Consider the following 56,302-nt stretch of genomic DNA (forward strand, 5'->3'; position numbering starts at 1 on the left):
TGCCCGCCATCCGCCTGGCCTCGTCGGCGCATCGGCCAAGGCCTGGCCGGGGAGGGGCGCCGTGGCTTCGGGCCCGGCCGCCGGCGGTCGCGCTCAGCGCACCAGCGCCCGCATGGCTCCGTCGAGACCCTCGATCGTGAGCGGGAACATGCGGCCGCCGAACAGCCGGCCGATGGCGCCGATGGATTGCGTGTAGCCCCATTGCGATCTCGGCACGGGGTTCAGCCAGACCGATTTCGGAAACTGGGCCGTCAGCCGCTCGATCCAGACCTGGCCCGCCTCCTCGTTCCAATGCTCCACGGAGCCGCCCGGCATCACGATCTCGTAGGGGCTCATCGACGCGTCGCCCACGAACACGGCGCGGTAATCGGCCGGATAGGTCCGCAACAGCTCCCATGTCGGGATCGTCTCGGTGTGCCGGCGGCGGTTCTCCTTCCAGACCCGTTCATACGGGCAGTTGTGGAAGTAGAAATGCTCGAAATGCTTGAATTCCGACCGGGCGGCCGAGAACAGTTCCTCGGCCTTCTCGATGTGCCAGTCCATGGACCCGCCGACGTCCAAGAAGAGCAGCACCTTGACGGCGTTGCGGCGCTCCGGCCGCAGCTTCACGTCGAGCCAGCCCTTGCTGGCGGTCTCCCGGATGGTGCCGTCGAGGTCGAGCTCTTCGGCGGCGCCGGTGCGGGCGAACCGCCGCAGCCGCCGCAACGCGACCCGCATGTTGCGGACGCCGAGTTCGACCGTGTCGTCGAGGTCCTTGAACTCGCGCTTGTCCCACACCTTCACGGCCCGGAAGTTGCGGTTTCCGTCCTGGCCGATCCGGATCCCCTCCGGGTTGTAGCCATAGGCGCCATAGGGTGAGGTGCCGCCGGTGCCGATCCATTTCGAGCCGCCCTGGTGGCGGCCCTTCTGCTCCTTCAGGCGCTCCTTCAGGGTTTCGAGGAGCTTGTCCCAGCCCATCGCCTCGATCTGCTTCTTCTCCTCCTCGGTCAGGAATTTCTCGGCGAGCTTGCGCAGCCATTCCTCCGGGATGTCTGCGCTCTCCAGCGCCTGGGAGAGGGATTCGGCGCCCTTGAACACCTGGCCGAACACGCGGTCGAAGCGGTCGAGATGGCGCTCGTCCTTGACCAGGCAGGCCCGCGCCAGGAAGTAGAAATCCTCGATCCTCTTCTCTGCGAGGTCGCGGTCCAGGCCCTGCATCAGGGTCAGGTATTCCCGGAGCGTGACCGGCACCTTGGCCGCGCGAAGCTCGGTGAAGAAGCGCAGAAACATGGGGGCGTTCTCGGACCGCGGCCGCGGCCGGTCAAGGACCGGGCCGGTCCGCCGGGCCCGTCGCGACAGGCCGCCGCGGAACATCGATCAATTTTTCTGCAACCAAGTCATCATCTCGCAACCAACAGACTTCCATCCCGCTTAACCTGAAAATCCGTTCAGATCTATACATTAACTCCTCGTCTCGAGGGCTTGCGTAAGTGTTGATCTCGTCGTGTGGAACATGAGGGCCGTGAAGGCTCCAGGGAGCATCGATCATGATCAAGCTGTCGCTCGAGCATTTCGTGAAGACCGTGCTGCAATCCAACGAGATCACGCGGGATGATATGCGCCGGCTGCAGCGCGACATCATGCCGGACGGAGTGGAGAGCCGCGATGAGGCGGACGTCCTGATCGCGCTCGACAGGGCCGTGACGCACAAGCATTGCACCTGGAGCGCCTTCGCGTGCCAGTCGGTCGTGGATTTCGTGGTCTGGACCTCCCGTCCGACCGGGTATGTCGACCACGAGACCGCGACTTGGCTCGTGGGCTCGCTCTCGGCCGGGTGCGGCCCGAGCCCCGTCGCCGAGGCGATTGCCTTCGAGGTGGTGCGGGAAGCCGAGCGGGTCGACGCCGCGCTCGTGGCCTTTGTGATGAAGTCGGCCCACGGCCGCATGGTGGAGCCGGCCTCGGACCTGGCCTTCGCGGCCTGAAAGCGAGCTCGGATCGGCTTCCCCGACCGCCCGCCATGGGCTAACGGACGGATCCGCCGTAACAAGATCCCGTCACGGTGCCCGGCCGCGAGAACTGATGTTTGACACGATCCTGATCGCTAACCGTGGCGAGATCGCCTGCCGAGTCATCAAGACCGCAAGGCGCATGGGCATCCGCACCGTCGCGGTCTTCTCCGACGCGGACCGCAACGCGGTTCACGTCGCGATGGCGGACGAGGCGGTGCATATCGGCGCCGCCCCCGCCTCCGAATCGTATCTCGTGATCGACAAGATCGTGGAGGCATGCCGCCGCAGCGGGGCGCAGGCGGTCCACCCTGGCTACGGCTTCCTGTCGGAGCGCGAAGCCTTTCCGCTGGCCCTCCAGGCGGCCGGCATCACCTTTATCGGCCCGAACCCGCACGCCATCGCGGCCATGGGCGACAAGATCGAGTCGAAGAAGGCCGCGGCCGCCGCGCGCGTCTCGACCGTGCCGGGCTACCTCGGCGTGATCGAAAGCCCGGACCACGCGGTCCGCATCGCCGAGGAGATCGGCTTTCCGGTCATGATCAAGGCCTCGGCCGGCGGCGGCGGCAAGGGCATGCGCATCGCCCACTCGTCGGACGAGGTGGCCGAGGGGTATGCCCGGGCGAAGTCCGAAGCGGCCTCGTCCTTTGGTGACGACCGCGTCTTCGTCGAGAAATTCATCACCGATCCGCGCCACATCGAAATCCAGGTGCTGGGCGACAAGCACGGCAACGTCATCCATCTCGGCGAGCGCGAATGCTCGATCCAGCGCCGGAACCAGAAGGTGATCGAGGAGGCGCCGTCGCCGCTGCTCGACGCCGAGACCCGCGCCAGGATGGGCGCCCAGGCGGTCGCCCTCGCCAAGGCCGTCGGCTACGATTCTGCCGGCACGGTCGAGTTCGTGGCCGGGCAAGACAAGTCCTTCTACTTCCTCGAAATGAACACCCGGCTCCAGGTCGAGCATCCGGTCACCGAGATGATCACCGGGCTCGACCTCGTGGAGCTGATGATCCGGGTCGCGGCGGGCGAGAAGCTGCCGCTCACTCAGGACCAGGTGAAGCTCGACGGCTGGGCCGTGGAGAGCCGGGTCTATGCCGAGGACCCGACCCGCAACTTCCTGCCCTCCATCGGCCGGCTGACCACGTATCGGCCCCCGGGCGAGAGCGCGGTGCCGGGCGGCGCCACGGTCCGCAACGACACCGGCGTCGAAGAGGGCGGCGAGATCCCGATCTTCTACGATCCGATGATCGCCAAGCTCGTCACCCATGCGCCGACCCGGCTCGAGGCGATCGAGGCCCAGGCTGGCGCTCTGGACGCCTTCGCGATCGAGGGCATCCGGCACAATATCCCGTTCCTGTCGGCCTTGATCGCACATCCCCGCTGGCGCGAGGGCCGGCTCTCGACCGGCTTCATCGCCGAGGAGTTCCCGTCGGGCTTCGCCGAGTTGCCGCCGACCGGAGGGACCGCGCGCGCCATTGCGGCGGTGGCGGCGGCGATCGACCACCTTCAGAACGAGCGCAAGCGCGGCATCTCCGGCCAGATGCGGCCGGGCGTGGTCAGGTTCGAGCGCGAGCGCGTGGTGGCGCTCGGCGCCGAGCGGCACGCGGTGACGATCGGGGACGGCGCATCCGGCCCCGTGATCGGCTTCGCCGACGGCGAGCGGCTGCCGGTCGCCTCGGCCTGGCGGCCCGGCGAGCCGGTCTGGACCGGAACCGTGGACGGGCGGGTCCTGTCCGTGCAGGTGCGGCCGATCCGCAACGGCGTGCGGCTGGCTCATGCCGGCACTGCGGTCGAGGCGCGGGTCTACACGCGGCGCGAGGCCGAGCTCGCCTCGCTGATGCTGGAGAAGGCCGAGACGGGGGCCGGCAAGGCGCTGCTCTGCCCCATGCCGGGCCTCGTCAAGCAGATCCAGGTTGTCGCCGGCCAGGCCGTCAAGGCGGGCGAGCCGCTCGCCGTGGTGGAAGCGATGAAGATGGAGAACGTGCTTCGGGCCGAGCGCGACGCGACCATTGCCAAGGTGGTCGCGAAGGAAGGCGAGAGCCTGGCCGTGGACGCGGTGATCCTCGAATTCGCCTGACCGAAAGGCGCGGCGCGGGCGAGACCGGCCCGGCCTCTCGCCGGGGCTGATTGGCCGGGCCCGCCCGGCATGCGAGCATCGCCGAATGCCCCTCTGTTTCGCCTACGGCTCGAACCTGGACCGGGCCGCCATGGCCGCCCGCTGCCCAGGGGCCCGTCCGGTCGGGCTCGCCCGGCTGGAGCGGCACCGGCTGGCAATCATGCGCGAGGGCTATCTCACGGCGGTCCACGATCCGCGCCGCGCGGTGCACGGCCTGCTCTGGGACGTGCCGTTCGCCGACCTTCCGGCGCTGGACCGCTATGAGGAGGTGGCGGGCGGGCTCTATGTGAAGCGCCTTCTCTCACTGGCCGGGGAGGGCGGGGCGAAGCGGGCGCTGGTCTATCTCGGCAGCAATGCCGGACCGGGCCGGCCGCGACCCGGCTATCTCGACGCCGTGCTGTCGGCAGCACGGGAGGCCGGGCTGCCGGCCGGGGCTTTGGCCGACATCGCCGCCCTGGGCACGGGCGGTGCCGCGCCTCAGGCGGAAGCGCCCCGGCCGCCTCCGGTTCGGCCGACCCGACGCAGTCCGCTCGATCCGGCACGGTCGCCGAGCCCGCCGAACTGGCGGTGGACCCCATGACGGACGTCGTCCGCCTCGTCATCCGGGGCCGCGTGCAGGGCGTCGGATTTCGGGCCTGGACCCGTGGCGAGGCCGAGCGGCGGGGCCTGTCGGGCTGGGTCCGCAACCGGCGCGACGGCACGGTCGAGGCCGTGCTGGCTGGACCGGCCGAGGCCGTCACCGCGATGACGGAGGCGTGCCGGCGCGGCCCGGGCGGCGCCACGGTCGACGCCGTCGAGTCGCATGCGGCCGAAGCGGGCGAGGCCCCCGAGGGGGCGTTTCAGCAGAGGGCGACGGAGTAGGGCCTCAGCCCTTGCGGGGCGCGGGGGCTTCCACGGCCCCGCCGGCCTTCTTCCACGCACCGAACCCGCCCTCGATATGGGCCACGGGTTTCAGCCCCATCTCCTGGGCCGTTGCGGCCGCAAGCGCCGACCGCATGCCGCCGGCGCAGAAGAACACGAACCGCTTGTCCGCCGCAAAAACCGGTTTGTGGTAGGGGCTGTCCGGGTCGATCCAGAATTCCAGCATGCCGCGGGTGCAGTTGAAGGCCCCGGGAACCCGCCCGTCGCGTTCGAGCTCGCGCGGGTCGCGGATGTCGACCAGGACCACGTCGTCCCGTCCGTGCAGGCCGATGGCCTCGGCGGCCGGGATGGTTTCCACCCTGGCATTCGCCTCGTCCACCATCGCCTTGTAGCCGCGCGTAATGGTCTGGGGCATGATGGGTCTCCTTGTTCGGGATGTGGCGGGGCTGCCCGCGGAGGTCAATCGCAGCGTGCTGGGGACGCTCGGATTCTCGGTGGCCGATGTCGCCGCATTCGCCTTCTTCACGGCAGCCTGGCTGCTCTACCATTACGCCGTGGAGCGGAGCGCCGCCGGGCCCGGTAGCCTCAACCGGGTGATGAATCTCCAGCGCTATGCCTGGATGCGGGCGCTGCTGACGCGCGACAATCGCATCGTCGACAGCAACATCAACGCGTCGCTCCAGAACGGCACCGCGTTTTTCGCCTCCACGGCGCTCCTCGCCATCGGCGGCTCGGTGACCCTGCTGCGCTCCGCCGACGAGGTCGTCACCCTGTTCGCGCAACTGCCGTTCGGGCTTGCGACGACGCGGCTCGCCTGGGACGCCAAGGTGCTCGGGCTCACGGTGATCTTCGTCTACGCGTTCTTCAAGTTCGCCTGGTCGTACCGGTTGTTCAATTACGCGGCGATCCTGATCGGTGCGGTTCCGGAGCGCGGGGTCGGGCCGCCCGAGGAAGCCGAGGCCGCGGCCTGGCGGGCCGCATCGATGAACACGGTGGCGGGCCGGCACTTCAACCGCGGCCAGCGCGCCTTCTTCTTCGCGCTCGCCTATCTCGGCTGGTTCATTTCGGCCTACGTGCTGATCGCCACGACCGCCTTTGTGCTCTACGTGATGTGGCATCGCCAATTCGCCTCCGACGCGCTTGCCTCCCTGTCCCGCGGCCCCTGGCCGGAGTCCCGATGAGCCGCCCTTCGCCCGAAGACATCAGCCGCACCATCCTGGCGCTCGCCGCTGAGCGCGGGGCCGGCAAGACCATCTGCCCCTCAGAGGTGGCGCGCGCGCTCGGCGGCGCCCATCCGGACGGGTGGTCGCCTCTGATGGGGCCGGTGCGGCGCGTGGCCGTCCAGCTCATGAAGGAGGGCCAGATCGTGATCCGCCGCAAGGGCCGGCCGGTCGATCCGGAAGATTTCCGGGGCGTGTACCGGATCTCGCTGCCGGACTAGCTCAGGGCCCGGGCAGCAGGCTGTCGGTGCGGCCGGACAGCCGGTACGCGAGGAGACCGGCCCATTCGCGCACGGCCAGATCGACGCGGGCGAGGCCGGAGCCGACCGAGGTCGTGCCGGCCAGGAGGTCGCCCGGCGCGCCCGTCCGGAAATCGACCGGGTAGGGCACCACGTCGAACCCGGCATGCCGGAAGGCCCCGACCGAGCGCGGCATGTGCCAGGCCGAGGTGACGAGCAGCCAGCGCTCGCCGGGCTTCGGCGCCAGGAGCCGGCGAACCTCGTCGGCATTCTCCGCCGTGGTGCGCGAACGGTCCTCGAACAGGATGCGGCCGGGGTCGATGCCGAGGGTCGCGCCGTGCAGGCGCACGGCCTCGGCCTCCGGCCGCCCTCCCTTCACGAGGGCGCCGCTGCCGCCCGAAAAGACGATCCGGGCCTCCGGGTGGCGTCGGGCGAGGTCGGCCATGGCGATCACCCGCTCGGAGGCGTCGCCCGTCACGAGCTGGCCACGGGCGAGCGACGTGTCGGCCTGCACCGCGCCGCCCAGCACGATCACGCCAGCCACCGGTCGGCCGTCCTCCGGGCTGACCGGGAAGCGGTTCTCCAGGGGCACGAGCAGCCAGAACCCGGCCGGCGACAGCCCGAGCAGAAGCGCCGCGGTGAGGCTGGCAAGGCACAGGTAGCGGCCCCAGCGCCGCCGCCCCGCGAGGGCCCCGACGACCGCGCCGACGATCAGGAGGTTGGACGGAGTGAGGAGGAACCAGCCGATCTTGGACAGCGCGAACACCGGCCGGATTCCGGCCGGTCAGCCGCGGCCGTGCTCCTGCTCGTAGCGGGCCCGCGCCTCTGCGTTGGGCGGGTAGAGGCCGGGCAGCGGCACGCCCTTTTCGACCTCCTTCATGATCCAGAGCTCGAGCAGTTCCTGGTCGGGGCCCGCCTTGGCCACCTCCTCGACATAGGCGGCCGGAATCACGACGCCGCCGTCGCCGTCGAGCACGATCACGTCGCCGGGAAACACGGCAACCCCGCCGCAGCCCACCGGCTCGCCCCAGCCGACGAAGGTGAGAGCCGCGACCGAAGCCGGCGCGGCCACGCCCGCGCACCAGACCGGCAGGCCCGTCGCGTCGACGCCGACCCCGTCCCGCACCACCCCGTCGGTGACAAGGGCCGCGACCCCGCGCTTCTTCATGCGGGCGCACAGGATATCACCGAAAATCCCGGCGTCGGTCGATCCCATCGCGTCCACCACCGCGACGGCGCCCTCGGGCATGGCCTCGATGGCGGCGCGCGTGGATGTCGGTGAGGACCAGGATTCGGGTGTAGCGAGATCCTCCCGGGCCGGCACGAAGCGGAGCGGGAAGGCGGGCCCGACCACGCGGCGGCTGGCGTGGAAGAGGGGGCGCGGGCCGCGCATCCAGGTGCGCCGGATGCCCTTCTTCAGCAGGATGGTCGTGATGGTGCCGGTCGAGGTCGCCCGGAGGGCGTCGGCGATGGCCTTGTCGAGGGTCATGGAGCTGTCCTCAAGCCGCCCGGTCCCAGTCGGGCGCGAAATCGGGATCGACGACCCGGCTGTTCGGGCGGCGAAGGCCGGACAGAGCCGCCATCTCGTCCGGCGCCAGCTCGAAGGCGAAGATGTCGAGGTTGTCCGCGATGTGCTTCGGCGTTCCCGATTTCGGGATCGCCACGACGCCCGGCTGCTGCACGTGCCAGCGCAGCACGATCTGCGAGGGGGTTTTTCCGTGCCGCTCGGCGACCCGCCGCACGGCTTCGTCCTCCAGCACGGCGCCGCGGCCGAGCGGGCAATAGGCGGTGAGCGCGAGCCCGTGCCGGCTGCAGGCCGCCATCACGGGGTCCTGGGCCAGATAGGGGTGGTATTCGACCTGGTTGGTGACCAGAGGCTCGGTCGCGCGGCGGACCGTCTCGTCCAGCATGGCGGCCGTGTAATTCGACACCCCGATATGCCGGGCGAGGCCGCTTCGCTTGGCGCCGCAGAGTGCGGCCGTGGAGCGCTCCAGCGGCACCGCCGCGTTCGGCCAGTGGATCAGAAGGAGGTCGACCTCCTGCAGGCCGAGCCGTTTCAGGCTGGCCTCGGCCGAGCGTTCGAGGTCGCCGGGCGCGATGTCGTCGAGCCAGACCTTGGTGGTGACGAAGATCGCGTCCCGGTCGACCCCGCTGGCCTTCAGCCCGGCCCCGACGGCCTCCTCGTTGCCGTACATCTTGGCCGTGTCGATGTGGCGGTAGCCGGCCGCGAGCGCGGCCTGAACGGCGTGCTCGCAACGCTCGCCCTCGAGCCGGAAAGTGCCAAGGCCGACGGCCGGGATGCTGGCGCCGTTGGCGTCGACCAGATGGGCTTGGGGCAAGAGGACCTCCCGCGAACCGCGCGTCGCACCGATGTCGAGCCGGGCAGGGCCCGTCAACCCGCGGCGGCGTCCCGCGGGCGGGGGCCCAAGACGCCCGGAGCGAGGCGGTTCCGCCCCCCGTCGCTCAGGAGAGCGGGATCGCCATGACGGCCTGAGCGCCCGGGCGCTGCCGCAGGCGCGCGAACCAGGCCTCCAGGTGGGCCAGGCGGGGGCGCTCGATGGGCAGCGCCAGCCAGCGCTTGACGTGGCACCCGACCGGAATGTCGGCCATGGAGAAGCTGTCGCCCGCGACGTAGGGCCGGTCGGCCAGGCGTGCATCCAGGATGTGAGCCGCGGCGGCGCTGGCCTCGGTCGAGCGGGCCACCACGCCGGCGTCGCGTTGCTCAGGCTGGGTGCGGACCAGTTGCCAGAACACGTCCCGCATGGCCGGGGTTGCGGCGGTGCATTGCCAGTCCATCCAGCGGTCGGCATCCGCGCGGACCCGCGGGTCGGCAGGCAGCAGCCCCGATGCGGGATGCTGCCCGGCGAGGTAGCGGACGATTGCGTTGGACTCCCACAGCGTGAAACCGTCCGCCTCCTCCAGCACGGGGATCAGGCCGTTCGGGTTCATGCGCCGGTATTCGGGCGTGTCGACGGTCCCAAAGGCGCCGCCGGCATCGACCCGGGCGTAGGGGACGCCGATCTCGTCCAGCGCCCAGACAACCTTTTGCACGTTCACGGAGCTGACGCGGCCCCACAGCTTGTAGGCGCTCATGCGCAGGCTCCTTCGCGGCCGTCGAGGAGGGCCTCGAGCGCGAGATCATACGACAGGGGGCCGAACCCGGCGATCACGCCCCGCGCAACGGGGGCGATGGTCGAGCGGTGCCGGAAGCTTTCCCGGGCATGCACGTTTGACAGGTGAACTTCGATCACGGTGGCGCCCGCGCCGGAGATGGCGTCCCGCAGAGCGATCGAGGTGTGCGTGTAGGCACCCGCGTTGAGGATCACGCCGGTGCCGTTGCGCCCGGCCTCGTGGATCCAGCCGACGAGGTCGCCCTCGTGGTTCGATTGGCGAAACTGGAGTTCGGCCCGGGACCCGGCCCGGGCCCGGAGCCGCTCTTCGATCCCGGCCAGCGTGACCGCGCCGTAGACGCCCGGCTCACGCGTCCCGAGAAGGTTCAGGTTGGGGCCGTTGATGACGAGGATTTGGACCAAGCTCGCGCCTCCCAGGCTCCGGCGCCGTTGCGCCGGATCTCCTCAGGGGAGGGCGGCGAGACCGGTGCCCGGGGTGTAGCTGAACGAGTAGGACACCCTCAAGCCGACCGTGAGCTGATCCGCGCTGCCGATCCGCTCGGTGATGGGGCTGCGGGCCGCGTCGCCGACGAGGCGGTCATAGCCAACGAAGCCCGTGGTGGCCCAGGTCTCGCTCCAGCGGTAGGTGACCGCGGCAAGCGCACCGACCGATGTCACGCCGCCATTCGGCCGGAACGGAACGACGCGCGGGTTGAACAAGGCGTCCGTCGGGGTCACGCCGAAATGGCGGAAATGCTGGCGGCTGTCGCTCAGCGCCATGCGGGGGCCGACCGAGGCCGTCCAGGGACCCATCTGGTTGATGAAATCGAGCGCGAGGTTGCCGGTCCAGCCGCTGTCATCCTGGAAGCCGTGCCGGATCTCGGCGCGCGCCCGGATGAAGGTGAGGGGCCAGTATTCCAGGAACAGGCCGGACTCGAGATCGTATTGCCGGTTCCGGATGCCGCGCAGAGCGCGGTCGTCGCGCTGGTTCCGGCCCGACTGGAAGCGGAACACAGGACCGAACCGGAAGGACGGCTCCTCCAGGAAGGAGATCGACGCGCCGTCATCGGGCGCCAAAAAGCGCCGCGGCTCGTCGGAGCGGCGGTAGTTCAGGGAGGGGAAGAAGACCCCAGTCGCCTTGTCTGATCCAAGATAGGAGGGCGCGGCCGTGCCGGTCACCGACAGCGTGACGACGTAAGTATCGCTCGTCCCGCGCGGCGGCGGCCGATAGCGCGTGAAGGAGGCCATCTCCTGCGCGCCCGCAGCAATCGGGCACGACAGAACAAGCGCCCCGATCAGCGCTGCTTTGCGAAACAACATCAACGAAATCCCCAAACCGCTGCTGCGATGCAGCGATTCACTCAATCCGGACCATACTGCTTCGCTGCTGACCGGCAACGCTTGTGCGCCCCGTCCACAGCCGTTCACCTGGACGTTGTGCTCTTCAGACATCAGTGCGGTGCGACCGCGTCAGCAATACGATTCCAGCGTGCCGCGCCGGCGGACGTCCAGAGTCGCGCAGTGGAAGGCGCCCCCGAAGGGGCCATAGGCGAGGAACGGGCACGGGATCGGGTCGAAGCCCCAATCCTTGAGCGCCTTGATCAGGGTCGGCTGCGACTGGTCGACCACGACCTTCTTGTCTGTCAGGGACAGGACATTGATGGAGGTCCAGGGCGAGCACATCGAGATCTTGGCCATCACCCCCTCCACGGGATCCGGGCGCGGCGCGACCAGGATGTCCCAGTGCTTCAGGGCCGGCGGAAGGTTGGCCACGTCGCAATAATCCGGGTTCACGAGAACCTTGCCGGGCGCGAGCGGCATGAAGGTCGAGTCGATATGCATCGGCTGCTTGCACAGGCTCGGGATCTCGTGGATCCGGAAGCCGTCACCCAGATGCCGGCGCAGCCATTCGACGCCGAACCGGTTGGTGACATTGGACACGGTGACGAACAGGTCGCGACCGCAGCGCACGAAGTCGGCCGCGTCGAACACCGGCTCCCACTCGTTGATGGTGTAGCGCATCTCCTCGCCCTTGGCCGGGATGCGGTAATCGTGCCGGTAGAGATCGTCGAGGAGCTGCGGCCGGGGCGCCGAGGTCCAGCGCGCGCCGGCCCGGAAATATTCCTTGAACAGGGAGCGGTAGGCGTCGCCCTCGAAATAGCGCGTGCGCCAGCACATCGGGCTCTCGATGATCTCGTCGCCAACGACGAGATATCCGTCCCGCGGACAGGCCGTGCAGAAGCCGCGCGAGGACCAGGCCGGGGTCGAGAACTTGGTCTTGAAATCGACGATGTCGGGACGCCGCACCTTCACGCCTTCGCCTTCCAGGATGGCGATGAAGGCGTCCAGGTCCTTTTGCGCGAGCTTGCGCATCCAGCTCGGGTAGCGGTAGCCGCCTACGAAGCGGTACAGCTTCGCCGCGAGCGGCGGCAGGTTGAACGTGACCGTGACGTGGTCGGACGGGATCGTGGCGCCTTCGAGCCGCCCGACGATCACCTCCTCCAAAGGATCCCACTCGTTCCAGGACATCACGGCCGGAGGCGTGCCGGGCAGGCCCGAGGCCTCGCGCGCCGGGCGGGGAGCCCCGTTCAGCGCGGCGGGACGGTCAGGCGCGTCGGTGGTCAGCATGGCGGTCTCTGTCTTGGTTCCTGTGCGGTCCGACGCCCGAGCTCCGGGTCGCGAGCCCCGGGGACGGCCTAGACAGGGATGGCCCAGCGCGGCCTGAGGGCGGAGCGCCGCACTCCAAAGAGCCGCGCGAGGCGGCCCGGCAGGGTCGCGACCTATACCAGAGGCCGTAACCAAGCCAACCGGTTCGGCCGGGGTGTGGCGACGATTCGCGCCTTCATGGTTTGCATTTGCGCTAAAGGACCCTCCCGTCAGGCAGACGCGGCCGCCGGCCGCTCGGGACAGAATGAAGCATTTCGCCCTTTTCGCATTCCTGGCCGGCGTCACGCTGTTCAGCCTCATCCTGGCCTGGTCCGGGCTCGACGACGTCGTCGCAGCCGCCGCCTCGGCCGGCTGGGCGACCCTCGTCGTGATTGCGGCCAGGGCTGGGGCGTTGGTCGCCGAAGGTGTCGCCTGGCGCATTCTGTTTCCACCCGGACAGACCCTCGGCACCGGCGTCTGCATCCTCCTCCGCTTCATCCGCGAGGCCGTGAACCAGCTTCTGCCCGTCGCGGCGGTGGGCGGGGACGTGGTCGGCGCGCGTCTCGCGACCTTCTGGCGCGCGGACGGGGCGCTCGCCGGCGCGACCATTTTCGCCGACGTCGCCGTGCAGGCCGCTACCCAGTTCCTGTTCGCGGCCGCCGGCCTTCTGCTTCTCTTCGTCCTGAAAGGGGACAGCGAGCTGGTCCGCTATGCGGCGTTTGGCCTCGCGCTCGCCGCAGCCGGGATCTCGGTGTTCCTGGCCCTGCAGCGCCGGCAGGGCTCGCGCTGGATCAATGCCGTGCTGCGCCGTCTCGGCGGTGGCCGGGACTGGTCCGCCACGGCCCTGGTCGAGCGCCTCTGGACCCGCCTCGGTGCGGTGTATGACCGGCCGCGCCGTGTGGCCGGCTGCGCTGCGATCCATTTGGCCGTCTGGGTGTTCGGCTCCGTGGAGGTTTATGTGGCGCTCTGGGCGATGGGCTACCCGGTGACGTTTGTTGAGGCGATCGTGATCGAGAGCCTGGGCCAGGCCGTGCGCGGCGCCGCCTTTGCCGTCCCGGGTGGGCTCGGCGTCCAGGAGGGCGGCTACGTGGCGCTGTGTGCGCTGTTCGGCATCCCGCCCGGCCCCGCCCTGGCGCTCTCGCTCGTGAAGCGCGTCGCGGACCTGACGCTCGGCCTGCCGTTCCTGGTCGCCTGGCAGGCATTGGAGGGTCGGCGGGCCCTGACGCGGCCGGCGCTGGCGGAGCGCGGGCCTTGAGCGCAGCCGAATGGATCTGGGCCCTGTTGATGGGAGCGGCTGGGCTCGGCACCGCCTACCTGCTCCTGTCGGTCGCCCTGGTGCGCCGCTTCGCGGCCGCCCGCGCCGCTGCCCCGTCGACGCCGCCGCCGGACGGAGTGCCGCCGGCCATCACCGTGCTGAAGCCGCTGCACGGGGTCGAGCCGGGCCTGCGGGAGAACCTGCTCACCTTGCTGCAGCAGGATTATCGCGGCCCGGTGCGCATCGTCTTCGGCGTCCAGAGCGGCGCGGACCCGGCCATCCGGGTGGTCGAGGCGCTCCGGCGCGCCCACCCCGCGCGGGACATCGCGCTGGTGGTCGATGCCCGACAGCACGGCTCGAACCGCAAGGTCTCCAACCTCATCAACATGGCGGCGCACATCGTCGGCGAGGTGGTGGTGCTGGCCGACAGCGACATCCGGGTTGGTCCGGACTACCTGTCGGGTCTGGTGGCCGAACTTGGCCGGCCGGGCGTCGGGGCGGTTACCTGCCTTTATCACGGCCTCGCCTCCCGCAGCCTCTGGTCGCGGCTCTCCGCCCTCGGCATCGACACGCATTTCCTGCCCGGCATCGTGACCGGGGTGGCGGTCGGGCTGGCGACGCCCTGCATGGGGTCCACCATCGCCCTCCCACGCGAGACGCTGGAGCGGATCGGGGGCCTGCAGGTCGTGGCGAACGCGCTGGCGGACGATTACGAACTCGGCGCCGCGGTGCGCCGGCTCGGGCTGTCCGTTGCGGTGCCGCCCTTCACGCTCGGCCATGTCTGCCCTGAGGACAACGCTGCGGAACTGATCCGCCGCGAGCTGCGCTGGCAGCGCACCATTCGGCAGATCGATCCGCTGGGCCATGCCGGATCCCTCGTGACCCACCCGCTTGCCTTCGCGCTGCCGGCCCTGGCCCTCGGGCCCGGACCCGCCGCCCTCGCCCTGGTGGTGGCCGCGGCGCTGAGCCGCCTCGCCCTCTGCCTTGCCGCAGAGAGGGCGTTCGGATTAAAGCCACATCCCTACTGGCTTATTCCGGCACGGGACCTCATGTCCCTGCTTGTGTTCGCGGCGAGCTTCTTCGGCCGCGGCGTCGACTGGCGCGGCCACCGCTTCGACGTCGCGCCCTCAGGCGCGCTGATCCCCACAACGAGGCCCGACCCTTCATGATGCGGACCCTCTTCCTCCAGGCTCCCTCCTACGAGGGCTTCGATGGCGGCGCCGGCTCGCGCTACCAGGCGCGCCGCGAGATCCAGTCCTTCTGGTATCCGACCTGGCTCGCCCAGCCGGCCGCGCTGGTCGAGAACTCCAAGCTGATCGATGCGCCGCCGCACAAGACGAGCCTTCAGGACGTGCTCGGCCACGTGCGCGACTACGACCTGGCGGTTCTGCACACCTCGACGCCGTCTTTCGAATCCGACGTGAAGGTGATCGAGGCCATGAAGGCCACGAACCCGAACCTCAAGGTCGGGCTCATCGGCGCCAAGGTGGCCGTGCAGTCTGACGAGAGCCTCAAGGAGGCCCCCGTGGTCGACTTCGTGGCCCGCAACGAGTTTGATTTCACGGTCAAGGACGTCGCCGACGGCGTTGCCTGGGGCAACATCAAGGGCCTGTCCTATCGCAACAGCGAAGGGGTCATCGTGCACAACGAAGACCGCGCGGTCATGCACGACATGGACTCGCTGCCCTTCGTCACGCCGGTCTACAAGCGTGACCTGAAGATGGAGAACTACTTCATCGGCTATCTCAAGCACCCCTACATCTCGTTCTACACGGGCCGGGGCTGCAAGAGCCGGTGCACGTTCTGCCTCTGGCCGCAGACCGTCGGCGGCCACCGCTACCGGACCCGCTCCGTCGGGCACGTCATCGAGGAGGTGAAGTACATCCTCCAGGCGTTCCCGCAGATGAAGGAGCTGATGTTCGACGACGACACCTTCACGGACGACCTTCCGCGCGCGGAGGCGATCGCGAAGGAGCTCGGCAAGCTCGGCGTCACCTGGTCCTGCAACGCCAAGGCGAACGTCCCGCGCGACACCCTCAAGGTGCTCAAGGACAACGGCCTGCGCCTGCTGCTCGTCGGCTACGAGAGCGGCAACCAGCAGATCCTGCACAACATCAAGAAGGGCATGCGGGTCGAGGTGGCCGAGCGGTTCACCAAGGATTGCCACGAGCTCGGGGTCCAGATCCACGGCACCTTCATTCTCGGCCTGCCCGGCGAGACCAAGGACACCATCCGGGAGACCATCGAGTTCGCGACGCGCATCAACCCGCACACCATCCAGGTGTCGCTCGCGGCGCCCTATCCGGGCACCTTCCTGTACAAGCAGGCCCTGGAGAACGGCTGGCTGGACCTGAAAAACGCCGAGCTCATCAACGCAAACGGCATCCAGATCGCTCCGCTGCACTATGAACATCTGTCGCACACGGAGATCTTCACCTCCGTCGAGGATTTCTACCGGAAATTCTACTTCCGCATCCCGAAGATCGCCTCCATCGTCGGCGAAATGGTCACCCAGCCGGACATGATGAAGCGCCGGTTGCGCGAGGGCATCGAGTTCTTCCGCTTCCTCAAGGAGCGCCGGGGCACCGCGCAGGCCGCTTGACACCGGCGCAGGCGGCTTGACCCGCCGCCGTGTCTCCCGCGGTCCGGTCCGGCCGCGCTTGCCGGCCGTGGAACGCGGCGTGGCGAGCCGTCCGTTCGCGGCGGCCTGAAGGCAGGTGAGCGGGTCTGCTCCCCGCGCTGATCGGTTGACCATGGATCCGGCCCGGGCGTCCCTTGTGGTCACCGCCGACGATTTCGGCCTCTCGCGGGAGGTGAACGAGGCCGTCGAGATCGGGCATCGGCGCGGCATTCTGACCGCAGCTAGCCTGATGGTGGCCGAGCCGTGGTGCGTCGACGCCGTGCTGCGGGCGCGCCGGCTACCGGGCCTCGCGGTCGGGCTGCACCTGACATTGGTCGAGGGGAGGGCGGTGCTGCCCCGTTCCGAAATCCCGGACCTCGTCGGGCCGGACGGCCGGCTTCGCCAGGACCTTGCCCGCTACGGCGCGGACATCTTCTTCCGCCCCGGCGTGAAGCGGCAGGTCGCGGCCGAGATCCGCGCGCAATTCCAGGCCTTCCGCCGCACCGGGCTCGCCCTGGATCACGTCAACGCGCACAAGCATTATCACCTCCACCCGACCGTCGCCGGCCTCGTCCTGCGGATCGGGCGGGAGTTCGGCATGACGTCGCTGAGGGTCCCGGTCGAGCCCGCCGCCGTGCTGGCTCAGGTCGAGCCGACGCGGCGGGGGCTGGAGGCCCGGCTGGCGGGACCCTACGCCGCGCTTCTGCGCGGGCGGGCCCGGCGGGCCGGGCTCACGGTTGCCGACCAGGTGTTCGGGCTCGCCTGGTCCGGCGCGGTCGATCCTGGCCGCATGGCCGGGCTGCTGAGAGCGCTGGCGCCGGGCCGCACCGAGATCTACCTGCACCCGGCGACGGCGGGCGGGTTCGACGGGGCGGCGCCGGGCTATCGGTATGCGGACGAGCTGGCGGCGCTCGTCCTCCCGGCGAGCCGCGCCGCGCTCGCCGAAAGCGGCGCGGCGGTGTCCAGCTATTCGTCCTGGGCCGGGACGGGCGCAATCTCGTGAACGGCGAAACCGCTTCATGAGGTCGCATCGCCTCGCGCAAGGACGCGCCTCATGTGAGAGTGGCGCGAGCGGCGAAGATTCGCCGCAGCTCCTGATTCCGGCTACGGCGTCCGCCGACCCGTCGCCGATGCGCGGAAAGGCGCTTTTACAACGTGTCCTCAAGCATTAAGGGTGACGGCGAGCTCATCCTCGACGATCGACGTCGGAGGGTCCATAATACCTATCGGACGGGATCCGGTCCGTCGGAAAGCTCCTCGGCCGCGGCCGCAGAGCTCCGTCTCGGTGACAAGGGTACGGCGATGAAGGTTGTGCTCGCGCAGCCGCGAGGGTTTTGTGCCGGGGTGGTGCGGGCGATCGACATTGTCGAACGCGCGCTCGCCAAATACGGCGCGCCCATCTATGTGCGCCATGAGATCGTCCACAATCGGCATGTGGTCGAGACGCTGAAGGCCAAGGGCGCCGTCTTCGTCAAGGAGCTCTCGGAGGTGCCGGCTGGCGCCGTGACCGTGTTCTCCGCCCACGGGGTCGCCCGCTCTGTCCAGGACGACGCGAAACTGCGCAGCCTTCCCGTGCTGGACGCCACCTGTCCGCTTGTGACCAAGGTGCACAACCAGGGTCGTCGTTACGTGACGCAGGGCCGCACCCTGGTCCTCGTCGGCCATGCCGGCCATCCCGAGGTCGTGGGCACGCTCGGCCAGATCGATGGCGAGGTTCACCTCGTTCAGACTGCGGCCGATGTCGAGACGCTGCCGCTCGCGCTGGATACGCCCATCGCCTACATCACGCAGACCACGCTGTCGGTGGACGACACCAAGTCGATCATCGAGGCCCTGAAGGCCCGCTTCTCGGACGTGATCGGGCCCGATACCCGCGACATCTGCTACGCAACTCAGAACCGCCAGGCGGCGGTTCGGCAACTTACTGGGCTTGTCGACGTTCTCTTGGTCGTCGGGGCCCGCAACTCGTCCAATTCCAACCGGTTGCGGGATGTCGGCGAGGAGGCGGGCGTGCCCTCGTATCTCGTGGCTGACGGCAGTGAAGTGGATCCGGCCTGGCTGGTCGGCGCCAAGACGATCGGATTGACAGCCGGGGCCTCGGCCCCGGAGGTTCTGGTGGATTCCGTCATCGACGCGCTGCGGCGCATCGGTCCGGTGGAGGTTTCCATCCTCGACGGCACGGAGGAGAACATCACGTTCAACCTCCCGTTCGAGCTCCGCACTTTCGAGCCGGCCGCCGCGGCTCGGACCGCTGCCGCCTGACGCGGCGGCTCATCAGAAGAGGCGTTTCGTGGGTATTCCTCTCCGGCAGGTCGTCGACGTCGGCGCCTATGTGGTCAAGCAGCACCTTCAGGGCAAAAAGCGCTACCCGCTCGTCCTGATGCTGGAGCCTCTGTTCCGCTGCAACCTCGCTTGCGCGGGCTGCGGCAAGATCGACTATCCGGACGAGATCCTGAACCGGCGCATCTCCGTCGAGGACGCGCTCGGCGCCGTCGACGAATGCGGCGCGCCGGTGATCGTGATGGCCGGCGGCGAGCCGTTGATCCACAAGGACCTGCCCAAGATCGTCGAGGGCATCATCGCACGGCGGAAATACGCGATCGTCTGCACCAACGCCTTGCTGCTCGAGAAGAAGATCGACCAGTACAAGCCCTCGCCCTATTTCACCTGGTCGATCCATCTCGATGGCGACACCGAGATGCACGACAAGTCCGTCTGCAAGGCGGGCGTCTATGAAAAGGCCACCGCGGCGCTGAAGCTCGCCAAGGAAAAGGGCTTCCGGGTCACGATCAACTGCACCTTCTTCAACGATTCCGATCCGGAGCGGGTGGCGAACTTCTTCGACATGGTGACGGCCATGGGCGTGGACGGCATCACCGTGTCCCCCGGCTACGCGTATGAGCGGGCGCCCGATCAGAAGCACTTCCTGAATCGGCGCACCACCAAGGAGCTGTTCCGGGGCGTGTTCCGACGCGGTGCGGAGCGGGCCAAGAAGGGCGGCACGCGCTGGGCCTTCAACCAATCCACCATGTTTCTGGACTTCCTGGCCGGCAACCAGAGCTACAAGTGCACCCCCTGGGGCAATCCCACCCGGACCGTGTTCGGCTGGCAGAAGCCCTGCTACCTCCTCGGCGAAGGCTACGCGAAGACCTTCAAGGAGCTGATGGAGGACACGAACTGGGACAATTACGGCGTCGGTAATTACGAGAAATGCGCCGACTGCATGGTCCATTCCGGCTTCGAGGCCTCGGCCGTGAAGGACACCATTCGGCGGCCCTGGCAGGCCGCCAAGGTGGCCCTGTTCGGGATCGAGACCGAACGGGCGATGGCGCCCGACATCGACCTCTCGAAGCAGCGCCCGGCCGAATACGTCTTCTCGCGTAACGTGCAGCAGAAGCTGTCAGAGCTGAAGTCCGAGGTTCGGCCCGAGAAGGCCGCCAACGCGGCGTAGCGTTCGGAACGCGCGGCCCGCATCGCGAGCGGTGCGGATCAGGCCCGGGATCTGGCCCGGGTCGCGGCCGATCCCGGCCAGGACCCGCAGCACGTCGACGGAGCCGTCCGGCCGCATGGCCTGGCCGGCGACCTCCGGCAGAGTGTGATCGACCGAATCCGAGATGACCCGCAGCACGGCGAAGGGCAGGCCGTGCGCGGCTGCATAGGCCGCAGCGACGTGGGATTCCATGTCCAAGGCCGCGGCGCCGCTGCGCTCGGCGAGACGCCGCTTGTCGGCGGCGGCGAGGACGGGCCGATCCGAGCCGATCAGCAGCCCTGCCACGCGCGGAGGGAGCTCGGCCGCGAGCCGGGCCCGCCATTGCTCGATGATGGCCGGGGAGACGGCCCGCTCGGGCCCGCCCTCGCAGCCCACCCGGTCGGGGCAGACGAGATCACCCGCCTCCAGATGCGGTGCGAGGGCACCGGCCATCCCAAAGCTTACCACGCCGCACAGCGTGTCCGGCCGAAGGGCCGCGAGCCGCTCGTCGAGCCCGCTCCGGCTGCCCCCGCCCACGACGGGCCGGAGGCCGGATCCGCGCAGGACGGCCGCCTCGCGATTCAGCCCGCAGACGAGGAGAAGCTGCCGCACGGGCCTGCCTCCAGGGCCGGAGGCGCGCCGTTCAAATGCCCCAGGGCACCCGCTGGGTGTTGGAGCGCTTGAGGTTGCGGTAGCGCGCCATGGCCCAGAGCGGGAAGTATTTCGGGTAGCCGTGGTAGCGCAGGTAGAAGACCCGCGGGAAACCGCCGCCCGTATAGGAATCCTGTGGCCACAGGCCGTCCTCCGCCTGGGTTTCGGCGAGATAGCGGATGCCGCGCTCGACGGCCTCCGTCTCGACGGCGCCGGCCGCCATCAGCCCGAGCAGGGCCCAGGCCGTTTGCGACGGCGTCGAGGGTGCCGCCACGTAGCCGTCGTAATCGAGCCGGTAGCTGTCGCAATCCTCGCCCCAGCCACCATCCGGATTCTGCACGGAGCACAACCACTCGACCGCGCGCTGGACCACGGGACCGTCCAGGTCGGCCCCGGCTGCGTTGAGGGCGCAGAGCGCCGACCAGGTGCCGTAGACGTAGTTCACGCCCCAGCGTCCGAACCAACTGCCATCCGGCAGCTGGTCGCGCTCGAGATAGGCGAGGGCTGCCTTCATGCGGGGGCTGTCGGAGGGCTCCCCAAGCTGCGCCAGCATGCCGATGCAGCGGGCCGACACGTCCACCGTCGGCGGGTCGAGCAGCGCGCCGTGATCGGCGAACGGGATGTTGTTGAGATAATCGTAGGTGTTGTCGGCGTCGAAGGCGCCCCAGCCGCCGTTCCGGCTCTGCATGCCCTCGATCCATTCCCGGGCGCGCGCCACGGGCTCGTCGAAGGCCGCCGCGTCACCCGCGAGCTTCGGCCGCAGCCGGTCCATAGCCAGCACCACGGCGGCGGTGTCGTCGGTGTCGGGGTAATGGGCGTTGTTGTACTGGAAGGCCCATCCGCCGGGACGCAGGCCCGGGCGCTCGTCGACCCAATCGCCTTTGACGTCGAGGATCTGGCGCGGCTTCAGCCAGCGCATGGCCTCCACCACGGCCTGCTCCGCCTGCACATCCCCGGTCTCGAGGAGCGCATGTGCGGCCAGCGCCGTATCCCAAACCGGCGAGACGCAGGGCTGAAGATAAGCCTTCTCCTCGTCGACCACGAGCAGCTTCTCGATCGCGCCCCGGGCGGTGGCGCGGTCCGGATGGCTCTCCTCGTAGCCGAGAGCGTCGAACATCATCACGGAATTGGCCATGGCCGGGTAGATGCCCCCGAGCCCGTCCTCGCCGTTCAGGCGCTCACGCGTGAATTCGACGGCCCGCTCGATCGCCCGGGCCCGGAGCTTGGTCGGCCAATGCGGGTCCACCTGCTTCAGCAGGACATCGAGGCTCTTGAAGAGGGCCGCCCAGCCGCGTTTCACATGGGTCTTGGCCTTGCGCCGGCCCGAGCCCGGCGCTGCGAACAGCTCCTGCACGCCGATGGCGCGCGGGTTCCGGGCCTTCGGCTTGATCGCCATCACGACCAGCAACGGCGCGAGCACCGTCCTGGCCCAGTAGGACATCTTGCCAAGGTGGATCGGGAACCAGCGCGGCAGGAGGATCATCTCCACCGGCATGGAGGGCGTGGCGTTCCAGGACATCTCGCCGAACAGGGCGAGCTGGATCCGAGTGAACACGTTGGCGGTGCCCGCCCCGCCATGGGCCAGAATGGCCTCGCGCGCCTTTGCCATATGCGGCGCCGCCGGATCGTCCCCGATCATCTTCAGGGCGAAGTAGGCTTTCACGGAGGCGGAGACGTCGAACGCCCCGCCGTGGAAGAGCGGCCAGCCGCCATGCTCGCCCTGAATGGACCGCAGATAGCGCCCCATCTTGGCCTCGAGCTCGAGGTTGTCGGGCTCGCCGAGGAAATGGCGCAGGAGGATGTATTCGGCCGGGATCGTGGCGTCGGCTTCCAGCTCGAAACACCAATGGCCGTCGTCGTGCTGATTGCCCAGCAGCGCTGCCGTGGCCGAGCTGATGGCCGAGTCGAGAGCCACCGGGGAGGGCGCGGCGCCCGGATCGTGCCGGATAGGAGCGACGAAATTCACGGTGAAGCCTTTGACACAGAACTCGAACTGCGGCTAACGCCGCTCTGCAACACACTGTTCGCCGCCTCGCCGGATCGTATCGCGCCTTCGATGGTCGCCGGCAAGCCCGTCGCAGTCCAGTCGCCTGCGAGAACCAGATTACGGTAAGCAGTGGCGGGGGCGGGCCGGCGTCCGGCCTCGGCCGGTGTGGCCGCAAAGGTGGCCCGTTTCTCCTTGACGACCTGCCAGGGCGGCATCGGTTCGGCCGGGAGGCCCGTAACTGTTGCGACCTCCTGCCAGATCCGCCGCGCCAGCTCGTCGCGGGGCTCGTCAAACCAGCGGTCGCCGTCGCTGACCGTTACGGAAAGACGGTCCGGATAGGCGAACAGCCATTCTGACAGGCCGCCGACCACCCCGAGCAGCAGCGGCTGCCCGGGCGGGGGGGCGATCCGGAAATGCGCGTTCAGGATGCCGCGGTGGGCTTCCGGCACGGCGAGGCCCGGCACGAGGCCCGCCGCGACCGGGCCAGGGACGGCCAGAACGACGGCGTCACCCGGGCCGATCTCGGTCACGCCGTCCGCAAAGGCGAGCTCGGAGACCCGCCCCTCCGTGGCCTGGATGCCGCGGAGGCGCGTGCCGAACCGGATCTCAGCCCCGCGCCCCGTCAGATAGGCGAGGGCGGGATCGACGAAGGCGGCTGAAAGGCCCCCTGTCGCGACCAGGGGGTGGCAGGCGCGGCCGCCGGCCCCGAGCGTTTCGCGCAGGACCGGAGCCGCGAGGCCCGCGGCCGAGATCCTGGGATCGGTGTTGAGGGCGGCGAGGAGGACGGGGTGCCAGAGCCGCTCCCACAGCGGGCCCTCGCAGCGCATCACCTCTCCGATCGTCCGCTCGGGGCGGGAGCGCAGGATCGCGAGGGGCGCCAGGTAGTCGCGGGCCGAGGTTCCGGGCACGCGGCGCGACGGCACGAAGATCCACCAGGGCAGCCGGCCCTCGTTCGGCCGCAGCCGCCAGCGCTCGCCGGTGCCGAGATCGGCGAAATCGAAGGTTGCCTCGCCCGGTCCCTCCAGCGCGCCCCGCCCGCCGACCAGATCCAGGTAGCTCATGGCCGAGCGGTTGCCGGACAGGAGCAGGTGGTTGCCGTTGTCGATGACCAGGTCGAGCGTGCTGTCGTGGTAGGACCGGCAGCGGCCCCCGGCCGCCTTGGCGGCCTCGTGCAGCACCACCGTCTCGCCGCGCTCGGCCAGCCGCACGGCCGCGCTCAGGCCGGCGAGTCCGGCGCCGACGACGTGAACCGTGCGGGCGCTCACGCGAAGGCGTGCCGAAGAAGAGCCAGCACGAGAGGGAGCTTGGCCGTGCGGACGCGGCTGCGGGGCGGGGCGAAGCCACGCCGCTCGAGCCGGTCGAGCACCGAGCGGTAGGCCGCCTCCATGAGGCGCGGGGCCCGCACGGCCCCCCGCGGCTGGCCCCGCATCACCCGGTCGGCCTCGCTGTAATGCTCCCGTGCCCGGGCGATCACCTCCTGGCAGGCAGCCTCGAGCCCCGGATGGGCCAGGACGGCCGCCGGGGAGAGATCCTTCATCCCGGCTCGCTGCAGCGCCTCCGCCGGCAGGTAGAGCCGGCCGATGGCCGCGTCCTCGTCGAGGTCGCGCAGGATGTTGGTGAGCTGCAGGGCCCGGCCGAGGTGATGGGCGAGTTCGTCGGCGTCCCGGTCCTTCAGCCCGAAGACCCGGCCCGACAAACGCCCGACCGAACTCGCGACGCGGTCGCAATAGAGGTCGAGCGTTTCCCAATCCGGGGCCTGGATGTCCGCCTGGGCGTCCATCTCCATGCCGTCGATCATGTCCAGGAAGCCGTCGCGGCCGAGCCGGAACGTCCGAACATGCGGGGCCAGCGCGGCCGTGGTCGGCCTCGCCTCCCCCCGATAGAGCGCTTCGATGTCGTCCCGCCAGCGGGCGAGTTGCTCCCGGCGCGCGGGCCGCGGCCCACCGTCGTCGGCGATGTCGTCCACCGCCCGGCAGAAGGCGTAGATCGCGTACATGGCGTCGCGCTTCGCCTTCGGCAGGATGCGCATGCCCAGATAGAACGAGGAGCCGGAGGCCGGCAGGGCCGGCGCGGCATCCGCAGCCGCCGCTTGGGTCACGCCGTGGCTCCAGCCCGGATCGCGCCCGTGCCCGGCCGCCGCTGCCACAGCGCTCGCAGGATCCCGGCTCCGGCCGAGCGCAGCGCCTCGGCCTTGGTCGCGTGCACGCGCTCCGACAGCGGGTCCCGCCGCCGCAGGGTGGCGACGAGCGCTTCGGCCAGCGCCTGGATCACGCTCACCTCGAGCCCGAGGCGGAGGTCGCGAACCTGGCCCGGAAAGACCGCGCTGGCACGCAGCAGCCCGGCCGCCCCCTCGTTCAGCTCGCGGATGGCCGCCAGGAGCCCGGGCGTGGCGCGCGGCCGGGAGAGGTCGGCCACGGTGGCGCCGTGGCGGCTCAGCGCATCCTCGGTGAGGTAGACGCGGTCGAGTTCGCGGGCGTCCTTGCCGCAATCCTGCAGGTGGTTGATCACCTGGAGCGCCGCGCAGAGTGGATCGGAGGCCGCCCAGGTGGCGCGGCTCTCGCCATGGACGTCCAGCACGAAGCGGCCGACCGGCATGGCGGAGAGCGCGCAATAGCCCATCAGCTCGTCCCAGCTGCGGTAGCGGTTCTTGCGGGAATCCAGCCGGAACGCCTCCAGGAGATCCTGCGCGTGGGTGGCCGGCAGGCCGCGCTCGGCGAGCGCCAGCCGCAGCGGCTCCGCCTCGGGATCGGGCGGGGCGCGGCCGAGGAGAGCGGCTTCCAGCCCATCCAGCAGCCGCAGCTTCGCGTCCGCCGGCATGGTCGGGTGGTCGGACACGTCGTCGGCGGCCCGCACGAAGCGGTAGAAGGCCAGGATCGGCCCGCGGTGGCGGGCGCTGACGAGCCGGGCGACCGGGAAATTCTCGTCCGTGTGCCCCTTCCCGGACCTCGCCGCGGTGGCTGTGGTGGTCATCGGAGGGTGCCTGCGGCCTGGAACCAGGCGATCGCGTCAGCCAGCCCCTGCCGGTAAGGCCGTGACGTGTAGCCGATCTCCCGGCGTGCTTTCGCGTCGTCGAAGAACATGCGGTACTTGGCCATGCGCAGCGCGTCCCGGGTGACGAAGGGCTCCCGGCCGGTGAGGTGGGCCACCGCTTCGGCGCCGAGCGCGAGCGGCCAGATCGCTTGCCGGGGCAGCCGGACGGTGGGTGCGCGCCGCCCGACCAACTCGGCGATGTCGGCCAGCATGCGGGACAGGAGAACGTTTTCGCCGCCCAGGATGTAGCGCTCGCCGATGCGGCCATGCCGCAGCGCCGCCAGGTGCCCGGCCGCCACGTCGTCGACATGGACCAGGTTGAGTCCGGTATCGACAAAGGCCGGCATGCGGCCGCGGGCCGCCTCGACGATGATGCGACCGGTCGGCGTCGGCTTGACGTCCCGTGGGCCGATCGGCGTCGACGGATTGACGATCACGGCCGGCAAATTCTCGTCCCGGATCATGGCCTCGACCATGCGCTCGGCCAGGACCTTCGAGCGCTTGTAGAGCCCGATCGCCGTCTCGGGCGTGAGCGGGCGGGTCTCGTCATGGCCAGGCGTCAAGGTCGCGACGCTGGACGTGTAGACCACCCGCTCCAGGCCCGCGGCCAGGGCCTCGCGCATCAGGTTGCGGGTGCCCGCGACATTTGTCTCGACCAGTTCCTCCGGGCGGCGCGACCAGAGCCGGTAATCGGCCGCGACATGGACCAGGTGGCGCACGCCCTGGAGCGCCGGCTTGAGGGAGGCCGCGTCGCGCAGGTCGCCGGTTGCGACCTCATCCTCGGGGTGGAGATTTGTGCGCGGACTCGAAGGCCGCACCAGCGTACGGACGCGGTAGCCCGCCTCACGAAACGTGTTCGCGACCGCCGAGCCGACAAAGCCCGACGCGCCCGTTACCAGGACCGTGGTGCCGCGTTCCGCGGTGGCCTCGCCCATGCCACGTGGGGTTCCCGTCAGGCCCTGGCCTTGAGCTGACCGGCGTTGCGGCCCAGGATCTCGAAGACGCGGGTCACGATCGCGGCCGAGTCGAGCTGGGCCTGCGCGTACATCCGCTCAGGCTTGTCGTGGTCGAGATAGACGTCCGGCAGCACGAGCGAGCGCACCTTGAGCCCTCGGTCGAGGATGCCGCGTTCGGCCAGAAGCTGCAGCACGAAGGATCCGAAGCCGCCGATCGAGCCCTCCTCGATCGTCAGCAGAACCTCGTGCTCGCGCGCCAGACGCAGGATCAGCGCCTCGTCGAGCGGCTTGGCGAAGCGGGCGTCGGCCACCGTGGTGGACAGGCCGCGCGCCTCGAGATCCTCGGCCGCCTTCAGGGCCTCGCCGAGACGGGTCCCCAGGGACAGGAGGGCGACGCGCGTGCCTTCGCGGACGACCCGGCCTTCGCCGATCCGCAGGATGCGGCCCCGCTCCGGCATCTCGACCCCGATGCCTTCGCCGCGCGGGAACCTGAAAGCGATCGGGCCCGTGTCATAGGCCGCCGAGGTCGCAACCATGTGGGCGAGTTCGGCTTCGTCGGCCGCCGCCATGATCACCATGTTGGGCAGGCAGCCCAGATAGGCGACGTCGAAGGATCCGGCATGGGTGGCGCCGTCCGCGCCGACCAGCCCGGCCCGGTCCAGGGCGAAACGAACGGGAAGGTTCTGCAGCGCCACATCATGCACGACCTGGTCATAGGCGCGCTGCAGGAAGGTCGAGTAGATCGCGCAGAAGGGCTTGTAGCCCTCGGTCGCCATGCCGGCCGCGAAGGTGACCGCATGTTGTTCCGCGATGCCCACATCGAAGGTGCGGCTCGGGAATTCCTTGGCGAAGAGATCCAGTCCGGTGCCGGACGGCATGGCCGCCGTGATCGCCACGATGCGGCTGTCGGCGCGGGCCTCCTTGGCCAGGTTCTCGGCAAACACCTTGGTGTAGGCGGGGGCGTTGGCCTTGGCCTTCGCCTGGGTGCCGGTGATCACATCGAAGGGCACGACGCCGTGGTACTTGTCGGCCGAGGCCTCGGCCGGGCCGTAGCCCTTGCCCTTCTGGGTCACGACATGGACCAGGATGGGCCCGCTCGTGGCGTCCCGCACGTTCTTGAGCACGGGGAGCAGGTGGTCGAGATTGTGCCCGTCGATCGGGCCCACGTAGTAGAAGCCGAGTTCCTCGAACAGGGTGCCGCCGGTGACAAACCCGCGCGCGTATTCCTCGGCTTTCAGCGCCTTGTCGTGCAGAAATTTGGGCAGCTTCTCGGCCAGGTGCTTCGCCACCTCGCGCAGGGACCGGTAGGTCTTGCCCGAGACGAGCCGCGCCAGATACGCCGACATGGCGCCGGTCGGCGGCGCGATGGACATGTCGTTGTCGTTGAGGATGACGATGAGCCGGCTCTTCAGGTGCCCGGCGTTGTTCATGGCCTCATAGGCCATGCCGGCCGACATGGCGCCGTCGCCGATCACCGCGATGACGTTGTTGGTGCCGCCTTCGAGATCGCGCGCCACGGCCATGCCGAGGCCGGCCGAAATGGAGGTGGAGGAATGGGCCGCCCCGAACGGGTCGTATTCGCTCTCGGACCGCTTGGTGAAGCCGGACAGGCCGCCGCCCGTGCGCAGCGTGCGGATGCGTGAGCGCCGCCCCGTCAAGATCTTATGCGGGTAGGCCTGATGCCCGACGTCCCAAATGATGCGGTCGCGCGGGGTGTCGAATACGTAGTGCAATGCAGCCGTGAGCTCGACGACCCCGAGGCCCGCTCCGAGATGACCGCCCGTGACGGACACGGCGTCGATGGTCTCGGCCCGCAACTCGTCGGCCAGGGTAGCGAGCTGATCCTCCGACAACCGTCGGAGGTCTTCGGGAGTGTCGATCGTGTCGAGGAGCGGAGTCGAAACGGGCAACGCGGAGCTCGCCATTATTTGATCTCGTTCCGGTCTCTCCTGCACGGTTTTCGCCGAAAAGAGAACCGAAAACAGCAGAGTAGGGTTTTGACGCCGCCTTTAGCTGCGCCTCGACGCCACGAAGGCCGCGGTCTGCCTGAGGACGTCCGCTTGCGAACCGTATCGGGCGAGCGACCCCTGGGCTTCGTCGACGAGCTTTGACAAGCGCAAGCGGGCCGTTTCGATCCCGAGAAGAGACACGAGGGTCGCTTTGCCGCGGGCCGCGTCCTTGCCCGTGGCCTTGCCAACGAGATCGGCCTCACCCTCCGCGTCCAGCAGGTCGTCGGCAATCTGGAAAGCCTGGCCCACGAGCCTGCCGTAGCGGGAGAGGGCCTGCCGATCTTCCTCTCCGGCGCGGCCGACGATGGCGCCCATGTCCAGGCAGGCACCCAGGATGGCGCCCGTCTTCATGGCCTGCAGCCGCAGCGTGTCCGCCTCGCCGCCGGCGAGGGGCCGTCCATCGGCCGCAAACCGGCCCTCCGCCTCCAGGTCCAACATCTGGCCGCCCGCCATGCCGCCGATGCCGGACGACCGCGCAAGCGTGAAGGTCAGGTCGATGCGGATTTGCGCGTCGGCATCGGTGGCCGGGTCGGCCAGCGTGTCAAAGGCGAGCGTGACGAGGGCGTCGCCGGCCAGGATCGCGGTGGCTTCGTCGAAGGCCCGGTGAAGCGTGGGCTTGCCGCGGCGCAGTTCGTCGTCGTCCATGGCCGGCAGGTCGTCATGGACCAGGCTGTAGCCGTGTACGAGCTCCACCGCGGCAGCGGCCCGCAAGACGCCGTCGTCCTCGCGCCCGAACAGGCGCGCGGCCTCCACCACCAGATGCGGGCGGAGGCGCTTGCCGCCGCCCAGCATGGCGTAGCGCATGGCCTCGACCAGCCGGGCCGGCCGCAGGATCTCGCCCGGCAGCGGGTCGGGGGCGAGAAGGCGGTCGAGAAGTGCCTCGACGGACACGGCCGTACGGTCGAGGCGGGCGCGGAACTCGTCTAGGCTCACGAAGGACAACCCTGCGGCGGAACCTGCGGCTTTGCCGATCCGGCCGGGCAGGTCAACTCTGCGGCGGCCGTTGCGGCCCTCCGGCGGCCGCGGTTCGTGGGCAGACAGAGCCGAGCGGTCGCGCAGACTTGATCGTGGGCGTCCCATGGCGGACGGCCCCCGGCGGCTCGGGCGCGTCCTCGCGGGGCCGGGACGATCAGCGGCGCGCGGGCAGGCGCGGCGGCTGGGCGTTCGGATCGGCGGGGCACCGATAGGTGAATTCGCGGTGGCGGCCGGTGAGGTCCCGCTCGTCGGTGATGACGCAGAGGGGGCGGTTGGTCTTCTCCTGGAAGAACAGCCGCGCGACCTGGCGCTGGCGGTCCGCCCGGGGCGTGCCCTCCAGGCAGCCGCCGAGCGTCTCGCTGAGCACGTTGGTGGTCACGATCAGCGTGCGGAGATCGGGCCGGTCGAACACCTCGTAGGTGTCGCGGCAGCGGAGCGTCACCGGGACGCCCGTGGTCATGCCGTAGCGGTCGATCGTGTAGGTGGCCGTGTTCATGACACAGCCGCCGAGCCCGGCCAGAATTCCGGCCGCCAGGGCGAGCCGCAAGGGGCGCACGCCTGCTGGGCGCTTCCGTGAGGTCGATGGCGTCGGGCTGGACATGCCCCGCCATACGCCATCCGGGCGACCCTGTCCGCGGCGTTTTCGCATCAGGCGTCGGGGGAAAGCGCGGACAGCGCCGCCTCGCTCAGCCGGAGCAGGTCCGCGGGGTCGAACGGCCCCGCCAGGATCAGGCGCGCGTCCTTCCAGGACAGGCCGCCGGGGAAGGCCCGTTCGAGGCCGGCGAGTTCGCCCGCTGCGGGCGGCGCCTCCTTGAAGGTGAGCGCGACGGCCTGCGGCCCGGCATCGATGCGGGCCACCCCCGCCCTGCGGCAGAGGCGGCGCAGCCGACCCAGCGCGAGTGCCGTCTCGACCGCGTCCGGCCGCGGCCCGAACCGGTCCTCGATCTCCTCCGCGAGCCGGTCCTCGTCGGCCAGGTCGCGGGCCCGGGCGATCCGGGCATAGAGGTTCAGCCGCATCTCCGGCTCCGGCACATAGCTGTCCGGGATGAGGCCGCTGGCCCCGATATTCAGCTCGGGGCTCCAATCCTCGGCGGGCGCCGTACCTTGAGCGGCGAGCAGCGCCCGTTCCAGCAGCCGTCGGTACAGGCCGGCGCCGATCAGCTTGACGTGCCCGGTCTGGGTGTCGCCCAGAAGATCGCCGCCGCCGCGGGTGTCGAGGTCCTCCGCGCTGATGGCGAAGCCGGCGCCGAGCCGGTCGAGCGCCGCCAGACGGTCCAGGCGCCGCGCCGTCTCCGGCGGGAGCTGCTGCTCCGGGTCGGTCAGGAGATAGGTCGTGCCCCGAACGCGACCGCGACCGACCCGCCCTCTGAGCTGGTGCAGTTGCGACAGCCCAAAGCGGTCGGCCCGCCAAATCAGGATCGTGTTGGCCCGCGGAACGTCGAGCCCGCTCTCGATGATGTTGGTCGCCAGCAGCACGTCGCCCTCGCCATCGGCAAAGGCCACCATGGTTTCGTCGATCTCGGCCGGCTTGAGCTGCCCGTGCGCGACCCGGACCTGCAGCTCCGGGACGAGCCGCGCGAGGCGCTCCGCCATGGGCGCGATGTCCTCGATCCGGGGGCAGACGACGAAGCTCTGCCCGCCGCGTCGCATTTCGCGCAGCAGCGCGTCCCGGACGGTCGCCTCGTCCAGGGGCATCACGACGGTGCGGACGGGCTGGCGTTCGGCCGGGGGCGTGGCCAGCACGCTAACCGCCCGCAGCCCCGCCAGCGCGGCCTGCATGGTGCGGGGAATGGGCGTCGCCGTGAGGGTCAGGACGTGCACGTCCTCGCCGAGACGGCGCAGCTTCTCCTTATCGGCGGCGCCGAAGCGCTGCTCCTCGTCCACGATCAGCAGGCCGAGATCGGCGAACCGGACGCCGCGCCCGGCCAGCGCATGCGTTCCGATGGCGATCCGGATGCGGCCGCTCGCCAGGCCCTCCTTGGTGGCCCGGGCTTCGGCAGGCGCGACCAGGCGGGACAGATGCCCGACCTCGATGCCGAGCTCGGCGAAGCGGCGCCGGAAGGTCGCGAGATGCTGCCGGACCAGGACGGTGGTGGGCGCGGCGAGAGCGACTTGCTTGCCGCTCAGCACGGCGGCGGCCGCGGCCCGGAGGGCGACCTCCGTCTTGCCGAAGCCGACATCGCCGCAGCAAAGCCGGTCCATGGCATGGCCAGAGGCGAGGTCGGCCAGGATGTCGGACACGGCGGAGCGCTGGTCGGGCGTCTCGGCAAAGGGGAAGCCCGCCACGAAGCGCTCGTAATCCCGGCGCGGCGGCACCAGGCGCGCGGCCTCCCGGGCCCGGTGCGCCGCGGCAAGCCGCGACAGTTCGGCGGCGGCCCGGCCGATCTCGGCTTCCACCTTGGCGCGCTTCCGCGGCCAGGCCTCGCCCCCGAGCCGGTCCAGGCTCAGCCCTTCGCGCATGGCGCCGTAGCGCCACATCAGGTCGAGGTCGCTGACCGGAACCATCAGGATGGCCCCCCCCGCATATTCCAGCCTGATCGTTTCCGTCGCGTCCTGTCCGGGCGCCGCCACACGCTCCAGGCCGCGCAGGACGCCAATGCCGTGGTCGAGGTGGATCACCGCGTCACCGAGATGGAAGCGGTCCGCCCGTCGGCCAAACACGTCCGAATCCGGGCCGGAGCCCGTCTGCAGATGGGCCTGACTGCCGAGCACGTCCCGGACCGCCACCACCGTCACTGCGGGCTCAGCTCGAAAGCCCTGCGCGAGGGGTACGTTCAGGCGCAGCACCGAACGGGGCGCGGCGCCCGCGATGTCGTCCCAGGTCGCGGCCCGCACGGGGGCGGTTGCGGCCGCCTTGGCGACCCTCCGGGCGACCGCGTCGAGATCGGGCCCCTCCGGACCTGCCACCGCGATGCGGCGCCCGGCCTCGCGCTCCGCGGCGACAAAGGCCCGCAACGCGTCTCCGGGCCTGCTGTGCCGCGCGAAAACCGGGATTTCGGGGCTGTCCTCCGGGTCCGCTTCGGCGAGGCGCGTCACCGTGCGGCGCGCGAGCTGGCCGTCCCGTTCTGCTGCGCTGAGGTACAGGCCCTCGGGTGAAAGGGGCCGCCCGTCCCCGCGCTGAAAACGCAAACGCGACTCGTAGGCGTCGTGCACCTGTTCCAGGAAGGCGCCCGCCCGGTCCTCGGCTCCAGGTTCGACGACGACGTGGGCCCGCGGCATGTAGTCGAGCAGGCTTTCGAGGCGGCCGTAGATGTCGGGGAGGCGGTGTTCGAGGCCCGGACCCCGTTCCGGGGCATCGTTCTCCGCGGTCTCGTCGCCGTTCCCAGGCGGCCGGACCGCCTCGGAGGCGGGCTGGAGCCGCAGCGTGTTGAACCGGTCGGTCGTGCGTTGCGAGGCGGCGTCGAAGGAGGCGATCGCGGTGACGCGGCCGCTGTCGTGGTCGATCCGGACCGGCAGGTAGTAGCCGGCCGGAAACACGTCGAACACTGCGCCCCGGGCGGCGAATTCCCCTGGTTCGTCGACGCGCTCGTCCGCCCGGTAGCCCGTGCGGGCGAGATCGCGCGCCAGGGCCGCCGGATCGATCGGGTCGCCGAGGCTGAGGGTGCGGGTCCGGCCGGCCCAAATTCCACGCGGCGGAACCCGCTGCAGCAGCGCCTCAGGGGTGCCCAGCACAATGAAGGGCCCCGGGCGCCCCTCGGCGAGCGCCGACAGGGTGGCGATCCTGAGCCCCATCGGGCGCGGCGAGGGGGAGAGGCGGTCGTAGGGCAGGCAATCCCAGGGCGGGAACAGGAAGGTCTCGACATCCGGCGCGAAGGCCCAGAGCAGCGCGGCGAGCCGGTCCAGCCGGCTCGCGCCGGCGGCGACGTGAAGGAGGCCGGCCGAGCCAGCCTCGCGGGCGAGGCCGAGGAGGAGGAGGGCCAGGCCGCCCTCGCTCCGCGGCAGGGGCGGGGAGAGGTCGTCCCGCTGTCGGAGCGGCGCGGCGGTGGGCGGCATGCGGCGGGCCGGGGAGGGAGAGAAGAACAAGCCGGGCGGGAACCGCAGCCGCCGCCTCTTGTTCCCGCGGCCCTTGAGGCCCCGGTGGGTCCAGCGCGAGTTTGTGCACGCGGCACGTTGACCGAAAGGCGAAACCGACCTATCTCGACCGCGCCGCCGAACCCTCGCACAGGCCCCGCTCGCGCCAGCCCTCGGCTGGAATGGCAAGCCGGATCAGAGGGATCGTTGGGGGATAGTTTAACGGTAGAACAGCGGACTCTGACTCCGTTAGTCGAGGTTCGAATCCTCGTCCCCCAGCCACCCGTCGCGCCGCCCGCCTTTCACCACCGCCGTCACCCGCCGGCCTGGCCCCGTCAACCGGGGCCGTCGAGCAGGCGAAGCGCCATCCGGTGCAGTTCGGATTCGGGCCGGGCGAGTTCGTCCACCACGTCGAAGTGATGCCGGCCGGGGACCGTGAGCAGCGTCGGCGACAGGTCGGCCCAGTTCTCCGCCATGGCCCGCGACTGGTCCTGGAAGGCGGCGGTCTCGTCGCCGCCCACCGCGAAGGCGAGCGCCGCGCGGGAGCCCCAGCGGCGCTGGTGCAGGCTGAGCGCGTCGGCGCTCGCCGGGTCGAGCCGGACCGCCTCGTTGATGCTGGTCTGGAGAAGCGGCGCCAGGGCAAACACACCGGAGATCGGCAGCACGCCCGAGATCGGGGCTTCGGGGAGGCCGAGGCTCCGCCAATTTGTGGCGAGCAGGAAGGCGGCCAGATATCCGCCGGCCGAGTGCCCGGTCACAAGGATGCGTTCGCGCTCAGCCGGCAGAAGCTCTCCATAGAGGGTGGCGAACGCGGTCCGCACGCCCTCGCGGAGGCGGGGCAGCGACACCTCCGGACAGAGCGGGTAGCCGATCAGCGCGACCGACAGGCCCTCCGCCTGGAAGCTCTCGGCCAGCCAGGAGAAGTCCTCCTTGGCCAGCGCGCGCCAGTAGCCGCCGTGGATGAACACCACGAGGCCGCGCGGCGTCGGGGCCCGAAACAGATGCACCGCCTCGCGGGGATGGTCGCCGTAGCTCACGGTCCGCAGCGGCAGCCGCGCCCGGGTCGCGGCGGCGCGTGTCGCCCACTCGGCCAGAATCTCGGCGACGTTCGGGACCGTGACGCGCGGATTGTAGGCCTTTTCGGCATCAGCCCGAGCGCCGCTGTCCTGTGTCATCGCAAGCTTCGCCTTAAGGGGGGAGCGGCTGTGGCCGTGAAAGCACACCTGTGGGAGCCCGTCCCTGATAGGTTGTCACCATCCGCCCAGCCCAAAATCAAGCCGTTGATTCGATGACCACACGCCGTGCCGTCCTCGGTGCCCTTTTGGGTGCCCCTCTCGCCGCCTGCCAGAGCACGCGCTCGGCTGAGCCCAATCCGGCGAATGCGGCCGATGCGGATTACGCCCGCTGGTATCGCGGCTCCGTGCAGGACGGTCCGTACGAGATGCCGCTCGTGGACCGCTCGCTGCTCGATCCGGAGCTCGCGCCCCGCACGGTCGCGTTTTCGGGCGGGCACCGCCCGGGCACCGTCGTGGTCGATATCGACGAGCGCCGGCTCTACCTCGTCCAGGCCGGCGGCACGGCGCTCCGTTACGGCGTCGGCGTCGGCAAGCAGGGCTTTGCCTGGCGGGGCGTCGCCACGATCGGCCGCAAGGCGCATTGGCCGAACTGGTCGCCCACGGCCGTCATGGTCCGGATCAACCCCAAACTGGCCCGCTATGCGGCGGGCGGGCTCGGCAACCCGCTCGGGGCGCGGGCGCTGTACCTGCATCAGGGCGGCCGCGACACGATGTTCCGCATTCATGGCACCAACGAGCCGTGGTCGATCGGCACGCAGGTGTCGTCCGGCTGCATCCGGCTTCTGAACGAGGACGTTGTGGATCTCTACGACCGCGTCCCCGTTGGCACCACGGTCTACGTGCGCCGCAGCGGGGCGCGCCGCGCCTGACATCGCCCCGATGCGTCGCACCGCAGGCGCGGCCACACATTAGCTGTGGCCGATCGCGCTGTGGCGCGTGCATCGTCTTGAAGCTTGGGGCCCCGACCCTATATCGGTTCCACCGCGGAAGACGACGCGTCGCCGCAGGCTGAACCGCCCGACGCGTCGGTCTTCTATCTCGAACACTGCCATGGGCCGAGCCGCCTTCCAGGGGCTCGGCGGTCTGCTTGAAGGATGAGGGATCCCGACCATGGGTAAAGTCATCGGTATCGATCTCGGCACAACCAATTCCTGTGTCGCGGTCATGGAAGGCTCGACGCCGAAGGTGATCGAGAACCAGGAGGGGGCTCGCACCACTCCATCGATCGTCGCCTTTACGGACGACGGCGAGCGCCTTGTCGGACAGCCCGCCAAACGGCAGGCCGTCACCAATCCCGACCGCACGTTCTTCGCCATCAAGCGGCTGATCGGGCGCACCTTCGACGATCCGATGACCCAGAAAGACAAGGGTCTCGTCCCCTACAAGATCGTCAAGGGCAACAACGGCGACGCCTGGGTCGAGGCCGACGGCAAGACCTATTCGCCCTCCCAGATCTCGGCCTTCACGCTGCAGAAGATGAAGGAGACGGCGGAGTCGTATCTCGGCCAGACGGTCACCCAGGCCGTCATCACCGTCCCGGCCTATTTCAACGACGCCCAGCGTCAGGCCACCAAGGACGCCGGCAAGATCGCCGGGCTCGAGGTGCTGCGCATCATCAACGAGCCGACGGCTGCCGCGCTCGCCTATGGTCTCGACAAGAAGAACACCGGCATGATCGCCGTGTACGATCTCGGCGGCGGCACCTTCGACGTGTCGATCCTCGAGATCGGCGACGGCGTCTTCGAGGTGAAGTCGACGAACGGCGACACCTTCCTGGGCGGCGAGGATTTAGACAACCGCGTCGTCGAATACCTGGCTTCCGAGTTCAAGCGCGAGCAGGGCATTGACCTGAAGAAGGACAAGCTCGCTCTGCAGCGCCTGAAGGAGGCGGCCGAGAAGGCGAAGATCGAGCTGTCCTCGGCCAGCCAGACCGAAATCAACCTGCCCTACATCACGGCGGATGCGTCCGGGCCGAAGCACCTGGCGCTGAAGCTCAGCCGCGCGAAGTTCGAGTCGCTGGTGGACGACCTCGTCCAGCGGACGGTCGAGCCCTGCCGCAAGGCGCTGAAGGATGCCGGCCTGTCGGCCGCCGAGATCGACGAGGTGGTCCTGGTCGGCGGCATGACCCGCATGCCCAAGGTCCAGGAGGTCGTGAAGCAGTTCTTCGGCAAGGAGCCGCACAAGGGCGTGAACCCGGACGAGGTCGTGGCCATTGGCGCCGCGATCCAGGCCGGCGTGCTCCAGGGCGACGTGAAGGACGTGCTGCTGCTCGACGTGACGCCCCTGTCGCTCGGCATCGAGACGCTGGGAGGCGTGTTCACGCGGCTGATCGACCGCAACACGACCATTCCGACCAAGAAGTCGCAGACCTTCTCCACGGCGGAGGACAATCAGAACGCGGTCACCATCCGGGTCTTCCAGGGTGAGCGCGAGATGGCGGCCGACAACAAGATGCTGGGTCAGTTCGACCTCATGGGCATCCCCCCGGCACCCCGCGGCATGCCGCAGATTGAGGTGACCTTCGACATCGACGCCAACGGCATCGTCAACGTCACGGCGAAGGACAAGGCGACGAACAAGGAGCAGCAGATCCGGATCCAGGCCTCGGGCGGGCTGTCGGACGCCGACATCCAGCGCATGGTCAAGGATGCCGAGGCCAACGCCGCCGAGGACAAGAAGCGGCGCGAGCTGGTGGAGGCCAAGAACCAGGGCGAGGCGCTGATCCACGCGACCGAGAAATCGGTGGCCGAGCATGGCAGCAAGGTGTCGGACGGCGACAAGGCCGCGATCAGCTCAGCCATGGACGCGCTGAGGACGGCGCTGTCGGGCGATGATGCCGAGGCGGTCAAGGCCAGGACCAACGACCTCATGCAGGCCTCGATGAAGCTGGGCGAGGCGATGTATGCTGCCTCGCAGGCCGAGGCGGCGGCCGGAGAGGCCGGCGCGGAGCCGGGCCAGCCGGGCGGTCCGAAGAAGGACGACGTCGTGGACGCCGACTTCCAGGAAGTGCAGGAAGACAAGAAGAAGCGGGCGTAAACTCTTCGCTGTCGCGGCCGGGCTGGTCCCGGCCGCCCCTTGCGAGGGGGCCGCCAGCGGCGGCGGCTCGAAGGATTCCGGGAGAGTCCGGGACGAGGGGCCGAGAGGCGGGCAGGGCGGCGAGGAATGTCGAAGCGCGACTATTACGAGGTGCTCGGCGTTGCCCGAACCGTGACGGAGGCCGAGCTGAAGGCGAGCTTTCGCAAGCTCGCCATGAAGTGGCATCCCGACAAGAATCCGGGCGACAAGAACGCCGAGGTTCAGTTCAAGGAAATCAACGAGGCCTACCAGGTTCTGTCGGATTCGCAGAAGCGGGCCGCCTATGACCGTTTCGGCCACGCTGCCTTCCAGAACGGGGGAGGGCCGGGTGGTGGCCCCGGATTCGGCAACGAGTTCGGCGACTTCATGTCGGACATTTTCGACACCTTCTTCGGGGACGCCCGGGCGGGGGGACGGAGTCCGCGCGGGCCCGGTGGCCGCGAGCGCGGTGCCGACATGCGCTACAATCTCGAGATCACGCTCGAGGAGGCCTATCGGGGCAAGACCGCCTCGATCACGATCCCGACCTCGGTCACGTGCGAGGTCTGTTCGGGCGCCGGCGCCAAGGTCGGATCCAAGCCGCGCCCCTGTCCGACCTGCGGCGGAGCCGGGCGGGTGCGGGCGGCGCAGGGCTTCTTCTCGATCGAGCGGGCCTGCCCCAATTGCCACGGCCGCGGCGAGATCATCGACGACCCATGCCCGAATTGCGGCGGGGCCGGCCGAACAACGCGCGAGCGCACCCTTTCGGTGAATGTCCCGGCCGGCGTCGAAGACGGCACCCGCATCCGCATCGCGGGCGAGGGCGAGGCTGGACTTCGCGGCGGGCCGGCGGGCGATCTCTACATCTTCCTGTCCCTGAAACCCCATCCGTTTTTCCAGCGCGACGGGGCCGACCTCTATTGCCAGGTGCCGATCTCGCTCACCTCGGCGGCGTTGGGCGGGGAGTTCACCGTACCGACCCTTGACGGCACCGATGCGCGCGTGAAAATCCCCGAGGGAACGCAGTCCGGTAAGCAGTTTCGGCTTCGGCAGAAGGGCATGTCAGTGCTGCGGTCGCGCGACGTGGGCGACCTCTACATCCAGGTCGCCGTCGAGACGCCGCAGAACCTTACGCGGCGTCAGCGCGAACTCCTGATGGAGTTCGATCGCGAGTCGTCAGGGGATACGCATCCCGAGAGCAGTGGGTTTTTCGCGCGCGTGCGGGATTTCTTCGACGGAATCGGTGGATCCAGCCGCGCTTGAAAGCTTTAAGAGGCTCGGCCTGCCCTTGCGGCAGGTGGGCCGGCAGGGGGCGAGTTTGATTCAGTTGTCCGAGAGGTTGCGCGCGCGAAAACGCGGCGCCGTTCGTGATCGGTTTGAGGACGAGACCCGATTCCTCAGATCCTGGTTCGAGCGGCCGCTCGTGACCGGAGCGGTCGCGCCATCCGGCCGCGTTCTGGCCCAAACCATGGCCTCCTACGTGGATCCGCGCCTGCGCGGACCCGTCGTCGAGCTCGGACCGGGCACCGGGCCGGTCACGGATGCGCTGCTCCGGCAGGGAATCGAGCAGGAACGGCTCGTCCTCGTCGAATACAGCCCTGAGTTTTGCCAGTTGCTGAAACGCCGCTTCCCGCGCGCCACCATCGTCCAGGGCGACGCCTACGAGGCGGGCGAGGTGCTGGCGGACGTGGTCAAGGAGCCCTGCGCCGGCGTTCTGTCGAGCCTGCCGCTGCTCAACAAGCCCGTCGAGCAGCGCCTGGCCCTGCTCGCGGCCGCCCACGCGATGCTGCACCCCTTCGCGCCGTTCGTACAATTCACCTACGGGGTGAAGCCCCCGATTCCGGCACGCTCCACCAGCTACACGGCCAGCGCCTCCGAGCGGATCTGGCTGAACTTCCCTCCAGCCCGGGTTTGGGTGTACCGCCGGGGCTAGCAGGCGGCCACCGGCCGTCGGTCGGGAGGTGCATATGTCCAGGGGCTACTGGGTCGCGCGCGTCGATGTCCACGACGCGGAGAGCTACAAGGACTATGCCGCCTCGAACGGGGTCGCCTTCGCCAAGTTCGGCGGCCGCTTCCTGGTCCGTGGCGGCGCTTTCGAGAACCCGGCCGGCACGAGCCGCGCCCGCAACGTGGTGATCGAGTTCCCCTCCTACCAGGCCGCTCTCGATTGCTGGGCCTCGCCCGAATACCAGGCCGCGCGCGCCAAGCAGCGCGGCGGCGCCGAGATGGATGTCATCATCATCGAAGGCTATGCGGGACCGCAGCCGGCCTAGCCACACGGTCGGCGCGACGGCGCGGCACGAGCCCGCCTTGAACCCGGAGGATCCATGAACCGCATGCGCCTCGTCGTTGTCGGGGCTGCCGGCCGCATGGGCCGCATGCTCGTGCGCGTTCTCGCCGACCACCCCGCCGCGCGCCTGTGCGGCGCGCTGGAGCAGCCCGGATCGCCGGCGCTCGGCCAGGATGCCGGCCTGCTGGCGGAAACGGGCCCGAGCGGGATCCTGGTCGGTGATGACCTGGAGGCGGCGCTGGCCGGCGCCGACGGCATTCTCGACTTCACGGCCCCGGCCGCGACGCTCCGCTTCGCGCGGCTCGCGGCCGAGCGCGGCCTCGTCCACGTGGTCGGCACGACCGGCCTTCAGCCGGCCGATCTCGAGGCGCTGCGGGGCTGCGCCGACCGGGCCCGCATCGTCCAGTCCGGAAACATGTCGCTCGGTGTGAACCTGCTCGCGAGCCTTGTGCGGCGGGCGGCCCGTGCCCTCGGGCCGGAGTGGGACGTGGAGGTGCTCGAGATGCATCACCGGGCCAAGGTCGACGCTCCGTCCGGCACCGCGCTGCTGCTCGGCGCGGCGGCTGCGGAGGGGCGCGACGTCGACCTCGCCAAGTCGTCGGTCCGGAGCCGCGACGGGCATACCGGCGCGCGCCGGGAGGGGGACATCGGCTTCGCCACCCTGCGGGGCGGCAGCGTGGTCGGCGACCACAGCGTGATTCTGGCCGGCCTCGGCGAGCGGATCGAACTCTGGCACCGGGCCGACGACCGGGCGATCTTCGCCCGCGGCGCGGTGCAGGCGGCCGTTTGGGCGGCCGACCGGCCGGCCGGCTTCTACGACATGGCCGACGTGCTCGGGCTCGGCGAGACCTGAACGGCGTGCCGAGGCTCGAACTCGGCCCGGGTCTCGTCCACGTGCCCGGGTATCTGGACCGCTCGGCCCAGGAACAGCTTGCCGTGGGGCTGAACGCGGTCCTGCGCGCCGCCCCGCCGGTGCAGCCCCGCATGCCCCGGACCGGGGCCCCGTTCTCCGTGCGGATGACGAATTGCGGCCCGCTCGGCTGGGTATCGGACGTCGGCGGCTACCGCTATCAGCCGCTTCATCCGGAGACGGGACGGCCCTGGCCGCCGATGCCCGAGATCCTGGTCCGGGCCTGGCAGGAGCTATCCGGCTATCCGCACCCCGCCGAGGCCTGCCTGGTGAACCTCTACAGTGAGGGAAGCCGGATGGGGCTGCACCAGGACCGCGACGAGGCCGCCGTCGACGCACCCGTGGTTTCGCTGTCTCTGGGCGATACGGCCGTGTTCCGGGTGGGCGGCACGAGCCGCAAGGATCCGACCCGCTCGCTTCGGCTCGCCTCGGGCGACGCCTTCGTGATCGGGGGCGAGGGACGTCTCGCGTTCCATGGCGTGGACAGGGTGCTGGCGGGGAGCTCGACCCTGCTGGGGAGCGGCGGCCGCATCAACTGCACCCTGCGCCGCGTCAACCTGCCGGGCGGCGCAGGCGGCTGAGGTCACGTTTCCGCCCGCTTTATCGCGTCCTCCCTGAGGCGAACCGAGTATCCCTGGACCGATGACCCTCCGCCTCACCGCAGCCCTGCTGTCGTCGCTCCTGGCCCTGGCCGGCCCGGCGGCCGCGCAAACGCCCGTCTTCCCGGCCGGATCCCGGGTCGGGCTCGTGCCGCCGCCCAACATGGTGCCGGCGCGCGGGGTGGCCGGATTCCGCAATCCTCAGACCGGCGCCGCCATCCTGGCCGTCGAGATGCCGGCCGAGGCCTTTCCAGGCCTCGCCGCGACCTTCACGGACGAGGCGCTGAAGGCGCAGGGCTTCAGCCTGACCCGGCGTGACGCGCCGCAGATCGGCGGGGGGAAGGCCATTCTGGTCACCGGCCAGCAGGGCGAGGGCGCCAGCTCCGTTCCAAAGAGCGTTCTGCTCGCCTCCGAGCCCGGCATGACCGTTCTGGTGATCGGACAATTGCCGCATGGCGCCCCGGAGCCCGACGTTGCGGCCGTGGAGGCTGCGCTCAAGACAGTCGCCTTCCGGCCGGCCCTGTCGCTCACCGACCAGGTCGGGGCGCTGCCGTTCCGGATCGGGGATCTGGCCGGGTTCAGGGTGGTCCGGACCATGGCCGGAAACTCCGTGATGATGACGGACGGACCGAGCGATGTGGTCCGGCAGGCATCTCAGCCGCTGCTGCTGATCGCCCAGTCCTTCGGGCCCGCTCCCGGCCCCGAGCAACGCGAGGCCTTCGCCCGCTCCGCTCTGGTGGCCAACAATTTCATCAAGGAGCCGGTGCTCGAACGCTCGCAATCCTTCAAGCAGGGCGGGTCCGATTGGCACGAAATCGTTGCCCGGGCGACCGAGACCGGTACCGAGACGCCGGTCGTCGTCATGCAGACCATCCGGTTCGAGCCGGACGGCTACATGCGGTCGGTCGGCATCGTCGATGCGAAGCAGCGCGATGCGGTGCTGCCCCGGTTCCGCCGGATCGTGGACAGCCTGGCGCCGCAGCAATAGCCCGGCGCCGGCCGGGTCAGGCCTGGCGGTCGGTCCCGCCGTTCGCCTCGGCCTGCGCGGCGGGACGCGATCCACCCTTCGCGACACCGACCAGGGCAGGGCGCAGCACGCGCTCGCCGATGGCGTAACCGCTCTGCACGACCTGCACCACGGTTCCGCTGGGCACATCGTCCCGCGGCACCTCGAACATGGCCTGGTGCATGTTCGGGTCGAATCGCGATCCCTCCGGCTCCAGCAGCCGCACGCCGTGCCGGCCGAAGGTCTTGAGGAGATCGCGCTCGGTCAGCTCGATCCCTTCCACCAGCGGCCGCACCGCCTCGTCCACCGCGCCGTCCGTGCGGGGCACCGATTCCAGCGCCCGCCGGATGTTGTCGGCCACGGTCAGCATGTCACGGGCGAAGTTGGTGACGGCGTAAGTGCGCGCATCCGCGGCCTCGCGCTCGGCCCGGCGACGGAGGTTTTCCATCTCGGCCAGCGCCCGCATGAGGCGGTCCTTGAGATCGTTCCTCTCGGCTTCGAGCGCGGCGACGGCCTCGGCCTCGGCCCGCTCCTCGGCCGGAACTCCCTCGCCCTCACTCAAAGCTTCGTCCACCCCGCCGGGAACCGGCGTGTCCTGGATCATTACGTCACTCGCTGCGCTGGTTCGGATCCCGCCTGATATCAGGCGGGCGGGAGGCGGAATCAAGCTCGACGGCGCTCACGGTCTGCCGTCCAGCACGGCGAGCAGGCAGCGCCGGATCGCGGCCTGCCGCGACGGATGCGTCACCTTGGTGCCGACGAGGTCCGACACATAAAACACGTCGGCCGCCTTCTCGCCGAAGGTCGCGACATGCGCCGAGGCAATGTTCAGGTTCAGGCGGCCGAGCGCGGTGGTGAGGTCGTAGAGAAGGCCGGGCCGATCCAGGCCCGTGACCTCGATCACGGTCTGGCGCGAGGACAGGTCGTTGTCGATCACGACCTCGGCCGGCACCTCGAAGGCTTTCGGAACGGGCATCGACGGTCTGCGGCCGGCCACCAGATCGCCGATGCGAATTTCGCTCCGCAGCGCCCGCTCGATCGCCACCGCGATGCGCTCGGCCCGGCGGATCTCATCTTCGTCCCGATCGAATCCGCGCGACAGCGAGATGGTGTCGAGCGCGAGGCCGTCCGCCGAGGTGAAGATCTGCGCATCCACGATGTTGCCGCCGGCTGCCGCGCAGGCCCCTGTGATGATGGCCAGCAGGCGCGGGTGGTCGGGCGACGCGACGGTGATCTCCGTCACGGCCCGAAAGGCGTCCGTCTCGACCCGGGTCGCGACCGTCCTGCCCGAATCCTCCATGTCCCGCACGAACACGGCGTGTGCGCGCTGGCGCTCGGGCACGGTCTTCATCCAATAGGCCGGGTAGAGCCGCGCCGCGTAGCGGGCGAACTCCTCGTCGGTCCAATCCGCCAACGCCTCGCGCAGGCGCTGCTGCGTGGTGGCCACCCGATCGGGCCGCAGCCGCTCCGACTGCCCGCCCGTGAGCCACAGCTCCGTCTCGAAATAGAGCGTGCGCAGCAGCTCTCCCTTCCAGCCGGTCCAGACGCCAGGCCCCACCGCCTTGATGTCCGCGATGGTGAGCACGAGCAGCAGCTTCAAGCGCTCGATCGTCTGCACCACCTCGGCGAAGCTCGACACCGTCTTCGGATCGGACAGATCGCGGCCCTGGGCCGTGGTGGACATCAGGAGGTGGTGCTCGACCAGCCAGGAGGCCGTGTCGATCTCCGCCGCATCGAGGCCGAGCCGGCGGCCGAGCTTGCGGGCGATGGCCGCCCCGGCCACCGAATGGTCCTCGACCCGGCCCTTGGCGATGTCGTGCAGGAACATCGCCACGTAGAGCGCCCGCCGGTGCCGGATGGTCTGCACGATCTCGTTCGCGAGCGGGTGCTCCGACTGGACCCGCCGCGCGTCGATCTCGGCCAGCACCCCGATGGATCGGAGGAGATGCTCGTCCACCGTGTAGTGGTGGTACATGTTGAACTGCATCATCGCGACCACGCGCCCGAAATCGGGCACGAAACGGCCGAGCACGCCGATCTCGTTCATCCGCCGCAGCACCACTTCGGGGGCGTTGCGGGAGGTCAGGATGTCCATGAACAGCCGGTTCGCGTCCTCGCTCTTGCGCAGCGTCGGGCCGATCAGGCCGAGCGAACGGGAGGCGAGGCGGCTCGCATCCGGGTGCACCGGCAGGTTGTGCCGATCAGCGAGCCAGAACAGGCGAATGAGGTTCACGGGATCGCGCGCGAAAACATCGTCGCTGCGCACCGTGATGCGGTCGTTGTCGTTGCGGAAATCCGGCGCGTCGACCCGGCCGCGGCGCCGGAACGAGCCCAGCACCCGGTCCAGCACTGGGCGGCGCTTGGCGTGGCGGCTCTCGAGTTCGGCGCACACGATGGCGGTCAGGTCGCCGACCTGTTTGGCCACCGAGAAATAGGCCTTCATGAAGCGCTCGACGCCCGACAGGCCGCTGCGCGCCTCGAAGCCGAGGCGTTGCGCCACGATCCGCTGCATGTCGAAGGTCAGGCGCTCCTCGGCGCGGCCGGTGGCGAAGTGCAGGTGGCACCGCACCCGCCACAGAAACTCCTCGCAGCGGTCGAAGAGCTCCGCCTCTTCCGTCGTGAACAGCCCGGCCTTGACCAGTTCGGCCGGGGTGTCGACGCCGTAGACGTATTTGGCGATCCACAAGAGCGTGTTCAGGTCCCGCAGCCCGCCCTTGCCGTCCTTGACGTTCGGCTCGACGAGGTAGCGCGACTTGCCGGCCCGGCTGACCCGGTCGTCCCGCTCCTTCAGCTTGGCGTCCACGAACAGCGACGCGGAGCCCTTCACGACATCGCGGGCGAACCGCTTCTGAAGCCGCTCGAACCGGCTCCTGTCGCCGGCCACGTAGCGGGCCTCGAGCAGCGCGGTCCGAACCGTCATGTCGTTGCGGGCCTCGCGCACGCATTCGTCGATGGTGCGCGTCGCGTGGCCGAGCTTCAGCTTGAGGTCCCAGAGCACGTAGAGGATGGCCTCCACGGCCGCCTCGCTGTGGGGCCCGCGCAGCTTCGGCAGGAGAAACAGGAGGTCGACGTCGGACCCCGGCGCCATGGTGCCGCGCCCGTAGCCGCCAGTGGCCACCACCGTCAGGACGTCGGCCGTGCCGGCATGGCCGAGCGCGCGCTGCTCGCGGAGCACGGCGGCGTGCACCGTTTCGAGCAGCGAATCCATGGTCGCCGAAATAGAGCGGGCGCAGGTGAGGCCGTCTCGGCTGCGCGCCAGCAGCTTCTCGGCCTGGGCTAGCCCTTCGCTGCGCTGGATTTCGAGGTCGGGCACAAGACGCGCCCGCAGGGTGCGCTGCTCCGGCTCGCGGGTCGTGGTGGCGGCGGACGGCATCGGCTCTGGTGTGCGGGTGAGCTCCGAGCCTACCATGGCGCCGCCACCCTGGACACCGGGGCAGGGCAGGGGTGCAGGAATGGCGCTGCACTTACTCCGGGAGCCCGGCCGCCCCATATCGGCCCGACGCCCGTTCTTCAGGAGCAAACCTCATGCTTGCCCCGCTCACGCGCCGCTCGGCCACCGTACTCGCATTCTCCTCCTGCCTCGCCGTCACGGCTGCCGCCGCCCATCACGGCTGGTCCTGGGCCGAGAGCGAGCCGACGACGCTGGAGGGGACGATCCGGACCATCTCCATGGCGCCGCCCCATCCGACCCTGCACGTCGCGGCCGCTGACGGTGCCGTTTGGCAGGTCGATCTCGGCAATCCGAACCAGACGCAGCGGTCCGGGTTCACCGGCGACACCGCCAAGGCGGGCGACGCCATCACGGTCATGGGCAACCGCTCGCTGGAGAAGGACAAAAAGCACATGAAGGCCGTCCGCATCACCATCGCGGGCAAGAACTACGACATGTATCCGGAGCGCATCGGGACCAACTGACAGCCACCGGATGGTCGAATGGCTGGGCTCCTGGCCTGGTGCGCTGCTTCTGCAACGCTCCGGGACGGCCTATCTCTTCGTCAACGCGACCCACATCCTGGGAATATCCCTCGCGCTCGGCGCGATCCTGCCGCTCGACCTCCGGCTGCTGGGGCTTTGGCGGCACGTGCCGCTGGCCGTGGTCGGCCCGTTCCTGATCCGCACGGCCGGCGCTGGCGTGGCCCTGGCAGTCGCGACCGGGCTGTGGCTGTTCAGCGTGAAGCCCGCCGAATACCTGGCCAACCCGGCCTTTCTGGCCAAGATGGTCGTTCTCGGCCTGGCGCTCCTTAACGTCGCCGTGCAGCATCGGCGCCCGGCGCTGGCCCGCGCGCTGGCGGGCGGCAGCGTCCCCGCCGAGGCGCGGATCCTGGCCGGGCTGTCGGCCCTGCTGTGGCTGTGCTGTCTTCTGGCCGGCCGCTGGATCGGCTTCGCGTGATGCGTCCGGCGGCGCCGGTCAGGCGGCCGCGGTCGTGGCGGGGGGCCGGACGCGGCCGCCGATGGTGGCTCCCGGCTCGCGGGTGACCTCGACGGGCCGGACCAGTTCGGTCACCTCGACCGAGATGGCGGAGCCCTCGATGACGACGCGCCCTTTGGCCACGGCGAGGCCGTTGGCCAGGATCTCGACCTCGTCCTCCGGGCTCGGATCCAGCGCGATCACCGCGCCGCGGCCGAGCCTGAGCAGGCGGCCGAGCGGCATCGCGGTGCGGCCCAGAACCACCGTCAGCTCCACGTCGAGGCCGTCGAGTGCCATAAGTCCCTCGGTCGCGCTCCGTCCGGAGGCGTCGGCTGACTTCGCCGGTTCATGGTGAATCCTTGGTAAAGATCCGCAACGAACTTCAGCACCGCCTTTGGCCGCAGACGGCGTCGCCGCCTGTTGAGTGGTCCGCGTCCGAGGGGCTGGTCGGCTATGACGAGGCCGTCGCCGCCATGGAGCGCCGGGCCGCGCTGATCGCCGACGGACGGGCCCCTGAAAGCGTCTGGCTGGTCGAACACCCGCCGCTCTACACGGCTGGCACCTCGGCCCGGGCCGAGGACCTGGTCCAGCCCGACCGCCTGCCGGTGTTCCGCACCGGCCGGGGCGGGCAATACACCTATCACGGCCCCGGTCAGCGGGTGGCCTATGTGATGCTCGACCTGAACCGGCGCGGGCCGGATCTGCGCCGCTTCGTGGCCGCCCTGGAGGGCTGGCTCATTCTCGCCCTGGACCGGTTCAACGTTCGGGGCGAGCGCCGCGAGGACCGGGTCGGCGTCTGGGTGCGACGGCCGGACCGGGGCGAGGGGGCTGAGGACAAGATCGCAGCCATCGGCATCCGGGTCCGGCGCTGGGTGACCTTTCACGGGGTCAGCCTGAACGTGGAGCCCGACCTGTCGCACTTCTCAGGCATCGTGCCCTGTGGGATCGCCGGGCACGGGGTGACGAGCCTGGTCGATCTCGGCCTGCCCGTCACCATGCACGACGCCGACGTGGCGCTCCGGGGCGCGTTCGAGGAGGTCTTCGGGCCGTCCAGGACGGGTCCGCCTCTGGCCCCGGCCTGAGCCCGACCGCTACTTCGTGACGGGCGAGTCCTTGGAGCTCTTCATGATCTCGATGCCCCGGTCGCAGTCGCGCTCCTCTTTGTAGCTTTCGCTGCTGACGCCGATCTCCTCGCCGTTGCGGGCGTAATAGGTCCAGCGCCACTCGCCACGGTTGTCCTTGGACTTGTGGTAGCACGGAAAACTCGTCGGTTTCGGCATCGGTCGTCTCCGTATCGGACCGTGTGAAACTACAGGTTGTATGTTGGCCCGGCTACCGCGTCGCGCGGGGTCCCTGTGGACAAGTCGCCGGCGCCGGAAGGAGACCTGGTGCGGCCCTTCCCACCGGGGCGGGTTTGCCGGCCCGGACGCAGCGCGTTAAGGCGGCCAGAGCCAAGGAGAGCCTCAGTGCCGGTCATTCAATCCGCGGCCGATCTCACGTCAGACGAGGCCGCGGCGAACCGAGCCGCCTGGGCCGGGCTCACGGCCGAACTCGGACGCGCCCGCGCCGTGGCCGCCGAGGGCGGCCCCCAGCGCGCCCGCGACCGTCACGTGGCCCGTGGAAAGCTCCTGCCGCGCGACCGCGTGCAGCAGCTTCTGGATCCCGGCTCGCCCTTCCTGGAGATCGCTCCGCTCGCCGCCAACGGCATGTATGGCGGCGAGATCGCGGGCGCGGGCATCATCACCGGGATCGGCCGGGTGATGGGCCGGGAGGTCGTGATCGTGTGCAACGACTCGACCGTGAAGGGCGGCACCTACTTCCCGATGACGGTGAAGAAGCACGTCCGGGCGCAGGAGATCGCCCGCGAAAACAGGCTTCCCTGCCTCTACCTCGTCGATTCCGGGGGAGCGAACCTGCCGCAGCAGACGGAGGTGTTCCCCGACCGCGAGCATTTCGGGCGCATCTTCTACAACCAGGCGACGCTGTCCGGCCTCGGCATTCCCCAGATCGCCTGCGTGATGGGATCCTGCACGGCCGGCGGCGCCTATGTGCCGGCAATGTCGGACGAGAGCATCATCGTCAGGAAGCAGGGCACCATCTTCCTCGGCGGTCCGCCGCTGGTGAAGGCCGCAACCGGCGAGATCGTCTCGGCGGAGGATCTCGGCGGCGCCGACGTCCATGCTCGCCTCTCAGGCGTCGTCGACCATTACGCGACCGACGACACGCACGCGCTCGGCATCCTGCGCCGCATCGTCGGCACCCTGAACACCCGCAAGGCGCCGGCCATCGACCTCGCGCCGCCGGCCGAGCCCGCCTTTCCGGCGTCGGAGATCGAGGCGATCGTCTCGCCCGACTTCAAGAAGCAATACGACGTGCGGGAGGTGATCGCCCGGCTGGTCGACGGCTCCGAATTCGACGAGTTCAAGCGGCTGTACGGCACGACGCTGGTGACGGGCTTCGCCCGCATCTGGGGCATCCCGGTCGGGATCATCGGCAACAACGGCATCCTGTATTCGGAAAGCGCGCTGAAGGGCGCCCATTTCATCGAACTCTGCTGCCAGCGCAAGATTCCGCTGCTGTTCCTGCAGAACATCTCGGGCTTCATGGTCGGCCGCGACTACGAAGCGCAAGGCATCGCCCGCAACGGCGCCAAGCTCGTCACCGCCGTGTCCTGCGCGGCGGTGCCGAAGATCACGCTGATGATCGGCGGCTCCTTCGGGGCCGGCAATTACGGCATGTGCGGCCGGGCCTTCCGGCCCCGCTTCCTGTTCACCTGGCCGAACTCGAAAATCTCCGTCATGGGCGCCGAGCAGGCCGCCTCCGTGCTGGCGACCGTGCGTCGCGACAACATCGAGGCCGAGGGCCGGAGCTGGACCAGCGAAGAGGAGGAGGCGTTCAAGACGCCGATCCGCGACCAGTTCGAGACCGAGGGCTCCCCGTATTACGCGACCGCCCGGCTCTGGGATGACGGCATCATTCTGCCGTCCGAAACCCGCCGCGTGCTCGGCCTGGCCTTCTCGGCCACGCTGAACGCGCCTATCGCCGACACCCAGTTCGGCGTCTTTCGGATGTAACAAGGCCGGGCCGACCGGCCGCGGCGGGGGCACCCGGCTGCGCCCCCGGGCCCTCCGTCGAGCCTCCCTGGGGACGCCGCCGCCGGCCCGCCCGACCGCCGCCCTCGGGCCCGATCTGCCCAACCGCCCCACGCCCAGACTCCTGTGACCCGCCCGAACCGGCCCGGACTGGCCTGTGCTGTTGGGGTCTCGCAGCTGTGGCCGCAGCGCCACAGCCGAAAAACATCCCGAGAACGCCGCCGAGACATCAGAGGTTCGCCGCGTTCCCGCCATAAACCAGGATCAGTTCGGGTGACGTATTTAGCGTTGCCCTGCAAGCGTTTAGAGCGCCTTTGGCAGGCCCGTGATGGTGGCGTGCGCTGCCCTCTCTGGCCCTCCCGAGCCTCGTTGCATGGCGGTCGGGACGCATGTCACTCGCATCCGGCCGCCGGATCGCGAGCGGCCTGCGAGAGGCGGACACGGGATGGATGCGCGTCTAATCGATAAGTCGAAGCTGCCGAGCCGGCACGTCACGGAAGGGCCGTCGCGTGCGCCGCACCGGTCCTACCTCTACGCCATGGGGCTGACCAAGGAGCAGATCCATCAGCCGCTGGTCGGCGTGGCCACCTGCTGGAACGAGGCGGCGCCCTGCAACATCTCGCTGATGCGTCAGGCGCAGGCCGTGAAGAAGGGTGTCGCGGCCGCCCACGGCACGCCGCGCGAGTTCTGCACCATCACGGTCACGGACGGGATCGCGATGGGCCACAACGGCATGCGGGCCTCGCTGCCGTCCCGTGAGGTGATCGCCGATTCGGTCGAGCTCACCATGCGGGGCCACGCCTACGACGCGCTGGTCGGCATGGCGGGCTGCGACAAGTCCCTGCCCGGCATGATGATGGCGATGGTCCGCCTCAACGTTCCGTCGATCTTCATCTATGGCGGCTCGATCCTGCCCGGCTCCTTCCGGGGACGGCCGGTCACGGTGCAGGACATGTTCGAGGCCGTGGGCCAGCATTCGGTCGGCGCCATGTCGGACGAGGACCTGGACGAGCTCGAGCAGGTGGCCTGCCCGTCGGCCGGCGCCTGCGGCGCGCAGTTCACGGCCAACACCATGGCGACGGTGTCCGAGGCGATCGGCCTCGCGCTGCCCTATTCGGCGGGCGCTCCGGCCCCCTACGAGATCCGCGACCGGTTCTGCATGGCGGCCGGCGAGATGGTGATGGAGCTCGTGCGGAAGAACATCCGCCCGCGCGACATCGTCACCCTGAAGGCGCTCGAGAACGCCGCCACCGTTGTGGCGGCCTCCGGCGGCTCCACCAACGCGGCCCTGCACCTTCCGGCGATCGCGCATGAATGCGGGATCAAGTTCGACCTGTTCGACGTGGCCGAAATTTTCCGGCGCACGCCCTATGTGGCCGACCTGAAGCCCGGCGGGCGCTACGTCGCCAAGGACATGTTCGAGGCCGGCGGCATTCCGCTGCTCATGAAGACGCTCCTCGACGGCGGCTACCTGCACGGCGACTGCATGACCGTGACCGGCCGCACCATCGCGGAGAACATGGAGAAGGTGGCCTGGAACCCGGACCAGGACGTGGTCCGGCCGGTGTCGAACCCGATCACGACCACGGGCGGCGTCGTGGGCTTGCGGGGCAATCTCGCCCCTGAAGGCGCGATCGTGAAAGTGGCCGGCATCCCGCCCGAGAAGCAGCGCTTCTCCGGCCCGGCCCGCGTGTTCGACAACGAGGAGGCCTGTTTCGAGGCCGTGAAGAACCGGGCCTACCAGGAAGGCGATGTCCTGGTGATTCGCTATGAGGGTCCGCGCGGCGGCCCCGGCATGCGCGAGATGCTGTCCACCACGGCCGCGCTCTACGGCCAAGGCATGGGCGACAAGGTGGCGCTGATCACCGACGGGCGCTTCTCCGGCGCGACGCGCGGCTTCTGCGTGGGCCATGTCGGGCCCGAGGCCGCGGTCGGCGGTCCGATCGCGCTCGTGCGGGACGGCGACATCATCACGCTCGATGCCGTCCTGGGCACCCTCGAGGTCGACGTCTCCGAGGCCGAACTCGCGACCCGGCGCAGCTCCTGGGCGCCGCGGCCGATCTCGGCGACCTCCGGCTATCTCTGGAAGTACGCGCAGGGCGTCGGCCCGGCCGTGAACGGTGCGGTCACCCATCCGGGCGGCGCGCACGAAACCACGAGCTATGCGGATCAGTAGCGGCCCGCGCCTCCTGGCGCTTCTGTGGACCGTCGCCGCCTCGGCGGCGGCGGTCCCGGCGCGGGCGGCTGACGCGCGCGCCCTGCCGGGCCCGCTTCTGGCGACCGAGTCCTTCGGCTCGGTCAAGGAAGCGCTGCGGCTGGGCGTGCGCGACTACAATGCTGGCAACAAGATCGGGGCGGCCAAGGCCCTGGAATACGCCGCCACCCATGGGCATGCCCTGGCCCTGTGGAAGCTCGGCCGCATGCTGGCCGAGGGGGACGGCATACCCCGCAACGACCTGAAGGCGTTCGAGTACTTCTCCCGGGTCGCGGACGAGAATGCCGACGAGGCCCCCGAATCGCCGCGCGCCGGTGTGGTGGCGAACGCCTTCGTGTCTCTGGGCGGCTATTTCCTCCAGGGCATCCGGGGCAGCTACGTGCGGCCGAACCCGGAGCGTGCGGCCGAGATGTTCTCCTACGCGGCGTCCTATTTCGGCGACCCGGTGGCCCAGTATCAGCTCGGGCGGCTCTATCTCGAGGGCAGCGGCGTCGATCTCGACCAGCGCCAGGCGGCCCGGTGGCTGAACCTCGCGGCCGAGAAGGGTTACGGGCCGGCCCAGGCCGAACTCGGCCAGATGCTGGTCCTCGGAAAGGGTGTGCCGCGTCAGCGGGCGCGCGGTTTGATGTGGCTCACCCTGGCCAAGGAAGGCGCGGACACCAAGAGCGAGGCCTGGATCGCCGCCCTGCACGCCGAAACCTTCGAGGCCGCGACCGATAGCGAGCGCCGCATGGCCTCGAATTTCGTCGAGCAGTTCCAGGCCAAGCGCCGCTGACGGTTGTGGACCGTCGGGACCGCCAAAACCTCGCGGTGGCGGCCTTGGTGCTGACTCTGATCTTCGGCGCCACCTGGCTGATGAGCGAGCTCAAGCGGCAGGGCCGGATCGAGGAATGCCTGATGCAGCGGCGCAAGAACTGCGAGCAGATCCTCTCGCCCTGAGCGAAATCAGGCCGCCGTCTCCCGCAACGCCGTCAGCGCGGCTTCCTCTTCCCTCTGGCGCAGCCGGTCGTCCAGCAGGGCGAACAGTCTGCGAAAGCGCGCCCCAAGCGGGTGCTCCGCGCAGGCGCGCAAAGCCTCCCGGGCCTCCGCCCGGCCCGTCAGCGCGAGCTCGATCGCCTGGTCGTGGACGGCCTTGTAGGCCGTGAACGCCGGCGTGACGGCGCTCTCGTCGCCCTGGAGCGCATAAAGGCGCGTGGTCTGGCTCTTGCCCTTCAGGTTGATCACGTCGAGCAGCAGATAGGCGAAAGCGGGCGCGGCCTCGACCACGGCCGACGACACCACGACGGCGGCGCCGTAGGTCTTGCACATGGGTTCGAGCCGGGCCGCCGTGTTCACGGTGTCGCCGATGGCCGAGTAGTCGAACCGCCGCACCGAGCCGATATTGCCCACGCAGGCCGTGCCGGTGTGGAGGCCGATGCCGAGCCCCAGCGGGGAGCCGCTGCGCCCGGCGGCGGCGTCGGAGGCGGCCAGCCGGGCGTTGATCACGTCGACGGTGGCCTGCATCCGCAGCGCGGTCCGCAGCGCCGAGCGGACGTGATCGGGATGGTCCAGCGGGGCGTTCCAGAACGCCATCATGCCGTCGCCGATGAACTTGTCGAGCGTGCCCCCCGCATCGAGGACCAGCTCGGTCATCGGCGTGTGAACCTGGTTCAGGAACGACAGGACGGCCTCGGCGGGCAGCGTCTCGGACCGGGAGGTGAACCCCCGGATGTCGGAGAAGAGCACCGTGAGGATGCGGTTCTCGCCGCCGAGGACCAGGCGACTCGGATCGGTGGAGAGGGTTTCGACGATGGAGGGCGAGACGTAGCGCGAGAAGGCTTCGCGCACCTGCTGCCTCTCGGCCTCGCTCTGCCGCAGCACGGCGAGAGTCGAGATTCCGAGGGCCGAGATGGTGCCGAGCGTCGGCCAGACGGGGTTCAAGAGCTGCTGCAACTGGAGAAAGGCAACGGCGCTCGTGCCGGCAAACAGCCCGGTCAGGGTGACGGTGACGACCGCCGCGCCGGCCGGCGAGAGCCGGCTTGCCGCCGCCACGGCGAACAGCCCCCCCACGAGCACCATCATGAGCTCGAAGGCCGGCATGTAATCGGGCCGAACGAGGTGGCGGCCGGAAAGAAGGCTCTCCAGCATCTCGGCCCGGATCTCGACGCCCGGCACCACGGGGCTGAGCGGCGTCGCCCGGATGTCGAATCCGGTCGCCGTGATGCCGACCGCCACGATCGAGTTGGCCAGCCACGCACGGTCGAACTGGCCGGCCAGCACCTGCCAGGCCGGGATCGAGCGGGCGGGCTGCGGGCCGGCGAAATGGATCCGCACCGAACCGTTGGGGCTCGTCGCGGTCCGGATATCGCCCAGTCCGACCATGGTGATGCCGCTCTTCGCGCCGTAGGACACATCACCAACCGTGGCCGAGCCTCCCGAGGCCCGCACCACCATGGTCGAGGCGTCCTGCGCGACAAGCAGCGCCGCCGCGTCCAGGCTCGGCACGAGCTGCCCGCCGGCCGCGAACACGGTCGGGATTTCGCGAGCAACGAGGTCGCGGTCCGGCCTGATGTTCATCGCGCCGACGGCCCGTGCGGCCTGCCTGAGCGGGTCCAGCGGCTGGAGAGCCCCCGCGAAACGGGGCGCGAAGAGCCGGGCGTCGTCCCCGGTCGTGGCCACGCCAATCTTGGTCTCGGGCATCTCGCCCGCCTCGTCGACGAGGATCGAGCCGAGCACGACACGGCCGGCCGCGATGGCGTCCCGCAGGAGCTCGTCGCCAGCCACGAGGCCGCTCGCATCGGCGCTGCGCTCCGGCTCCGAGAACAGCACGTCGACGGCCAGGGCCGCCGGCCCGGCTTCCGTCAGCCGCGAAATCAGCTCAGCCATCTTGGCCCGTGGCCAGGGCCACTGGCCAATGCGGGCCAGCGACTGGTCGTCGATTGCCACGACCCGGACCGGCAATCCCGGGTCGTAGGGCCGCGGTGACAGGCGCTGGTAGGAATCGAAGACGAGGTCCCGCAGGGCCCGCGCGGCGAACGGCTCCGAGAGGGCGATGAACGCGCAGATGGAGGCGGGAACCAGCCCCAGGAGGGCGACCCAGCGGATCTTCTCGCGCCGCTTCCCTCGTGGCCGGCGCCGGAGAGAGATCGGCATCGGCCCGGGCCCCTCAGAAGTCGAAGCTGGCCGAGACGGGGACGTGGTCGGAGGGCTTGTCCCACGCGCGCGTGCGGCGGTGGATTTCCGTCCCGACCAGCCGGTCCGCCGCCTGCGGCGAGAGCAGCAGGTGGTCGATGCGGATGCCCTTGTTCCGCTGCCAGGCTCCGGCCTGGTAATCCCAGAAGGTGTAGAGGCCGGCGCTGTCGTCGCAGGCCCGCACGGCATCCGTCAGCCCGAGTCCGAGGAGCCGCCGAAAGCTCGCCCGGGTCTCCGGCCGGAACAGGGCGTCACCGACCCAGGCGGCGGGATCGGAGACGTCACGCTCGTCCGGGATGACGTTGTAATCGCCCGCCAGGACGAGCGGCTCCTCGAGCCTGAGGAGCCCGGCCGCGTGCCGGGCCAGGCGCTCCATCCAGCCGAGCTTGTAGGCGAACTTGTCCGTGCCGGTCGGGTTGCCGTTCGGCAGGTAGATGGACGCAACGCGCACGGCCCCGCCGCCCGGGCGGGAGATCACCGCTTCGAGGTAGCGCGACTGCCCGTCGTCGTCGTCCCCGGGCAGCCCGGCCTTGGCCTCCATGGGCAGGCGCGACAGGATCGCGACGCCGTTGAACGCCTTCTGGCCGTGCACGGCGACGTTGTAGCCGCGCGCCTCGATCTCGGCCCGCGGAAAGGCGTCGTCGACGCATTTCAGCTCCTGCAGGCAGAGCACGTCCGGGCGCGTTTCCTCGAGGAAGCGCTCGAGATGCGGCAGGCGCTGCTTGACGGAATTGACGTTCCAGGTGGCGATCAGCATGGGCGGGGCCGGGCTCGGGCGCCCGTCTTCCCGCGTTCGTCAGCCGGTGACAAGCTCCGGGGCCCGGGCTTGACCGGCCGCGCCGCGCACCGTTCAACACGGGCCGGGATGGGCCCGGCGGGAGCGCATGATGGCGGACGGCTATGATGTGGTGGTGATCGGGGCCGGGCCGGGTGGCTACGTGACCGCGATCCGCGCCGCCCAGCTCGGCTTCAAGACCGCGGTGGTGGACCGCGAGCACCTCGGCGGCATCTGCCTGAACTGGGGCTGCATCCCGACCAAGGCGCTGCTGCGCTCGGCCGAGATCTACCACTACCTGCAGCACCCGGGCGAATACGGCCTCACGGTCAACGGCACCGTCGGGTTCGACGCGGCCGCCGTGGTGAAGCGCTCGCGCGGCGTCTCGGCCCGGCTCAACGGTGGCGTCGGCATGCTGCTGAAGAAGAACAAGGTCGACGTGATCTGGGGCGAGGCCCGCATCGAGGCCGCCCCGAAGGGCGGCGCGCCCGGCAAGGTCGCGGTCGCCCCGACACAGCGGGCCGAGCCCCCGAAGGGCGCGCTCGGGCCCGGCAGCTATGCGGCAA

The 56,302-nt window shown here is 69.9% G+C and carries 53 protein-coding genes and 1 tRNA gene (1 of these 54 cut by a window edge); 28 read left to right on the forward strand and 26 right to left on the reverse strand.

Annotated elements, in window-relative coordinates; all coding sequences use genetic code 11:
• Positions 1-93 precede the first annotated feature (93 nt).
• On the reverse strand, positions 94-1,269 hold the full coding sequence (locus JWR86_RS09720; RefSeq protein ID WP_299564294.1) for a VWA domain-containing protein: 1,176 nt from the start codon (positions 1,267-1,269) through the stop codon (positions 94-96).
• Between the two features lie 257 nt (positions 1,270-1,526).
• On the opposite strand from JWR86_RS09720, the gene JWR86_RS09725 reads away from it, so the two are divergent.
• From JWR86_RS09725 to JWR86_RS09740, 4 genes are all read left to right on the forward strand, one after another.
• A complete protein-coding gene (locus JWR86_RS09725; protein ID WP_299564297.1) occupies positions 1,527-1,961 on the forward strand; it encodes a hypothetical protein in 435 nt (144 codons plus the stop codon).
• Between the two features lie 97 nt (positions 1,962-2,058).
• Positions 2,059-4,062, forward strand: a complete 2,004-nt coding sequence (locus JWR86_RS09730) for an acetyl/propionyl/methylcrotonyl-CoA carboxylase subunit alpha (RefSeq protein WP_299564300.1) — start codon at positions 2,059-2,061, stop codon at positions 4,060-4,062.
• A gap of 85 nt (positions 4,063-4,147) precedes the next feature.
• Entirely contained in the window at positions 4,148-4,681 is a 534-nt protein-coding gene (locus JWR86_RS09735; protein WP_366914576.1) for a gamma-glutamylcyclotransferase family protein, read from the forward strand.
• A complete protein-coding gene (locus JWR86_RS09740) occupies positions 4,678-4,962 on the forward strand; it encodes an acylphosphatase (protein WP_299564303.1) in 285 nt (94 codons plus the stop codon). Before JWR86_RS09735 ends, JWR86_RS09740 begins: the two co-directional genes overlap by 4 nt.
• Positions 4,963-4,966: 4 nt before the next feature.
• Here the strand turns inward: JWR86_RS09740 and JWR86_RS09745 are convergent, their stop codons facing one another.
• The gene (locus JWR86_RS09745; RefSeq protein ID WP_299564306.1) at positions 4,967-5,377 is read right to left on the reverse strand and encodes a rhodanese-like domain-containing protein; all 411 of its coding nucleotides are present in this window, start codon (positions 5,375-5,377) and stop codon (positions 4,967-4,969) included.
• Between JWR86_RS09745 and JWR86_RS09750 the strand changes: the two genes are divergently transcribed.
• Positions 5,376-6,143, forward strand: coding sequence for a DUF599 family protein (locus JWR86_RS09750; protein WP_299564309.1), 768 nt, complete (start codon positions 5,376-5,378; stop codon positions 6,141-6,143). The genes JWR86_RS09745 and JWR86_RS09750 overlap by 2 nt on opposite strands.
• Entirely contained in the window at positions 6,140-6,403 is a 264-nt protein-coding gene (locus JWR86_RS09755) for a DUF3253 domain-containing protein (RefSeq protein ID WP_299564312.1), read from the forward strand. The genes JWR86_RS09750 and JWR86_RS09755 overlap by 4 nt, the downstream gene beginning before the upstream one ends.
• A 1-nt stretch (position 6,404) precedes the next feature.
• On the opposite strand, the gene JWR86_RS09760 is transcribed toward JWR86_RS09755, so the two are convergent.
• From JWR86_RS09760 to JWR86_RS09790, 7 genes are all read right to left on the reverse strand, one after another.
• Positions 6,405-7,187: a YdcF family protein gene (locus JWR86_RS09760; RefSeq protein ID WP_299564315.1), complete on the reverse strand. Its 783-nt coding sequence runs from the start codon at positions 7,185-7,187 to the stop codon at positions 6,405-6,407.
• Between the two features lie 18 nt (positions 7,188-7,205).
• Positions 7,206-7,910, reverse strand: a complete 705-nt coding sequence (locus JWR86_RS09765) for a ribonuclease activity regulator RraA (protein WP_299564318.1) — start codon at positions 7,908-7,910, stop codon at positions 7,206-7,208.
• 10 nt (positions 7,911-7,920) lie between these two features.
• A complete protein-coding gene (locus tag JWR86_RS09770) occupies positions 7,921-8,760 on the reverse strand; it encodes an aldo/keto reductase (protein ID WP_299564321.1) in 840 nt (279 codons plus the stop codon).
• Between the two features lie 124 nt (positions 8,761-8,884).
• Positions 8,885-9,514 carry a glutathione S-transferase family protein gene (locus JWR86_RS09775; protein ID WP_299564324.1) on the reverse strand — a complete coding sequence of 210 codons (630 nt, stop codon included), beginning with the start codon at positions 9,512-9,514 and terminating at the stop codon, positions 8,885-8,887.
• Entirely contained in the window at positions 9,511-9,954 is a 444-nt protein-coding gene (aroQ, locus tag JWR86_RS09780; RefSeq protein ID WP_299564326.1) for a type II 3-dehydroquinate dehydratase, read from the reverse strand. Before aroQ ends, JWR86_RS09775 begins: the two co-directional genes overlap by 4 nt.
• Positions 9,955-9,996: 42 nt before the next feature.
• Positions 9,997-10,851, reverse strand: coding sequence for a MipA/OmpV family protein (locus JWR86_RS09785; protein WP_299564329.1), 855 nt, complete (start codon positions 10,849-10,851; stop codon positions 9,997-9,999).
• Positions 10,852-11,001: 150 nt separating this feature from the next.
• Positions 11,002-12,060 carry an amidinotransferase gene (locus JWR86_RS09790; protein WP_299564474.1) on the reverse strand — a complete coding sequence of 353 codons (1,059 nt, stop codon included), beginning with the start codon at positions 12,058-12,060 and terminating at the stop codon, positions 11,002-11,004.
• A 382-nt stretch (positions 12,061-12,442) separates the two neighbouring features.
• Between JWR86_RS09790 and JWR86_RS09795 the strand changes: the two genes are divergently transcribed.
• From JWR86_RS09795 to hpnH, 6 genes are all read left to right on the forward strand, one after another.
• Entirely contained in the window at positions 12,443-13,432 is a 990-nt protein-coding gene (locus JWR86_RS09795; protein WP_299564332.1) for a flippase-like domain-containing protein, read from the forward strand.
• Positions 13,429-14,601 carry a bacteriohopanetetrol glucosamine biosynthesis glycosyltransferase HpnI gene (hpnI, locus tag JWR86_RS09800; RefSeq protein ID WP_299564335.1) on the forward strand — a complete coding sequence of 391 codons (1,173 nt, stop codon included), beginning with the start codon at positions 13,429-13,431 and terminating at the stop codon, positions 14,599-14,601. The genes JWR86_RS09795 and hpnI overlap by 4 nt, the downstream gene beginning before the upstream one ends.
• Positions 14,601-16,034, forward strand: a complete 1,434-nt coding sequence (gene hpnJ / locus JWR86_RS09805; RefSeq protein ID WP_366914577.1) for a hopanoid biosynthesis associated radical SAM protein HpnJ — start codon at positions 14,601-14,603, stop codon at positions 16,032-16,034. The genes hpnI and hpnJ overlap by 1 nt, the downstream gene beginning before the upstream one ends.
• Positions 16,035-16,185: 151 nt before the next feature.
• Positions 16,186-17,055, forward strand: a complete 870-nt coding sequence (hpnK, locus tag JWR86_RS09810; protein ID WP_299564341.1) for a hopanoid biosynthesis-associated protein HpnK — start codon at positions 16,186-16,188, stop codon at positions 17,053-17,055.
• A 299-nt stretch (positions 17,056-17,354) separates the two neighbouring features.
• Complete coding sequence (ispH, locus tag JWR86_RS09815) at positions 17,355-18,314, forward strand: 4-hydroxy-3-methylbut-2-enyl diphosphate reductase (RefSeq protein ID WP_299564344.1); 960 nt, start codon at positions 17,355-17,357, stop codon at positions 18,312-18,314.
• A 28-nt stretch (positions 18,315-18,342) separates the two neighbouring features.
• On the forward strand, positions 18,343-19,503 hold the full coding sequence (hpnH, locus tag JWR86_RS09820) for an adenosyl-hopene transferase HpnH (protein WP_299564347.1): 1,161 nt from the start codon (positions 18,343-18,345) through the stop codon (positions 19,501-19,503).
• On the opposite strand, the gene JWR86_RS09825 is transcribed toward hpnH, so the two are convergent.
• The 10 genes from JWR86_RS09825 to JWR86_RS09870 form a co-directional block, all read right to left on the reverse strand.
• The gene (locus JWR86_RS09825) at positions 19,453-20,133 is read right to left on the reverse strand and encodes a phosphorylase (RefSeq protein WP_299564350.1); all 681 of its coding nucleotides are present in this window, start codon (positions 20,131-20,133) and stop codon (positions 19,453-19,455) included. The genes hpnH and JWR86_RS09825 overlap by 51 nt on opposite strands.
• A 31-nt stretch (positions 20,134-20,164) precedes the next feature.
• A complete protein-coding gene (gene shc / locus JWR86_RS09830) occupies positions 20,165-22,138 on the reverse strand; it encodes a squalene--hopene cyclase (RefSeq protein WP_299564354.1) in 1,974 nt (657 codons plus the stop codon).
• Positions 22,135-23,424: a hydroxysqualene dehydroxylase HpnE gene (gene hpnE, locus JWR86_RS09835; RefSeq protein WP_299564357.1), complete on the reverse strand. Its 1,290-nt coding sequence runs from the start codon at positions 23,422-23,424 to the stop codon at positions 22,135-22,137. The genes shc and hpnE overlap by 4 nt, the downstream gene beginning before the upstream one ends.
• Complete coding sequence (gene hpnD / locus JWR86_RS09840) at positions 23,421-24,257, reverse strand: presqualene diphosphate synthase HpnD (RefSeq protein WP_299564360.1); 837 nt, start codon at positions 24,255-24,257, stop codon at positions 23,421-23,423. Before hpnD ends, hpnE begins: the two co-directional genes overlap by 4 nt.
• On the reverse strand, positions 24,254-25,129 hold the full coding sequence (hpnC, locus tag JWR86_RS09845; protein WP_299564363.1) for a squalene synthase HpnC: 876 nt from the start codon (positions 25,127-25,129) through the stop codon (positions 24,254-24,256). The genes hpnD and hpnC overlap by 4 nt, the downstream gene beginning before the upstream one ends.
• Positions 25,126-26,124 (reverse strand): hopanoid-associated sugar epimerase, encoded by a 999-nt coding sequence (gene hpnA, locus JWR86_RS09850; RefSeq protein WP_299564365.1) that lies wholly within the window; start codon positions 26,122-26,124, stop codon positions 25,126-25,128. The genes hpnC and hpnA overlap by 4 nt, the downstream gene beginning before the upstream one ends.
• 17 nt (positions 26,125-26,141) lie before the next feature.
• Entirely contained in the window at positions 26,142-28,070 is a 1,929-nt protein-coding gene (gene dxs / locus JWR86_RS09855) for a 1-deoxy-D-xylulose-5-phosphate synthase (protein WP_299564367.1), read from the reverse strand.
• Positions 28,071-28,154: 84 nt separating this feature from the next.
• The gene (locus JWR86_RS09860; RefSeq protein WP_299564369.1) at positions 28,155-29,087 is read right to left on the reverse strand and encodes a polyprenyl synthetase family protein; all 933 of its coding nucleotides are present in this window, start codon (positions 29,085-29,087) and stop codon (positions 28,155-28,157) included.
• 196 nt (positions 29,088-29,283) lie between these two features.
• The gene (locus JWR86_RS09865; RefSeq protein WP_299564371.1) at positions 29,284-29,676 is read right to left on the reverse strand and encodes a hypothetical protein; all 393 of its coding nucleotides are present in this window, start codon (positions 29,674-29,676) and stop codon (positions 29,284-29,286) included.
• A gap of 101 nt (positions 29,677-29,777) precedes the next feature.
• Positions 29,778-33,122 carry a TRCF domain-containing protein gene (locus JWR86_RS09870; protein WP_299564373.1) on the reverse strand — a complete coding sequence of 1,115 codons (3,345 nt, stop codon included), beginning with the start codon at positions 33,120-33,122 and terminating at the stop codon, positions 29,778-29,780.
• Between the two features lie 226 nt (positions 33,123-33,348).
• Here JWR86_RS09870 and JWR86_RS09875 point away from each other — a divergent pair.
• A tRNA-Gln gene (locus tag JWR86_RS09875) sits at positions 33,349-33,422 on the forward strand.
• Positions 33,423-33,475: 53 nt separating this feature from the next.
• Here the strand turns inward: JWR86_RS09875 and JWR86_RS09880 are convergent.
• Entirely contained in the window at positions 33,476-34,315 is an 840-nt protein-coding gene (locus JWR86_RS09880) for an alpha/beta hydrolase (protein WP_299564375.1), read from the reverse strand.
• A 113-nt stretch (positions 34,316-34,428) separates the two neighbouring features.
• On the opposite strand from JWR86_RS09880, the gene JWR86_RS09885 reads away from it, so the two are divergent.
• From JWR86_RS09885 to JWR86_RS09920, 8 genes are all read left to right on the forward strand, one after another.
• Positions 34,429-35,085: a L,D-transpeptidase gene (locus JWR86_RS09885; RefSeq protein ID WP_299564377.1), complete on the forward strand. Its 657-nt coding sequence runs from the start codon at positions 34,429-34,431 to the stop codon at positions 35,083-35,085.
• A 241-nt stretch (positions 35,086-35,326) separates the two neighbouring features.
• A complete protein-coding gene (gene dnaK / locus JWR86_RS09890) occupies positions 35,327-37,252 on the forward strand; it encodes a molecular chaperone DnaK (protein WP_299564379.1) in 1,926 nt (641 codons plus the stop codon).
• Positions 37,253-37,378: 126 nt separating this feature from the next.
• Entirely contained in the window at positions 37,379-38,533 is a 1,155-nt protein-coding gene (gene dnaJ, locus JWR86_RS09895) for a molecular chaperone DnaJ (protein WP_299564382.1), read from the forward strand.
• Between the two features lie 55 nt (positions 38,534-38,588).
• Positions 38,589-39,203 carry a methyltransferase domain-containing protein gene (locus JWR86_RS09900; RefSeq protein WP_299564385.1) on the forward strand — a complete coding sequence of 205 codons (615 nt, stop codon included), beginning with the start codon at positions 38,589-38,591 and terminating at the stop codon, positions 39,201-39,203.
• Between the two features lie 34 nt (positions 39,204-39,237).
• The gene (locus tag JWR86_RS09905) at positions 39,238-39,543 is read left to right on the forward strand and encodes a DUF1330 domain-containing protein (RefSeq protein WP_299564388.1); all 306 of its coding nucleotides are present in this window, start codon (positions 39,238-39,240) and stop codon (positions 39,541-39,543) included.
• A gap of 63 nt (positions 39,544-39,606) precedes the next feature.
• Positions 39,607-40,413 carry a 4-hydroxy-tetrahydrodipicolinate reductase gene (dapB, locus tag JWR86_RS09910; RefSeq protein ID WP_299564477.1) on the forward strand — a complete coding sequence of 269 codons (807 nt, stop codon included), beginning with the start codon at positions 39,607-39,609 and terminating at the stop codon, positions 40,411-40,413.
• 5 nt (positions 40,414-40,418) lie between these two features.
• Positions 40,419-41,051: an alpha-ketoglutarate-dependent dioxygenase AlkB gene (locus tag JWR86_RS09915; protein WP_299564391.1), complete on the forward strand. Its 633-nt coding sequence runs from the start codon at positions 40,419-40,421 to the stop codon at positions 41,049-41,051.
• A gap of 61 nt (positions 41,052-41,112) precedes the next feature.
• Positions 41,113-42,057 carry a hypothetical protein gene (locus tag JWR86_RS09920; RefSeq protein WP_299564394.1) on the forward strand — a complete coding sequence of 315 codons (945 nt, stop codon included), beginning with the start codon at positions 41,113-41,115 and terminating at the stop codon, positions 42,055-42,057.
• Between the two features lie 16 nt (positions 42,058-42,073).
• Here JWR86_RS09920 and grpE read toward each other — a convergent pair whose 3' ends face one another.
• Together grpE and JWR86_RS09930 are read right to left on the reverse strand one after the other, a co-directional pair.
• On the reverse strand, positions 42,074-42,679 hold the full coding sequence (gene grpE / locus JWR86_RS09925) for a nucleotide exchange factor GrpE (RefSeq protein ID WP_299564397.1): 606 nt from the start codon (positions 42,677-42,679) through the stop codon (positions 42,074-42,076).
• 75 nt (positions 42,680-42,754) lie between these two features.
• Positions 42,755-45,484 carry a [protein-PII] uridylyltransferase gene (locus tag JWR86_RS09930; RefSeq protein WP_299564400.1) on the reverse strand — a complete coding sequence of 910 codons (2,730 nt, stop codon included), beginning with the start codon at positions 45,482-45,484 and terminating at the stop codon, positions 42,755-42,757.
• A gap of 116 nt (positions 45,485-45,600) precedes the next feature.
• On the opposite strand from JWR86_RS09930, the gene JWR86_RS09935 reads away from it, so the two are divergent.
• Together JWR86_RS09935 and JWR86_RS09940 are read left to right on the forward strand one after the other, a co-directional pair.
• Positions 45,601-45,990, forward strand: coding sequence for a DUF6152 family protein (locus JWR86_RS09935; protein ID WP_299564403.1), 390 nt, complete (start codon positions 45,601-45,603; stop codon positions 45,988-45,990).
• A gap of 10 nt (positions 45,991-46,000) precedes the next feature.
• A complete protein-coding gene (locus tag JWR86_RS09940; protein WP_299564406.1) occupies positions 46,001-46,465 on the forward strand; it encodes a DUF6644 family protein in 465 nt (154 codons plus the stop codon).
• 18 nt (positions 46,466-46,483) lie between these two features.
• On the opposite strand, the gene JWR86_RS09945 is transcribed toward JWR86_RS09940, so the two are convergent.
• Complete coding sequence (locus tag JWR86_RS09945; RefSeq protein WP_299564409.1) at positions 46,484-46,780, reverse strand: FliM/FliN family flagellar motor switch protein; 297 nt, start codon at positions 46,778-46,780, stop codon at positions 46,484-46,486.
• Between the two features lie 62 nt (positions 46,781-46,842).
• On the opposite strand from JWR86_RS09945, the gene lipB reads away from it, so the two are divergent.
• A complete protein-coding gene (lipB, locus tag JWR86_RS09950) occupies positions 46,843-47,565 on the forward strand; it encodes a lipoyl(octanoyl) transferase LipB (RefSeq protein WP_299564412.1) in 723 nt (240 codons plus the stop codon).
• 9 nt (positions 47,566-47,574) lie between these two features.
• Here the strand turns inward: lipB and JWR86_RS09955 are convergent, their stop codons facing one another.
• The gene (locus JWR86_RS09955) at positions 47,575-47,763 is read right to left on the reverse strand and encodes a YegP family protein (protein WP_299564415.1); all 189 of its coding nucleotides are present in this window, start codon (positions 47,761-47,763) and stop codon (positions 47,575-47,577) included.
• 186 nt (positions 47,764-47,949) lie between these two features.
• Here JWR86_RS09955 and JWR86_RS09960 point away from each other — a divergent pair, with 186 nt between their 5' ends.
• The 3 genes from JWR86_RS09960 (at position 47,950) to JWR86_RS09970 (ending at position 52,565) form a co-directional block, all read left to right on the forward strand.
• Positions 47,950-49,557 (forward strand): carboxyl transferase domain-containing protein, encoded by a 1,608-nt coding sequence (locus JWR86_RS09960; protein ID WP_299564418.1) that lies wholly within the window; start codon positions 47,950-47,952, stop codon positions 49,555-49,557.
• Positions 49,558-50,020: 463 nt separating this feature from the next.
• Entirely contained in the window at positions 50,021-51,751 is a 1,731-nt protein-coding gene (ilvD, locus tag JWR86_RS09965) for a dihydroxy-acid dehydratase (protein ID WP_299564421.1), read from the forward strand.
• Positions 51,738-52,565, forward strand: a complete 828-nt coding sequence (locus JWR86_RS09970; protein ID WP_299564424.1) for a tetratricopeptide repeat protein — start codon at positions 51,738-51,740, stop codon at positions 52,563-52,565. Before ilvD ends, JWR86_RS09970 begins: the two co-directional genes overlap by 14 nt.
• 170 nt (positions 52,566-52,735) lie before the next feature.
• Here JWR86_RS09970 and JWR86_RS09975 read toward each other — a convergent pair whose 3' ends face one another.
• Together JWR86_RS09975 and xth are read right to left on the reverse strand one after the other, a co-directional pair.
• Positions 52,736-54,922 carry an adenylate/guanylate cyclase domain-containing protein gene (locus JWR86_RS09975; protein ID WP_299564427.1) on the reverse strand — a complete coding sequence of 729 codons (2,187 nt, stop codon included), beginning with the start codon at positions 54,920-54,922 and terminating at the stop codon, positions 52,736-52,738.
• A gap of 13 nt (positions 54,923-54,935) precedes the next feature.
• Positions 54,936-55,718, reverse strand: a complete 783-nt coding sequence (xth, locus tag JWR86_RS09980) for an exodeoxyribonuclease III (RefSeq protein ID WP_299564430.1) — start codon at positions 55,716-55,718, stop codon at positions 54,936-54,938.
• A gap of 130 nt (positions 55,719-55,848) precedes the next feature.
• Between xth and lpdA the strand changes: the two genes are divergently transcribed.
• Positions 55,849-56,302: the 5' end (the start) of a dihydrolipoyl dehydrogenase gene (gene lpdA / locus JWR86_RS09985; protein WP_299564433.1), read on the forward strand. The gene runs 986 nt beyond the window's last position; the window shows 454 of its 1,440 coding nt (coding positions 1-454); the start codon lies at positions 55,849-55,851; its stop codon lies beyond the right edge, outside the window.

Origin of the sequence: Enterovirga sp. (assembly GCF_028290205.1) — a bacterium.
Taxonomy (GTDB): Bacteria; Pseudomonadota; Alphaproteobacteria; order Rhizobiales; family Beijerinckiaceae; genus Enterovirga.

Bases quoted from the DNA above. Each gene is read 5' to 3' on its own strand.
- JWR86_RS09935 (WP_299564403.1), top strand. From the start codon at position 45,601: ATGCTTGCCCCGCTCACGCGCCGCTCGGCCACCGTACTCGCATTCTCC.
- JWR86_RS09880 (WP_299564375.1), bottom strand. From the start codon at position 34,315: ATGACACAGGACAGCGGCGCTCGGGCTGATGCCGAAAAGGCCTACAAT.
- JWR86_RS09730 (WP_299564300.1), top strand. From the start codon at position 2,059: ATGTTTGACACGATCCTGATCGCTAACCGTGGCGAGATCGCCTGCCGA.
- JWR86_RS09765 (WP_299564318.1), bottom strand. From the start codon at position 7,910: ATGACCCTCGACAAGGCCATCGCCGACGCCCTCCGGGCGACCTCGACC.
- JWR86_RS09785 (WP_299564329.1), bottom strand. From the start codon at position 10,851: ATGTTGTTTCGCAAAGCAGCGCTGATCGGGGCGCTTGTTCTGTCGTGC.
- JWR86_RS09750 (WP_299564309.1), top strand. From the start codon at position 5,376: ATGATGGGTCTCCTTGTTCGGGATGTGGCGGGGCTGCCCGCGGAGGTC.
- JWR86_RS09955 (WP_299564415.1), bottom strand. From the start codon at position 47,763: ATGCCGAAACCGACGAGTTTTCCGTGCTACCACAAGTCCAAGGACAAC.
- JWR86_RS09970 (WP_299564424.1), top strand. From the start codon at position 51,738: ATGCGGATCAGTAGCGGCCCGCGCCTCCTGGCGCTTCTGTGGACCGTC.
- JWR86_RS09790 (WP_299564474.1), bottom strand. From the start codon at position 12,060: ATGTCCTGGAACGAGTGGGATCCTTTGGAGGAGGTGATCGTCGGGCGG.
- JWR86_RS09905 (WP_299564388.1), top strand. From the start codon at position 39,238: ATGTCCAGGGGCTACTGGGTCGCGCGCGTCGATGTCCACGACGCGGAG.
- ilvD (WP_299564421.1), top strand. From the start codon at position 50,021: ATGGATGCGCGTCTAATCGATAAGTCGAAGCTGCCGAGCCGGCACGTC.
- hpnC (WP_299564363.1), bottom strand. From the start codon at position 25,129: ATGACCACCACAGCCACCGCGGCGAGGTCCGGGAAGGGGCACACGGAC.
- JWR86_RS09795 (WP_299564332.1), top strand. From the start codon at position 12,443: ATGAAGCATTTCGCCCTTTTCGCATTCCTGGCCGGCGTCACGCTGTTC.
- ispH (WP_299564344.1), top strand. From the start codon at position 17,355: ATGAAGGTTGTGCTCGCGCAGCCGCGAGGGTTTTGTGCCGGGGTGGTG.
- JWR86_RS09940 (WP_299564406.1), top strand. From the start codon at position 46,001: ATGGTCGAATGGCTGGGCTCCTGGCCTGGTGCGCTGCTTCTGCAACGC.
- JWR86_RS09725 (WP_299564297.1), top strand. From the start codon at position 1,527: ATGATCAAGCTGTCGCTCGAGCATTTCGTGAAGACCGTGCTGCAATCC.
- JWR86_RS09870 (WP_299564373.1), bottom strand. From the start codon at position 33,122: ATGCCGCCCACCGCCGCGCCGCTCCGACAGCGGGACGACCTCTCCCCG.
- dnaJ (WP_299564382.1), top strand. From the start codon at position 37,379: ATGTCGAAGCGCGACTATTACGAGGTGCTCGGCGTTGCCCGAACCGTG.
- hpnJ (WP_366914577.1), top strand. From the start codon at position 14,601: ATGCGGACCCTCTTCCTCCAGGCTCCCTCCTACGAGGGCTTCGATGGC.
- dxs (WP_299564367.1), bottom strand. From the start codon at position 28,070: ATGGCGAGCTCCGCGTTGCCCGTTTCGACTCCGCTCCTCGACACGATC.
- JWR86_RS09775 (WP_299564324.1), bottom strand. From the start codon at position 9,514: ATGAGCGCCTACAAGCTGTGGGGCCGCGTCAGCTCCGTGAACGTGCAA.
- JWR86_RS09885 (WP_299564377.1), top strand. From the start codon at position 34,429: ATGACCACACGCCGTGCCGTCCTCGGTGCCCTTTTGGGTGCCCCTCTC.
- JWR86_RS09930 (WP_299564400.1), bottom strand. From the start codon at position 45,484: ATGGTAGGCTCGGAGCTCACCCGCACACCAGAGCCGATGCCGTCCGCC.
- dnaK (WP_299564379.1), top strand. From the start codon at position 35,327: ATGGGTAAAGTCATCGGTATCGATCTCGGCACAACCAATTCCTGTGTC.
- dapB (WP_299564477.1), top strand. From the start codon at position 39,607: ATGCGCCTCGTCGTTGTCGGGGCTGCCGGCCGCATGGGCCGCATGCTC.
- JWR86_RS09920 (WP_299564394.1), top strand. From the start codon at position 41,113: ATGACCCTCCGCCTCACCGCAGCCCTGCTGTCGTCGCTCCTGGCCCTG.
- JWR86_RS09975 (WP_299564427.1), bottom strand. From the start codon at position 54,922: ATGCCGATCTCTCTCCGGCGCCGGCCACGAGGGAAGCGGCGCGAGAAG.
- JWR86_RS09735 (WP_366914576.1), top strand. From the start codon at position 4,148: ATGCCCCTCTGTTTCGCCTACGGCTCGAACCTGGACCGGGCCGCCATG.
- JWR86_RS09745 (WP_299564306.1), bottom strand. From the start codon at position 5,377: ATGCCCCAGACCATTACGCGCGGCTACAAGGCGATGGTGGACGAGGCG.
- hpnA (WP_299564365.1), bottom strand. From the start codon at position 26,124: ATGGGCGAGGCCACCGCGGAACGCGGCACCACGGTCCTGGTAACGGGC.
- grpE (WP_299564397.1), bottom strand. From the start codon at position 42,679: ATGATCCAGGACACGCCGGTTCCCGGCGGGGTGGACGAAGCTTTGAGT.
- JWR86_RS09945 (WP_299564409.1), bottom strand. From the start codon at position 46,780: ATGGCACTCGACGGCCTCGACGTGGAGCTGACGGTGGTTCTGGGCCGC.
- JWR86_RS09755 (WP_299564312.1), top strand. From the start codon at position 6,140: ATGAGCCGCCCTTCGCCCGAAGACATCAGCCGCACCATCCTGGCGCTC.
- xth (WP_299564430.1), bottom strand. From the start codon at position 55,718: ATGCTGATCGCCACCTGGAACGTCAATTCCGTCAAGCAGCGCCTGCCG.
- JWR86_RS09720 (WP_299564294.1), bottom strand. From the start codon at position 1,269: ATGTTTCTGCGCTTCTTCACCGAGCTTCGCGCGGCCAAGGTGCCGGTC.
- hpnK (WP_299564341.1), top strand. From the start codon at position 16,186: ATGGATCCGGCCCGGGCGTCCCTTGTGGTCACCGCCGACGATTTCGGC.
- JWR86_RS09740 (WP_299564303.1), top strand. From the start codon at position 4,678: ATGACGGACGTCGTCCGCCTCGTCATCCGGGGCCGCGTGCAGGGCGTC.